This window comes from Hyphomonas sp. (assembly GCF_013823385.1).
Classification (GTDB): Bacteria; Pseudomonadota; Alphaproteobacteria; order Caulobacterales; family Hyphomonadaceae; genus Hyphomonas.
Genome location: NZ_PNMA01000020.1, coordinates 1 through 55,773 on the forward strand (window position 1 = coordinate 1; position 55,773 = coordinate 55,773).

The window sequence follows — 55,773 nt, forward strand, 5'->3', positions numbered from 1 at the left end:
ACGAAGGGGGCCTGCGCCCTCGCGGCCACCGCCGACACCTCCTAGCCATTCCCAAAAAACCAAATTCAGCCCAAATCCCCGGCCAGCCCTCGCTGCGTCCGGCCAAACCTGCTGCGGGAAACCTGCACGAGCCCGCCATCCTTCGACTTCGCTCAGGATGAGCTTCTTGAGCGCATCGTATCTGAGCTCATCCTGAGCGAAGTCGAAGGATAGAGCGGGCATAAAAAGCCCACCTAAACCGCCTCCAGCTCCAGCCCCACGCCCGCAATCTTCACCACGCGGTCGACCACGCAGAGGTTCATGCCGCGGGCCCGCTGCAGGGCCACGCGCGGTTCCTTCACGGCGATCTGGAACTGGATCAGCCTTTCCTCCGGCCCCTGACGGAATTCGATGCCCGCCTCATCGGCCACGCGCAGATAGCGCCGCCCCTTGGGCACGGCCAGAATATCGGCCCAGTGCGCGGCCATGCCTTCGGGGTCAGGCCCGGCCAGCACCGCGCCGCGCAGGGCCCCCGGCTTTGCCCGCTTCTGCCAGCCCGGCCCCGCCCAGCGCCAGCTTGCCGCCGGGCGCGCCTCGTCGATGGAGACAATCGCCCCGCCCACATCGGCGGGGTGAAGATGGCTCGCGGCAATGTCTTCCAGGTCCATGTTCCACACGCGGCGCACGCCCAGCTTGTCCACCCGCGCGCGGGCCGCCGCCAGGTCCTCGGTCTGGAAGATCGCCATATAGCCGCCCTCCCCGCCCCGCTCGATGAAGCGGGCGGCTGGCGCCCGGGCGCTGGTCGGCACGACGACTTCCAGGAACTGGTCGCCGATCGGGAACACGCGGTTGACGAGGCCGAATTCCTCGACACCGGTGTCAATAAAGGGTTCGCCCAGGCCCAGCAATTCGGCCAGCTGGTCGGCGGTGCTCAGGCTGCGGGCGGCAATCACCAATTGTCGGAGACGCGGCAAGGTCATGGTTGTGGTTCTCCCCGGAGGCATTTTCTTTTGAGAAGACCCTAGCGGGCAGAACAAACGCCGCAACAACGACGCAAGGTAAACAAGGTTATGCTATTACGCACCGATTGCTTTCCCCTCCGGAAGGCGCCACTGGCTCGGGCAAGATGACCAAACCGCACGCACATCCCCCCGCCTCCGGCATCAAGTCCCATGATCACGACCATGATCATGACCACGCCCATGGCCCTGCCGAAATGCTGGGGCTCGACTGCCCGGCAGACCCCGGCGCGCATGATCCCGGCCACAGCCATGATCACGGCCATGGCCATGATCACAGCCATGCCGGCCATTCCCATGATCACGCCGCCGACATGACCAATGCAGACTCCCGCCGCCGCGTCGCCATTGCCGCCGTGCTGACGGCCAGCTTCATGGTGGCGGAAATCGTGGGCGGGCTCATCTCCGGCTCCCTCGCCCTCCTGGCAGACGCCGCCCACATGTTCACCGATGCCGGCTCGCTGCTGCTCGCCTGGATCGGCTACAAGCTCGCCGAGCGCCCGGCAGACCCTGCCCGCTCCTATGGCTTCGCGCGGATGAAGATCCTCGCCGCCTTCACCAATGGCGTCCTGCTGATCCTGCTCGGCGCCTGGATCATCTGGGAAGCGGTCCAGCGCCTGCTCGCCCCGGTCGAGGTGATGGGCGGGCTGATGCTGCTCGTCGCGGCCGGCGGCCTGCTCGTCAACATCGCCGCCTTCGCCGTCCTGCATGGCGGCGACAGGCAAGACCTGAACCTGCGCGGCGCCCTCTGGCATGTAGCCGGAGACCTGCTCGGCTCGGTCGCCGCCATCGCCGCGGCCGGCATTATCCTCTGGACGGGCTGGATGCCCGCCGACCCGATCCTCTCCGCCCTCGTCGCCGTGCTGGTCATTGTCGCGGGTGTCCGCATCATGCGCCAGTCTGGCCACATCCTGCTGGAGGGGACACCGCAAGGTCTCTCCGTGTCCGAAATTGTCCAGGATCTGTCCGGAAATGTCCCCGGCGTGGCGCGGGTTGCCCATGTTCATGCTTGGTCTTTGACCGAATCGCGCCCGCTGGTGACGCTGGAAGTAACCGCCGCTCCCGGCGCCAATCCGGAGGCGCTGCGCCGCGATGTGAAGGCCCGCCTCGCCAGCCGGTTCAAGGTTTCCCACGCCACCGTGGAAGTTGTCTCCGCCCCTGAATAGCTGCCTTGCGGCCAGCGCAAGAGCGCTTTAACCCTGCCCCTCCAGGCCCCATATGGGGCCGGCCCGCCCATGATCTGCGAAGGAGGCTCCCGATGGCCGAAACACAACATGCCGAAATCCTGATCATCGGATCAGGCCCCGCCGGCTGGACCGCCGCCATCTATGCCGCCCGCGCCCTGCGCAACACCCTCGTCGTCACCGGCATGCAGCCTGGCGGCCAGCTCACCATCACCACCGAGGTCGAAAACTGGCCCGGCGAATCCCACATCCAGGGCCCCGAGCTGATGGTGAAGATGCAGGAACATGCCGAAAAGATGGGCGCCAAGGTGGCCAGCGATCACATCCTCTCGGTCGATTTTGAAACCCGCCCCTTCAAGGCCGTCGGCGAAAGCGGCACGGTCTACACCGCTGATTCGGTTATCATTTCCACCGGCGCGCAGGCCAAATGGCTGAACCTTCCCAGCGAGGAAAAGTTCAAGGGCTTCGGCGTCTCCGCCTGCGCCACCTGTGATGGCTTCTTCTATCGCGGCAAGGAAGTCCTCGTCATCGGCGGGGGCAACACCGCCGTCGAAGAGGCGCTTTTCCTGACGAACTTTGCCTCCAAGGTCACCGTCATCCACCGCCGCGACCATTTCCGCGCCGAGAAAATCCTGCAGGACCGCCTGTTCAAGAACCCCAAGGTCGAAGTCATCTGGAACCACGCGCTGGAAGAAGTCGTCGGCGATGAAAACCCGCTCGGCGTCACCGCTGCGCGTATCAAGGATGTCACCACCGGCGCCATCCGTGAGCTGTCTGTCCACGGCATCTTCGTGGCCATCGGCCATGCCCCGTCAACCGAACTCTTCGTCGGCAAGCTGCCGATGAAAGAGAATGGCTACCTGATCACCGAGCCCGGCTCGCCCCGCACCGCCATTCCCGGCGTCTTCGCCGCCGGCGACGTGACCGACGAAACCTACCGCCAGGCCGTCACCGCCGCCGGCATGGGCTGCATGGCCGCGCTCGACGCTGAACGCTTCCTCTCCGAACAGGAAGCCCATGCGCAGGCGGCTGTTCCGGCCGAATAGGCCCAAGGCCCTACAGCATCGCCAGCGCCACGCGCTCCACATCACGGGGTTTCTGGCGGGTGACCGCTTCCAGCAGCCGCGCGGCGCGTGCCTGCATCACGCGGTCAAGGTCCGTGGCCGGATCGGTTGCCACAGCCACCTGCAGCGCCGCCTCGATCTCCGCGCGGTGCTTCCTGGCGTCCAGCGCGGCCAGCGCCCGGGCCCATTGCCAGCGCAGGCCAATATCCTCCGGGGCAAGACGGACGGCTTCCTCATAATGGCGCCGCGCCGTCTTCAGGCTGGCGCCCATGATGGCCGCGCCAATCGTGCCGCCCCGGCGCTCGACCTCCACATGCCAGACAGCCAGAAAGCCATGCGCATAGAAATTCGCCGGATCATCCTGCAACACGCCTTCGGCAAGGGCTTTCGAAAGCTCGCCATAGCCGGTCTTGCTGGCTTCCTTGATGCTCATCGGCCGCAGGATCAGGGACAGGGCAATTGCCTTCTGCAGGCGGCCTTCCTCATGTTCGGGGTCCAGCTTCAACGCCTTTTCGGCTTCCGCCAGCGCCTGATCGATCAGGCTGCGCGGCGGGTCGCCCTCCCCGCACATCGCCTTGGCCAGCAGGGTGCGCGCCCGGAAGGCATGGGAATCGGCACTGGGGACACTGGCCGCCTGCTCGAAAGCGGCGTCATACCGGCCCGCCCGGAAGGCTTCGGCGGCCGCTTCAATGTCGGCAGAGGCCGGCGCGGCTGCCAGCAGGGCAAAAGCAAACAGAATCAAGCTGCGTGGCTGCATTTGAGTTGATACTAGTTCAAATCAGGGTTTCCGGCGAGCAGCATCCGAATGGCAGACAGTTTCGAGGCAGACGTGATCATCATCGGGGCGGGCGTGATCGGCCTTGCCTGTGGGCGCGCGCTGGCGCGAGCGGGGCGCGAGGTGTTCGTGCTGGAGGCTGAAGACCAGATTGCGATGCACACCTCCTCGCGCAATTCCGAGGTCATCCATGCCGGGCTCTATTATGCCACCGGCAGCCTGAAGGCGCGCCACTGCGTCAATGGCCGGCGGATGCTCTACAGCTTTCTGGATGCTCATGGCGTCGCGGTGAAACGCTGCGGCAAGCTGGTGGTGGCCATCGGGCCGGCGGAGGCCGCCGAGCTCGGCGCGATCCTGGCGCGGGCGCAGGCCAATGGCGTGGAAGACCTCCGCCTGCTGGAGGGCGCCGAAGCCCTGGCGATGGAACCTGCGCTCAATCCCGAAGTGGCCGCCGCCATCCACTCCCCCGTTTCCGGCATCTTCGACAGCCATGCCTATTTCCTGGCCCTTCAGGGCGAACTGGAAGACGCAGGCGGCTCGATTGCCTTCAACACGCCCGTGCTCTCCGGCGCCGTGGAGACTGGCCATGTCCGGCTGGAGACCGGCGGGGACAATCCGGCCACCATCCGCGCCCGCACGGTGGTCAATGCGGCGGGTCACTACGCGCCCCATATAGCCGCCACGATAGAAGGCCCCCACACGGCCGGCTTGCCGGAAACCCATTTCGTGAAGGGCAGCTATTTCGGGATAAGCGGCCGCACGCCCTTCTCCCGGCTGATCTATCCCATGCCCAACACCGCCACGCTGGGCCTGCACCTGACGATAGACCTTGGCGGGCGCGGCAAGGTTGGGCCGGACGCCGAATGGCTGCCCGAGGGCGCAGAGCCGCCCTTTGATTACCGCGTCGATCCTGCCCGCGCGGCCGTCTTCCATGCCGAAGTCAGCCGCTACTGGCCGGGCCTCACCCTCGACCGGCTGACCCCCGATTATGCCGGCGTGCGGCCCAAAATCGTGCCCAGGGGCGCCCCTTCGGGGGATTTCCGCATCGAAGGGCCAGAGGCCCATGGCAGCGCAGGGCTGGTTAACCTTCTGGGGATCGAAAGCCCGGGCCTGACCTCTTCGCTTTCAATTGCAGACCATGTCGCAGAGCTTGCAGGATAGGGTGCTTGCGCGCCCCCCATCCAATGTGTATCAGGCGCGTTCGCTGATGCGGCGCTCAGGTTCGGTAGCTCAGTTGGTTAGAGCGCGCGACTCATAATCGCGAGGTCGAGAGTTCAAATCTCTCCCGAACCACCACGCCCAGCTAGCGATCCCTCTTGCGCCGCCAGCCAACTGGCCAGAGGATCGCCTGATGACGCAGACCTTCTCCCGCAATCTGACCCGCCCGCTGGTCCTCCTCACCGCCCTGCTTAGCCTTGCCGGCACCAGCCTGGCGCAGGAGGCGGCCGAAACCGAGACCCGCCGGCCCAAGGTCGCACTGGTGCTGTCGGGCGGAGGCGCGCTCGGCCTCTCCCATGTCGGCGCCATCCAGGAGCTGGAAGCCATGGGCATCCGGCCCGACATTGTGGTCGGCACCTCGATGGGCGCGGTCATCGGCGGGCTCTATGCGGCAGGAATGAACGGCGCAGAACTGGAAGAGGTGGTCCAGAAGGTCAACTGGAGCGGGGTGTTCAACCCGGCGCCGGAGCGCGACAAGCTCACCTACCGCCAGAAGCAGCAGCAGGTGGACTTTCCCGGCACCGCCAGCCTTGGCGTCTCCGGCGCGGGTCTCCTCCTACCCACCGGCGCCATCTCCGACCAGGCGCTGATGAAGGAACTGCGCCGCTTCACGCCGGCGCGGATGAATGTTGAGAGTTTCGACGATCTGGTGATCCCCTACCGCGCGGTGGCGACCGATATTGCCACAGGCGAAGCCGTCATCATCAGCTCGGGCGAATTGCCGATGGCGATGCGCGCCTCGATGTCCGTGCCCGGCGTGTTCCCGGCCTTTAACCTCGAGGGCAAGCTGCTGGTTGATGGCGGCCTCTCCGCCAACATCCCGGTTAGTGTCGCAAGGGATATGGGCGCGGACATCGTGATCGCCGTGTGGACCCCCAACGAGCTGCTGAAGCAGGAGCAGATCGGCTCTGTGGTCGATGTCCTCTCGCAGACCGTCAGCCTTCTGATCCTGGCCAATGAACGCGCCGAAATCGCCTCGATGAATGAACGTGATGTCCTCGTGCGGGTCGATACCGACAAGATCGGCCCGGCCGCCTTCACGCGCGGCAACGAACTGATCGAGGCTGGCCGGAAATCGGTTCAGGCCCTGGCAGATACCTTCGCCCCGATTGCGGAAGGACGCCCGCCCGTCAGCTATGCCGGCATTGGCAGCGCCCCGCCGCCGGTCATCTCTTTCGTCCGCATCGAGAACACCTCGCGCCTCAACCAGTCGCTGCTTGAAACGCGCATGACAAGCGTGCTGGGCAAGCCTGCCGATACTGATGAGATCAACGAGGCGCTCGACCGCATCTACGCCCTCGGCCCGTTTGAGCGGGTGGACTATACGATGGCCGAGCAGGACGGGCTGACTGGCCTGATCGTGCGCGCTGAAGATTCCCGCCGCAATGCCGGCCGGGTCCGCCTCGGCATGATCGTGGAGAACGACTTCAACACCGAGTCCGATGTGGCGGTGTCTGTGGACTATCGCAGCGCCGCGCTGGATGCCTATGGATCGGAAATCCGCGCCATTGCCACCATCGGCGACATCAACGAATTTGGCCTCGAATATTTCCGGCTGCTGGAACCCGAACAAAGCTGGTTTGCCGCCGCCCGCCTGGAGATCGAAAACCGCCCGGTGAACCTCTACTCCCAGCGCGGCTTCAAGACCGCCGGATATGATCTCACCTATGGCCTGCTCGGTATTGATGCCGGCCGCCAGTTTAGCAACTTCGCGGAAATCCGTGTGGGCACGGAACTCGGCACGGGCCGCGCCAAGCTCAACGAAGGCGCCGGCCCCTTCAATAAAGTCGACATCGATACAGGCCGCCTCTTTGCGTCCGCCGGTCTCGACACGCTCAACGATCCTTTCTTCCCGCGCAGAGGCGTGAGCGCAAAGGTCCGCTGGACCCATGGTCTTGAAGCGCTGGGGGACAATGCCGATTACCAGACACTCTCGGCCTCGGGCCTGCACGCCTTCACGATTGGCCGCAATACGCTGCTGTCCTCCGTTTCCGGCGGTGTGCGCCTCAGCGGGGCCCCGCCCATTGATACGCTCTACCGGATCGGGGGCCTGTTCAGCCTGTCGGGTTACCGGCTGGATGAGCTGGCCGGCGAGAATTTCGTGGCTGGCCGGCTGATCTATCGCCGCGCGCTGGCCAACACGGAGGAAGCCCTTTTCGGGGTTCCTCTGTTCGTGGGCGGATCAATCGAGGTGGGCGAAGTGTGGTCGGAGCCGGAGGATTTCTCGCTGGATGATGTGCGCTTCGGTGGCAGCGTCTATGTCGGCGCCAATACGGCGCTGGGACCGGTTTACCTTGCCTTTGGCCGCTCCGAGGGCGGGCGCCAGTCGGCCTATCTGGTGATCGGGCGGTCCTTCTAGGGGCGCCGCCTTACCTCAGACAGCTTTCGCCTGCCGGTCGCGCGGGGCGCTGAGCAGCGTATCGGCAAGCGCGGCGACGAGCGCGCGCGGACGCACCGGCTTTTCGATGAGGCCTGAGAAGCCGAGCTTCTCGCAGGCATCGCGGCATTCGGGCGTGGCGTCGGCCGTCAGCGCCAGGACCGGCGCGGCGCTGTTCTGGCCGGGGCCAAACCGCGCCGCTTTCAGCACGGCCTCCGCCCCGCCGCCCGGCATATGCACATCGCTGAGGATCGCCTGATACCGGCGCACGGCAAGGCGCTGGACCGCCGCCGTGGCATCCGGCACGCATTCCACCCGCCAGCCGGCCGCAACCAGGGCCTCCCGGATGACAAAGGCCGTTGTCTCGTGATCTTCAGCCACGAGAATCTCGCCCAGATCAAAGCGCCCGGCGCCCGCGGGCGCGGCATTCTCCACCGCAAGGCGCGGGCCGGCTTTCTGCACCGGCACCGTTACCGTGAAGAGGCACCCGCCCCCGGCATTGTCGGCCAGCGCAATATCACCGCCGAGACGCCGCGCCAGCGCGCGCGCAATGCTGAGGCCGAGGCCGGAGCCGCCATGGGTCGCCGCGATGGTATCGTCGGCCTGCTCGAACTCTTCAAACAGGCGCGCCTTGTCAGCGTCGGAAATGCCCCGCCCGGTATCGGCGACGGTCATGATGAGGGTGAGCCCCTCGCCTGCCGGCACGGTCGACATCTGGACGGTGACATGGCCGCGATCGGTGAACTTTACGGCATTGCTGACGAGGTTGAACAGGATCTGCCGCAGGCGCCCGGCATCGCTTTCGATGCGCGCCTCGGCGCTGCGGGCCACCGCAATGCGCAGGCCGACCCGTTTGGCATCGAGCTTGGGCTGCCAGAGGTCGCGGGTCTCGGACGCAAACTGGCGCAGCTCGAACGCCTGCATGGTTACCGGCAGCTTGCCCACTTCCAGCCGGGAGAGGTCCAGAAGGTCGTTGAGCAGGCGTTCCAGATGCTGGCCGCTATTGGAAATCGTCTCGGCGAGGCGCCGGGTCTCGCTGGTGGGCGCCTGGTCCTTGATCAGATCGGCCACGCCCAGAATGCCGGTCAGCGGCGTGCGGATTTCATGGCCGATGAAGGCCAGGAAGCGGGAGCGGCCTTCCGCGAGTGTCAGCATCCGCGTCTTCATCTCTTCGATGCGGCGGTGGCTGGCCTGCTGGCTGCGGGCGCGGGCGGTGTTTTCCTCGGCCACGGCCTTGAGCAGCGCGGCGGGAGTTACGAGGCCCTTGTAGGCGCCCTCTTCCATCACGATCACGCCATCGGTCAGCGCGCTGGTGCCCTTCTCGGCCGCCTGTTTGGCAATCAGGGCGACAGGCGCGGTGCCTTCGGCGATAACGGGGGCCTGCGTGATCAGGTGAAGCACCGGGCGGGCGGCAAAGATATCGCGGCCGTTCGGGCCGGCGAGCGCCTCGGTCAGCCTGGCGCGGGTGACCTGAGCGATGCGCGGCGCCCCCTCCTCCCCTGTCTCGACGCGGACCGGGAGGGCAAACAGCAGCGGGTCAGACAGAAAGAGAGACAGGGCAGCGGCCCCCGTCGTGGAGGACGGAATGGGCGGAACGCTGAGCGCAATTTCCTGGAGGCGTACGGGCATCGGGGACCGGGCATTAAGGTTAATGCCCGATCATCCGTGACAAGTGTTACCTTCCGGCAAACGCCAGACCTGTTGGGATCAGGAGATTTCGCGGCGATTGCGGATGATCTTGTTCACCAGGCCGTAATCCACAGCCTCCTGAGCGCTCATCCAGAAATCCCGGTCGGTATCCTTCTTGATCTGCTCGATCGGCTTGCCGGTGGCTTCGGCAAAAATCCTGTTCAGACGCTCGCGCATCTTGATGATTTCGCGGGCCTGGATTTCGACATCCGTGGCCTGGCCGCCAACGCCGCCGCGGGGTTCGTGCAGCAGGTAGCGGGTGTTGGGCAGCGAATAGCGGTTTTCCTTCTGGGCCGCCGCATAGATCAGCGCGCCGGCCGAGGCGACCCAGCCGGAGCCGAGCACTTTGACCGGGGCGGTGACGAATTTGATCATGTCGTGGATCATGTCGCCGCTTTCGACGTGGCCGCCGGGGGAGGACAGGATCAGCAGGATCGGATCATCGCTTTCAGCCGAGAGGGCCAGCATCCGCTCGCAGACCATGCGGGCCTGTTTGAAGTCGATCCCGCCGGTCAGCAGGATGGTGCGCGACTTGAACAGGGCATTTTCGACCAGCGCAGCGGGGTTTGCCGCCGGGGTGGTGTCTTTTTCTTCTTCGTCATCAAGGCGGAAGGGGGTCATGCAGGCTCCGGAAAGGAATCTCTTTGATTTCAGGTCGTATAGGTGCGGTGCCAGGGGCGCCGGGTCAAGGCACGCGGCTCACTATTCCCCAGCCAGGGGCCGGACAAATCCGGACAGTTTCGGACACATCCGGACAGGGCGTGGACAAATCCGGACACTTCCGGACATTACGCGGCCTCCGAGATCACCCGCGCGACATCCCCAGCATAGGCCTGCGCCTTCTTCTCCCCGACCCCGCTGATCTCCCGCAGGGCATCGGGGGTGGCCGGCCGCTCCCGCGCGATTTCGGCCAAGGTTCTGTCATGGAAGATGACATAAGGCGGCACGCCGCGCTCCCTGGCGAGATTGGTGCGCCAGAGACGCAGCGCCTCGAAGATGGCGGCGTCCCGCTCGGAGAGGTCGGCCATAAGGGCGGTGCGGGCCGCGCCCTTCGACCGCGTCTTGCGGCGGCCGGCGGCGGGGTCCTGCTTGAGTGAGACGGTGCGTTCCCCTCTGAAGAGGGCCTTGGCGGCTTCGGCATCGGGCACGACCAGCACCGGGCGCATGGCCTCCCCGCCTTCGGCGACGATATCCTCATAGAGCAGCGCGTCGAACACCCGGTTCCAGCCCTGGCGGGGCAGTTCCTTGCCGATGCCGAAGGTGGAGAGCGTTGACAGTTCGGTGTCGAAATCGTCCTTCGCCTCGCCGAGCAGATGCTGGACGAGCCGGCCCCGGCCGATGCGCTGGCCGCAGCGCAGAACGGCGGAGACCGCCATCTGGGCATAGCGGGTCACATCGTAGCGCTCTCCCAGCTCACCCTTGCAGGCATCGCACACGCCGCACGGCTCCACCGCCTCTTCACCGAAATAGCGGCGCACGGCGGCGCGGCGGCATTCATCGCCATTGAGGAAGGCGAAGAGTTGCCGCGTCTTGGTGAGCTGGACGCGTTTGACCTCATCGGGCGCGTCGCTCGAATAGGTCCACTGGAGCGACCGGTTCATATCCGCCGGGCCGAAGAGGGCGACGCCTTCGGCCGGCTCGCCATCGCGCCCGCCCCGGCCGACTTCCTGCCAGTAGGCTTCCAGCGTCTTGGGTGGATCGGCATGGATGACGAAGCGGACATCCGGCTTGTCGACGCCCATTCCAAACGCAACTGTGGCGCACATCACCAACCCCTCCTCCAGCAGGAAGCGGCGCTGGCGGGCGGCGCGCACTTCGGCCTCAAGCCCGGCATGATAGGCGAGCGAGGGGACGCCGGCTTTCTCCAGCGCGTCGGCAAGATCCTCGACCGCATTGCGGGTGGCCGCATAGACGATGCCGCTGACCCCTGCGCGCGCCTTGACGAGCTGGACGACGCGGGCGGTGCGGTTGCCTTCCTTGGGCTCAGCCGAGAGGATCAGGTTTGGCCGGTCGAAGCTGGCGACATGCACGGCCGGGTCTGTCAGGTCGAGCTGGGCGAGGATGTCGTCGCGGGTGCGCGCGTCGGCCGTGGCCGTGACGGCGAGACGGGGCACGCCCTTGAACAGGGCCTTGAGGCGGCCGAGGGCGCGGTAATCCGGGCGGAAATCATGGCCCCACTGGCTGACGCAGTGAGCTTCGTCCACCGCGATCAGCGAGACCTTCATGCGCGAGAGCCGGTCTGCCAGCCCGTTGCCGAGCCCTTCGGGCGAGACATAGAGCAGGTCCATCTCGCCGCGCGCGGCGGCGTCGAGGGCTGCCGAGCGGGCGGCAAAATCCATCGAGCTGTCGAGGCGCTCGGCGCGCACCCCGGCAAGCTTCAGCGCGTCGACCTGATCGGCCATCAGGGCGATCAGCGGCGAGACGACGATGCCCACCCCTTCGCGCAGCAGCGCCGGGATCTGGTAGCAGAGCGACTTGCCCCCGCCGGTCGGCAATACGGCGAGGCCGTCGCGGCCGGCCAGCGTGTCGGCGATCACATGTTCCTGCAGCCCCCGGAAGGCATCATAGCCATAGACGCGCTTCAGGAGCGCGCGGGCGTCAGTGAGGGTGGGCGGCGAGGACATGGCCGCCCTGTTCTGGGGAGATGCGGGGGCGAGGGCAAGGGGCCCGGGGCAGGATTGGCGTCAAGCGTTGCAGGCCCCACCCCATCCCTCCCCATTGCATGGGGAGGGGGCCTGTTGCGGCTGGGGAGATGTGGCTCGGCATTCGCGGGCGGCCTGCCCCCTCCCCGCTTGCGGGGAGGGTTGGGGTGGGGTGCGGCGGTCTTACGAATGGCTGCGGTCTCGTCACGCTCGATGCGCAACGCGCATCTCCTGACCTCGCCGTTTCGCGAAGATGTGAGGGCGGGTGATGGGCCCTCTGACGGGCTTTCGCCCGTCGAGGGTGACGAAGGCGGAGGGGCCGCGTGCTATTTCCTGCCTTCAGTCCACAAAATCGATCCGGTTATCGTAGATCAGCGTCTTCAGGCTTGGCGCCTGGCGGCGGCGGGTTTCTTCGGCGAGGAAATTGAGGATGTAGTCGCGCTCTGACAGGGGCTGGCCGGTGGCGGCTTCCCATTTGTCCGGAGGCGGAACATCTATGCTGAAATACACCGGGCGCATGCACATCTCGTGATAGAAGCGCAGGCGGAGGTCGCCGTCGATATAGGTGATGGTGCCGGCCCGCGCGTTGCCTTCAAATTCGAGGCGGCGGGAGAAGCGGGCGGCGATGGCCTTCAGCGCCGCCTCCCGCATCTCAAGATCCGTATCCGGAAGGATGTTGCCGAAGCCGTCGCGGTAGACGATGGGGCCTCTGGAGGGCTCTGACGGCGGGGCAGGCACGGGCGGCGGGGCCACGCCCCCTTCCAGCTTCTGGAGCGTGAGCGTGTGGGCCCAGCCGCCCGAATGGGTGATCTCGACCCGGTAGGCGCCGGGCGGCCAGGGGAAGGTGTTGACCAGGATCTGCACGCGGCCGTTGAGGCGATCGGTGAGCGGGGCTTCCTCGATCAGGGCGCCTTCGGGGCCCGTGATGCGCAGGGTTTCATAGCCCGACCAGCCATCGGCGGGCAGCCAGAGAATGAGCTGCTGGGCGCCGGGATAGACCGCCGTTTTTGCGTGCAGGAGACCGGCGCCTTCCGGCGCGCCGGTGTTTTCCGCCGGGGCGAGGATGAGCTCGCCGTCAAAGCCTTCTGTATCCGGCATTCGAGTATCTGCTTCCTTCAAGCGAGCACCCCCGCAATCGGACGAGACTATCGTCCGGGCCTCAGGATGGTCTCCCATCTCAGGTTAGTCGCATCCTCCCAGAGCCGGAAGGGAGATGATTCTCGATTGCAAAAACGTCAGCTCTTCCTAACTGTAAATGAAATGGAGAGGGTGAAAAGATGCAGGAAGACAGCCCTCCTTCGAAGCCTAAGACCGGGATCAGCCGGCTGAACCGGAGGCGCCGCCGCATTGTTCGCAATCAGCGCCATTACGGGAACAAGACCACGACCGGCTGGGCCGAGTATGCCCCGGTTACTCTGACCAAAACCGGCGACCGGTCTTTCTTCAGCCAATTGGCCCTTTTCCTGATGGGGCTCGGCGCGCTGATATTGCCTATCTACATCTTCGTGATGCTGGCGCGCTCGCCCGACAACTGATCTGGAATTGTGCGGGCCGTTGGCCGCCGCATTCATGCGCCCTCCGCATGAATGCTATCTCTCCGCAGCGTCTGCCCTGCCCTGGCGAACATCCCATATACCTCTCAACCGTAACGCTCTGAGAGGAGACATCCCATGATCGAACTCCGCCCCTTTGAAAAGCTTGGCCGGTTTCGCAATGACTGGCTGAACGCGCATTATCACTTTTCCTTCTCCGGCTATCATGATCCGGCCCGCGTGCATCATGGCGCACTGCGCGTGTGGAATGATGACGAGATCCAGCCCCATACCGGCTTTCCCCCGCATGGGCATGAATCGATGGAGATCATCACCTATGTTCGCCAGGGCGCGATCACCCATAAGGACTCGCTCGGCAATCACGGCCGCACCGAAGCGGGCGATGTGCAGGTGATGAGCGCGGGATCAGGTGTTCAGCATTCGGAATGGAATGCCGAGGATGATGTCACCAAGATCTTCCAGCTGTGGATCATTCCGCGCAATCGCGGCGGCCAGCCGAGCTGGGGCGCGCGCCAGTTTCCCAAGGGCGACCGGTCTGGCCAATGGGCCGTGTTTGCCTCGGGCACCGGCGAGAATGACAGCCTGCGGATCAACCAGGACGCCAAGGTGCTTGGCGCCACGGTCAAGGCAGGCGAGACGCTGCGCTATGAGCTGCCGAAGGATCGCTATGGCTATCTGGTGGTGGCCGATGGCGAGGTGAGGCTGAATGGGCAGACCTTGAAGGCGCGGGACGGCGCGGCGATTTCCGGCGGCGAGACGCTTGTTCTCGAAGGGGTGAACTCGGCAGAGCTGGTTCTGGTCGATACCGTCTGAGGGCTCACAGCCTCGTGACTTTCTTTGCCCGGCGCGCGCCTGTTACCTAGATAGCGTAACAAGGCGCCCGCCGGGCGCTTTCTGTCTGGAGAGGAGCTTTCTGCCATGAACAGACAAACGGGCATTGCCGCCGCCCTTGCCGCCCTGATGGTCGCTGCCTGCGGCGTCAGCACGGCGCAGGGCGAGGAGAAGACGGCCACCGCCACCGGTCATGACGTCTCCCACCTCACCGAACAGCAGAAATACGTCACCCTGCATGACGGCACCGAGCCGCCTTTCGACAATGAATACTGGAACCACAAGGAAGAAGGCATCTATGTCGATGCCATCTCCGGGGAGGCGCTGTTTTCCTCCACCGACAAGTTCGATTCCGGCACCGGCTGGCCGAGCTTTACGAGGCCGATCCATGAGAAGCTGGTGTCGGAATTCCAGGATGACAGCCTGGGCATGAGCCGCACCGAAGTGCGCTCCAGCGGGGCGGACGCGCATCTCGGCCATCTCTTCGATGACGGGCCGAGGGAGACTGGCGGGCAGCGCTATTGCATCAATTCGGCCAGCCTCAAATTCATCCCGAAGAATGAAATGGCCGCCAGGGGGTATGGCGAATATCTCTATCTTTTCGCAGGCAAGGATAAGGCGAAGAAGTGACGCCCCCGCGCCCGCAGGGCGAGCGCCTCACGCGTGTGTGACTTCTTTCGCGGGGCTCTGTGGCCTATATTGACCTCAAGACATTCACGGGCCGCCATGGCCGGTGCGATCAACGGAGAGAAACCATGAAACGCCTTTTTGCAGCCGCCGCGCTTGCTGCGGTTCTGGTTCAGGGCGCGCAGGCGGCCGAGATCACGGTCGGCTACGGGCCGGAATTCACCAAGAAGCTTCAGGATGATTACGGCATGAAGGAAGGCGACGTACTCGCCGGACGGATCGAGCGTGACCTGACGCGGGAACTGGCGAAAGCCGGTGTGGATGTGGCGCGGGTGGAGGTGACCATCCTGGACGCCCGCCCTTCCCGGCCGACCTTCAAACAGGCCGGTGACAAGCCGGGCCTCGACATGATGCGCTCAGTCAGCGTTGGCGGGATGAAGCTGAAGGCGGTGGCCTATGACGCGGCCGGCGCGCCGGCCGGAGAGCTGGAATATGACTGGTACGAGAATGACATCCGCCAGGCGGGCTTGACCACCTGGCATGACGCAAGCCGCGCCTCTGACCGGTTTGCCCGCCGCTTTGCCAAAGCTCTGGACTAGCCCGCCACCCCTCGGGCCGTCCCGCCGCTGCCGCCATCCCTCCTGGCGGCAGCGGCATCAGCTTTCCGGATCGCCGCTTTTCTTCACATCGCCTGATTCGATCCGCACGCTGAGCGTATCGGGCGATTTGATGTGCAGGTCACGCTGCGGCATCGAGACGTGGATCTCGTGTTTCTCCAGCGCCGAATGCACGGCCCAGATATAGTCTGCCATCACCTTCTGCGGGCGCAGGACGGCCTCATCCGTGAGCCAGACGATCAGCTCGAACTCAAGCCGGAACTCGCCGAACTTCACCAGCCAGACCTGGGGCGTATGCTCGCCCCGGTCGTCATAGGTCCAGGGCACGCTCTTGGCCGCTTCCAGGCCCGCCTTTTCCACCAGCTCCTTCGATGTGCCATAGGCCACGCCGAAGGGCACATGGATGCGCCGGCGGGCCTCGGTCATGGTCCAGTTGATCAGCTGGGCCTTGATGAAGGCTTCGTTGGGCACGATGATGTCGACATTGTCGTTGGTCATCACCACGGTGGAGCGGAAGTTGATCTCCTTCACCACGCCGGAGAGACCCGACTGTAGCTCGATGAAGTCTCCCACCTTCAGCGACTTCTCCATCAGGATGATGACGCCGGAAATGAAGTTGGAGAAGACCGACTGCAGGCCAAAACCGATGCCGACACCGAGGGCGCCGGAGAAGAAGGTGAGCGCGGCGACATTCACACCGAGGAAATTCAGCGCGATCAGCACCGCGACGATCATCACGCCGATCTTGATGCTCTGCCCGAGCAGGCCGCCGACGGAAGCGGGCAGGTCCGGCGAGCCGCGCAGCTGGGACTGGGCGACATTGCCGATCACCCGGCCAAGCCAGAGGGCAAACCAGGCGAGCGCCAGGCTGACCAGGATGCGCAGCAGCGAGACTTCGCTCTCGCCGAAATCGAAGGTGACACTGCTGAGCCAGCCAGTGAACGGGCGCAGCCAGCCGACGATATAGAGCGCCGTGATCGCCCAGGCAAAATAGGCAATCGCCTTCGACCAGAAGCCGCGCCGCATGCTGGCGGTGAAGATGCGCACGATGATCCAGGCCAGCAGCAGGCTGGTGGCGATGTGCAGTGTGTTGTTGCCAAGGCCGAGCGCTTCGAAGGCCGCCGTGGCGCCCGCGAGCAGGATGACCGTGAAGACCGGCCAGACGATGCGCGAGAGGGAATGATAGGTCAGCAGGACGAAATCGATCCGCCCGCGCTTTTCCGCCGCCTGCATCAGCATCGTCTTGGGGATGCGCGAGAGGAGGTATCCCAGCAGGGCTGAGGCCACCAGCGCGCCGACCTGCCAGAGCGTGTCGGGCGAGTTCAGCTCATTGCGGGCCGCATCAATCAGCCGGGAGACCGACTCCTGCACCTTGGCAATCAGCGGCGCGGCCGTTTCCGGCTGGAGAAGGTCGAGGCTCATGCTTGCGGCAATCCTCAAAGGCATTGAATCGACAAGAGGAAACCTTATCGGGCTCGCCTATGCATGCAAGCCCGCGAAGGCTCCATTGCAGATGTAAAGACAGGGGATACTTGGCGAGGTCCAGCAGAGCAGGAGGAGCAAGGCCTTCAGCCATTGAAGTCGCTCGAATTGGCTCCCTGCTCCTATTTACTCGATCCGACGAATTTTCACCAACAGGAACCAATCTGTGCCCAGTCACACAGCATTTAGATTTGAGGTCAGTTGCCGGCGAATAGCGTTTGGGTAGAACTGGTTGTTGAGATTGTGATTTTATAAACGCTGATATTCTTAAAGAAAGACAGAAATATGACTTCAATGTCAATTCGTCGCATAATTTTGATAGCACAAATTCTTTAATTGGCCATAGAGTTGATTTATATGTCAATCGAACAGGAGATAGATCACCGGATATCGGAGGGAAGGCTCACCCTCCTCGAACCTTTGATCGCGAGCGATCCGAAGGTTAGGAAAATATTTGTTGGCGAAGAGGTTCGTGAATTTGTGGAAGGACCCTGGCAGAATGACAGTCACCAAGAACGAGCCATGCGTTTACGAGCGGATCTTGACGCGTTCATTCGCGGCGCGCCGATCAGCATAGCAGCACACCCCTATCAGAAGCCCAATGACAGCTTTCTTGCCCCAATCGACCCCATATCCGATAGCGTATATGCAATTCGCAACCGCATTAAGCCATCCATTCGCTTGGTCGGATGCTTTGCTGCCAAGGACATCTTCGTTGCTTTGGTGTGGGCCTATCGCATCGATCTTGGACAGGACAAGAGGACATGGCGAAATTTGAGCAAGAGATGCAAGGCCGAGTGGAAGTCTCTTTTCAATACCTATCAGCCGCTACCAGGAGCAGATCGTGACCAACTCGCAAGCAGAATCATTCGTGTCTAAGGTGTTGGCGGAGACACCGATCTCAGAAGGCAACAAGATTTATTTTCAGGAGCGCCTCAAGTCTCGTCTTCACGAAATTCTGGTGAATACTTTCCAGATGGCAGAGCAACGAGGAGCGATCACAAAGACGGAACTGGCTCGCAAGCTTGGCAAGCGACCCGAACAAATCTCTCGTTGGCTAAATTCCTCAAGCAATATGCAACTCAACACACTTAGCGATATGCTGCTTGGTCTAGGATATGAGCCGGATATATCCGTACGCGAACTTTCGGATCAGCCCGCACAAACGGCAAGTTCTACATTCCCTGGAATAGAAAATAACGAAACATTTGCGGCAGTCAGTTGGCTGATATTTCACCAAGCTCAGCCCAACAAAACTAATAGACCTACTGCCGCATCTACTTGCTCTAATTGGTCAAATACTTATCGCGAGAATGAGCGTATAAATGCTTGAAGTAGGCCCTTTTAGAATTTTGAATGCTATCGTTTGCGACGATGCTCGCAGGGAAGATAACGGTAAGGCCATACTCATTGGAGTTTACACTGGCTCAATTCTGATTTCGAGGTTCCCAGCGCAAATGCAGCTCGCCGTTTGGATCGAGCATGAAGTTACAAAAATCGGAAATTTCCAATTCTCATGCCGTATTATTTTGGACGATGAGCTTGAGATTTTTCAAGTAACCGGCGACGCGCTTTTAAACGAGCTTGCACCAGGCGTGCTCGCTTTCGGGGGGGTGCCGCTTCAACTGCAGAGGCCTGGAAGCTTGAAAGTAGAGCTTCGTATTGCGGAAGAGGAATGGACCGCAGTCCGAACGATTTCAATAATCAAAGGCCAAGCCCCAACCGGAGCGGTAAATTTCTAATGATTCCATCAACGAGTGGGAGGTGCGCGCCGTTCTCACAACCTGGTAGCGGGGACAATAGAAGACAAAACCAATCGCCAGCGCACCTCAAACGCGCTTGAGGACCAGTTCGCAGCGTTCGTTGAGGCTGGGGCGGGCGACGGCGACGCGGGCGAGGCCGGGGAGGGTCTTGCCGAGGTCGGCGGCGGCCCAGAGGCAGATGCGCTCGAGGGTGGGCACTTCCAGGCCCTCGATCTCGTTCAGCAGCTTGTGGTCGAGCTTGGCGGCCGTCGCTTCGAGGGTGGCGGTGAGGTGGCTGAAATCTTCCACCCATTGCTCGCCGGGCTTGACGACGCCGGCCACGGTCGCCTCCAGGCGGAAGGAGTGGCCATGTACGGAGCGGTAGGGATGGCCTTCAGGCTTGCCGCCCATGAAATGGGCTGCCTCGAAGAACACCGCCTTCGAGATCTCGAAAATCTGGCCTTCTGCGCTCAAGGCAGTCCGGTCAGTTTGTGGGTTTGCAAGCTCAGTCGCCATTTTGGATTCTTCAAGCAATAGGCCGCCACCGCCGCCACATGGCTGACGCCGGGTCCGTCGTCCCTCGGTTGGAGGAAAAAGTGCTCAAAGTCCAGTGTTTCAAAGCATTCCGGTTGCGCTTCCGGCTCGGTTTGAGGGTAAACCAGCTTTAACTCATTGCCGGATGTCTGGGCGAGCGGGGCGTTCGCCTTGGGGCTGACGCAGACCCAATCGATGGAAGCGGGCGCGGGCAGCGTGCCATTGGTCTCGATGGCGATTTCAAAGCCGGCTTCGTGGAGAGCATCAATCAGGGGTTCGTCAAGCTGCATCAGGGGCTCCCCGCCGGTGCAGACGACATAGGGGCGCCCGCCCGAGGCCGCATTTGCCGCCCAGATGGCCTTCACATGCGCGGCGAGATCAGCGGGCGCGCGGAATTTGCCACCCCCTTCCCCATTGGTGCCGACAAAATCGGTGTCGCAGAAGCGGCAGACGGCCTTTTCCCGGTCGCGCTCCAGCCCGCTCCAGAGATTGCAGCCGGCAAAGCGCAGGAAGACGGCCGCCCGGCCGGTATGGGCCCCTTCCCCCTGCAGGGTGTAGAAGGCTTCCTTGACCGAATAGGTCATGGCGCGCCTGCCTTACCGGCCTGCCAGCGCTGCCAGCCATTGGCCCGCAGCTCGCAGGCCGGGCAGGTGCCGCAGCCATAGCCCCAGGCGTGGCGCATGCCGCGCTCTCCAAGATAGCAGGTATGGGTTTCCTCCGCGATCAGATCGACCAGAGCGTCCCCGCCCAGATCCTGGGCGAGCTGCCAGGTGGCGGCCTTGTCGAGATACATCAGCGGGGTTTCGATGCGGATGTCGGCGTCAAGGCCGAGGCGGAGGGTTTCTTCCTGCGCCTTCAGCGTGGCAGCGCGGCAGTCGGGATAGCCCGAATAGTCCGTCTCGCACATACCGCCCACCAGCACGCCATGCCCCCGCCGCACGGCCAGGGCGCCGGCAAGCGTGAAGAAGAGAAGGTTTCGGCCCGGTACAAAAGTGTTGGGCAGGCCAGCCGCCGTCAGCGTGATTTCGACTTCATGCGTCATCGCGGTGGCGCCGAGCACCTTCAGCACGGAGGCATCTATTATGTGATCGCCGTCCAATTTCTCGCCCCATGCCGGGAAATTCTGGCGAATCGCGTTCAGAAATTTCGGCCGGCAGGCGAGTTCGACGGCATGGCGCTGGCCATAATCGAAGCCGATCGTCTCCACCCGGTCAAACCGGGTGAGGGCCCAGGCAAGGCAGGTGGCCGAATCCTGGCCGCCAGAAAACAGGACGAGCGCGGAAGAAAGGGGCTGTGTCATGCCCGCCGCTGTACCAGCGAGGCCCGCCTGGGCCAAGGCTACGTTGCGGAAGGCGTTACATTTTTGACACCGAAGTGAAGACTTTCGCCTTTGGGGCGGACAGGACAATTGACACGCGCCACGCCATGGCCTTGTGTTGAACTTGAAGCCGTCCCGCCAAAGAGGAGGGCTCAATACACATCAATGTATTCGGGACCGGATGACCGGCCCGAGGGGAGGAAAAATCGAAATGAGCCGAAACACAGACTCGAAGTACGTCTTGTTGGCTGGGGCCTCTGCCCTCGCCCTCAGCTTCTTCGGTACCGCGTATGCCCAGGAAGAAACCGCTCCGGATGACTCCCGGCGCCTCGGCACCGTTACCGTCACCACACAGAAGGTCGAACAGTCCATTCAGGACGTTCCGATTGCCGTTTCGGCCTTCGACGAGGAAGCGCTGAACAAGATGCAGCTGTCCGGTGGTCCGGACCTCGTCAAGTCGATCCCGAACGTCTCCTTCACCAAGGGGAACTTCAACGGGTTCAACTTCAAGATCCGCGGGATCGGGGCTGACCTCGTGGCCCAGTCGGGCGATGCCGGCGTCGGCATCCACCAGAACGATGTGCCGCTGACCGCCAACCGTCTGTTCGAAGCCGAATTCTTCGACATGGAGCGGATCGAGGTGCTGCGCGGTCCTCAGGGTACGCTGTATGGCCGGAACGCAACGGGCGGCGTGTTCAACGCCATTACCGCCAAGCCGGTGCTGGAAGAGTATCAGGGCAACGTCACGGCCACGCTCGGCAATTACGGCACCAAGAAAATCAAGGGCATGCTGAACGTCCCGATCGGGGAGAAGGTCGCGGTACGTCTGGCGGGCAACTATCTCGAGCGTAGCGGCTACGCCACCAACACCGTGACCGGCGAGTCGATCGACGGCCGTGAACTCTATGGCTATCGCGCCACGATCCTGGCCGAGCCGACCGAGCGTCTGCGCGGCTGGCTCTCCTACGAATATTTCGAGGAAGAAGATAACCGCCTGCGGTCTGGCAAGCAGCTCTGCACCAAGAGCCCGCTGAAAACCTCCTTCGCCGGCATTCCGGTCAGCGCGCTGGACCAGACGGTCACCTCGCAGGGCTGTCTCGATACGCCCCTGGCTGACATGAAGGACCGCCTGAACTCGGTGGCCACCCTTGGCGGCGGTCTCGGCATCACGGCGGGCCTGCTCAGCGGCGACGCGTTCACGCAGCCGGCCAACCTCAACCTGCGCCAGATCGAATCGGCCTTTGATCCGCAATACTATGCCGATCAGACGCTGATTACCGGCAAGGTCGAATTCGACGTTACCGATTCCCTGAAGCTGACCTATCTGGGCAGCTACAGCGAAAGCGGCTCGGTCTCCATCGAGGACTATAACAAGCAGTCGCCGACGATTGCCTTCAACGCCAATGGCCAGCCGCTGTTCGGCACACTCGGCCCGGCAGGCGCGGCCATCTATCAGGCCCTCTTCCCTGGCGGCGTGGTCAACGATCCGATCCTCGGCGCGTCCAACTTCTTCCGGACGTTTGACGTGGCCGGCGGCACCTCGGAGCAGACAACGCACGAGCTTCGCCTGCAATCATCCTTCGACGGACCGTTCAACTTCAACCTCGGCGTCATTGCGATGGACTTCGAGGCAATTGATCCGGCATCGAGCAATACAGATGGCTACTACGTCATCTCGAACTCGCTGACGGCACTGGCGCAGATCAACAACGCCCTCGGCGGTGCTCTGTTCGGTGGTCAGGTCCCGATCGACTCGGGTGGCTCGCTGGTGGATCAGTCCTTCACAGGTCTGGGCGGTCAGTACTTCCGCTCGCTGTCACCCTATGAGCTGAGCTCGGTGGCTGTGTTCGGTGAAGGCTATTACGACATCACCGACAATCTGAAGGCGACCGTCGGCCTGCGCTACACCAAGGATGAAAAGACCCAGGCGAACGTCCCGACCTACCTCTTCACCCCTGGCGTCGTTTATGGACCAGGCTCGCCGCAAAACGGCAGCCCGATCAATCCGCGCCCTGTGGCCGGACAGACCCCGGATGCGGGCGGCGATGGCTATTTCGACGCCTCCTTCGAGGAAGTTACCGGCCGTGCCGGTCTCGACTGGCGCCCGGATGTCGGCTTCACCGACGATACCCTCCTCTATGGCTTCTATTCGCGGGGCTATAAGGGCGGCGGTATCAACCCGCCGCAGCCGGCCGGTGCCAACCTGTTCAGCCAGTTCTTCGATCCCGAATTCATCGATGCTTTCGAGATCGGCACCAAGAACACGCTGGCAAATGGCTCGCTGCAGCTGAACGCCACCGGCTTCTACTATGATTATCAGGGGTATCAAATTACCCAGATCATCAACCGGACCTCGGTGAACTTCAACATCGACACCAAGCTCAAAGGCCTGGAAATCGAGACGATCTGGAACCCGGTTTCCACCTTCGTCGTCAATGCCAACCTCGGCCTGCTCGACTCCGAGCTGGGTGATCTGTACTCGATCGATGTGATCGACCGGACCAATGGCCGCTCGGACCTCGTGGTTCTCAAGAACACGTCCAGCTACAGCAACTGCGTGATCTCTGCGCAGGGCTATGCAACGGTTCTGGGTGCCATTCAGATGAACCCCGCCCTGACCGGTATCACGCGGAACCTCTGCACCGGCGACCTCGCCGCTGTGGGCGGCCGCGCGGGCTTCGAAGCCCTCCTCGGCCTCACCGGCGTGACCGTCACCTACACCGATGCCAACGGCAACACGCAGACGGCCACCGCTCTGCAGCCGATCGAAGGCGACGCGAAGAACCTGAAGGGCAATTCCATGCCGGGCGCACCGGAAATGACCTTCAACATCGGTGCCGAGTACACCTGGCTGCCGGGTTCGTTCGGCGACTGGGGCCTGACCGGCCGCGTCGACTACTACCGCCAGTCCGACAGCATGAGCCGGGTTTACAACTCGCCTCGCGACAAGCTGCCGAGCTGGGACAACATGAACGTCTCGCTGGCGTTCACCCACGACCCGGCGGGCGTGCGCGTTGAACTGTTCGGCAAGAACATCTTCGACGAGACCGCCATCACCGGCGCCTATCTGACCGATGACTCGTCGGGCCTCTACACCAACATCTTCCTCAACGAGCCGCGCACCTACGGCATCGCTGTGACGAAGTCCTGGTAAGCAGGCCTGCGCCTGAAAAGTTGAGGGGCGGCCTTTCGGGGCCGCCCCTTTTTCATTGGCGCCGGGGCCGGAACAGCCTATCTCTGCCGGCAACCAGATTTCTGCGCCCTTACAGACCCTCAACTCTACAGGAGCCGGTATGTCCGTCTTTTCCCGCTTCGCCGCCCTTGCCCCGCTTGCCTTGATCCTGTCTGCCTGCGGAGAGCCTGCGACGCCCGCCCAATCCCCGGTCACCGCGCCTGCAACCCCCGGCGCCGTCCAGGGCGTCAGCCTGGAGCTCGTGACCCCGGCCGAACAGCCCTGGGGCATGGCCTTCCTCCCCGATGGCGGCCTTCTGTTCACGGAGAAGGAAGGCGGCCTGAAATTCTTTGCGGCCGCTGGCGAGGCGGCACCGGTCACCGGGCTTCCCGAAGCCTATGTGGAAGGCCAGGCCGGCTATCTCGGCATCGCGCTTGATCCCGGCTTTGCCGATAACCGCCTCGTCTATGTGTCGCTTTCCACCGGCACCAAGGCCGCCAACTCCACCGCCGTGGTGCGCGGCCGCCTCAGCGAGGACCATACCGCGCTGGAGAATGTGCAGGAGATCTTCAAGGCAGACGCGCGCGACACGGCCTATCATTATGGCTCGCGCCTTGCCTTTGGCGGGGACGGCACGCTGTTTGTCTCCCTCGGCGAGGGCTTCAAATATATGGCTGACGCCCAGAACCCGAAGAACACCCATGGCACCATCGTGCGGATCAATCCGGACGGCACGGTCCCGGCGGACAATCCGTTTGCGGATGGGGTGAATGGCAAGCCGGAAGTGTGGTCTTATGGCCACCGGAATGTGCAGGGGCTCTACTATGACGCGGCCACCGATACGCTGTGGGCTACCGAGCATGGCCCGCGCGGCGGGGATGAGCTCAACATCGTCAAGCCGGGCAGCAATTATGGCTGGCCGAAGATCACCTATGGCGTGAACTATGACGGCACGATCATCACCAAGGAAACGGCTGCCGAAGGCATGGTGCAGCCGGAAACCTACTGGGTGCCCTCGATTGCCCCGGCAGGCCTCACCATGGTGACCAGCGACAGATATCCCGGCTGGGAGGGGGACCTCTTCTCCGGCGGCATGAATGGCCCGGACGGGCTCGTCCTTGTGCGGATCGATCTTCAGGATGGCAAGGTCGCCGGCAAGGAAAACCTGCTGAAGGGCGAACTGGCGATCCGCGATGTGGTGCAGGCCCCGGACGGCTATCTCTATGTCGCGGGCAAGGACTTTGACGGCATCTTCCGGGTTGTCCCGCAGGAATAACCGGCGCCCCCCTGCCCCAAACAGAAAGCGGCCCCGCCAGATGACGGGGCCGCTTTTCTTTTGGCAAGAAGACCGGAAGAGGTCAGCTCTTGTCCTTCTCCGTGATCGGCACGCCGTAAAGCTCCAGCCGGTGGTCCACCAGCCGGTAGCCGAGCTTGCGGGCGATTTCTTCCTGCAGCTTCTCGATTTCCTCGGAATGGAATTCCACCACGGCGCCCGTCTTCACATCGATCAGGTGATCGTGGTGCTCGGCAGGCACTTCTTCATAGCGCGCGCGGCCATCACGGAAGTCATGCGCCTGGATGATGCCGGCATCCTCGAACAGCTTCACGGTCCGGTAGACGGTGGCGAGCGAAATCGAGGCGTCGAGCGAGTTGGCGCGGCGATGCAGTTCTTCGGCGTCCGGATGGTCATCGGCCACCGAAAGCACGCGGGCGATGATGCGCCGCGGCTCCGTCATGCGGAGGCCCTTCTCAATGCAGAGTTTTTCTAGTCTGTCCATGGCTCCTAAATGCCCTTCCGGGGCGGGAAAGTCCAGTTCAACCTTGTCATGCGCCGCGCAGGTGTTTTCCGAAGAAGTCCAGCGTGCGGGACCAGGCGAGCGCGGCGGCCTCCGGATTGAAGCGCGGGGTGGTATCATTGTGGAACCCGTGCTGCGTGCCCTCATACCAGTGCAGCTCGTAGGGCTTGCCCGCCGCCTTCAGCGCCGCCTCATAAGCCGCCCAGCCCTCATTCACGCGCGGATCGTCGCTGGCGAGGTGAATCTGGAGGGGCACTTCCAGCCTGGCCGCGTCCTCATCCGCCGGCCAGCCGCCATAATAGGGCACAGATGCCTTGAGCCAGGGCAGGCTGACGGCAAGCTGGTTGGCCATCGCCCCGCCAAAGCAGAAGCCGGTCACCCCGACGGCGCCATTGACGGCCTCATGCCCGCGCAGCAGCTCGGCAGCGGCCACGAAATCGGCGAACATGTCTTCCCGCGTCCGCTGGGCCTGCAGGGCGCGGCCATCATCGTCATTTCCGGGATAGCCGCCGAGGGGATAGAGCGCGTCCGGCCCGAAGGCGACATAGCCGGCCTTGGCGGCGCGGCGCGTCACATCGCGGATATAGGGGTTCAGCCCCCGGTTCTCATGGATCACCAGAATGGCGGGCAGCTTGCCGGTGGCATTGGCCGGGCGCACGAGATAGCCGCCCATTGTCCCGGCGCTGCTGGGGGTGGTGTAGGTGATGTCTTCCTCGATCAGGTCAGCGTCGCCCGTCAGCGTCTGCGCCTGGCTGTAATCGGGCATCACGCAGGCCGCCAGCATCGAGACGGTGATGCCGCCGCCGGCAAAGGCGCTGAGCCGCGAGAAGAAGGCGCGGCGGGAAAGATCGCCATGGCAATAGGCGTCATAAAGCCGGAACACTTCGGGCGGAATGTCGATCTTGCCTGGATTGCCGTCTGCCATGGTCTGCCTCCTTCTCCCGATAGCGAGAACTATAGACCGCCCGGCCGCAGAGGCCAGCTTTTCAGGCGCCGCTTATGCCCCGATGGGCCGGGACATCAGAATGGCGTCGACCGGGGCGGGGCGCCCGGCAGTGTAATAGCGCTTGCGGCGGCCATCCTCGGTGAAGCCAAACCGGCTGTAGAGGCGCCGGGCCGAGGCGTTGTCCTCTGCCACATCCAGCAGCAGCCGGCTGTCGCCGCCGACCACCAGCATCGGCATCGCGGCCTCCAGCAGGGCCCCGGCAAGCCCCTGCCCGCGCCGGGCGGGCGCCGTGGCGATGGTGAGGAGTTCGCAGTCTCCGGCCGAGGACTGGAACAAGGCGAAAGCCAGGAGATCACCCCCCTCCTCCCAGCCGAGGGCGAGTACATTTGGGCTCGCGATCAGCGCCTCGATCGAGGCGGCGCTCCAGGCATCGGCAAAGCCCTGCGCATGCAGCGCGGCAGCGGCCGCCGCGTCGGCAGGCATCAGGCGGCGGATGGTGTCAGTCATCTGGCAGAGGCCTCGGGAAGCGGCAGAAAGATCGCAGATCAAGGACAATCAGGATTGATTGGCAAGGCCCGCCTCTGTTAGGTCGCCTGCCCTTCGCCCCAGCACAAGGCTGCAAGATGACCCAGGCGACCTCCACGCTCGGCCTAGACTTCGGCACGACAAACAGCGTTGCCTCGCTCGCCAATCCCGATGGCAGTACGCAGGCAATGAGCTTCAGCCATGGCGGCGAGGTATTCTCCGCCTGCCGCTCGGTGCTGTGCTTCTGGCGCGACGAGGAGGAAGCGCGCGCGATGATGGAGATCGGCCCGTGGGCCATCGACCAGTTCCTGGAGCTGGGCGGGGATTGCCGGTTCATCCAGTCGTTCAAGACCTTTGCGGCGAGCCCGCTTTTTGTCTCCACGGTCATTCACAACAGGAACTGGCAGTTCGAAGATCTGCTGGCCGCTTATCTGCGGCGCCTCGCCGAGCGGTCAGGCGCGCCCTGGCCAAGCCAGGTGGTGATGGGGCGGCCGGTGCGCTTTGCCGGCGCCCAGCCGGATGAAGCCCTTGCCCAGACCCGCTATGAAACAGCGCTGAAGCGGCTCGGCTTCGAGACGATCCATCATGTGTATGAGCCCGTCGCGGCGGCCTTCTTCTATGCCCAGCGGCTGACCGAAGCGGCGACCATCCTGGTGGCAGACTTTGGCGGGGGCACCAGCGACTTCTCGATCATCCGGTTTGACCCTTCGGGGGGAAAGCTGCGCGCGCAGGCGCTTTCCCATTCGGGTATCGGCATTGCTGGCGACGCGTTTGACCAGAAGATCATCGAACATGTGGTTGCGCCGCTTTTCGGCAAGCACAGCAGCTTCCGCAGCGGGGAGAAGACCCTGCCGGTGCCTTCCTCCTTCTACAGCCGGTTTGCGCAGTGGAACCAGCTCTCGATCATGCGCCACACGCGCGACTATGCCGACCTTCAGAAGCTGCTGCAGGTGGCCGATGAACCGGCCCTGATCCAGGCCTTCATCGACTTTCTGGAGGCGGATGCCAGCTACCTGCTCTACCGGTCTGTGGCGCAGGTGAAGTCTCAGCTGTCGCAGGCGGATACCGCGCGCTTCAGCCTTCAGGCGGGCAGCCTGAATATCGAACGGGATATTCCGCGTGCGGAATTCGACGGGTGGATTGCCGAGGATGTCAGCGCCATCCGCGCCACGGTCGATCTGGCGCTGGAGCGGGCCGGCCTAAACGCGGGGGGTATTGACCGGGTGTTCCTCACCGGGGGCACTTCCTTCGTTCCGGCCCTGCGGCAGAGCTTCGAGGAGCAGTTCGGCGCGGGCAAAGTGGAAACCGGCAGCCAGTTTGTATCGATCGCCCACGGACTATCCCTGATCGCCCAGCAGGACGATCTGGAGCCCTGGCTGGCGCGGGCGCCCTAGTCTTTCGGCGTGGGCAGGGTCGCGTCCGGCTCGCGGGCATAGACCGGCGTGGGCGGATGTTTGGACGGGTCGAAGCGGGCCGCTTTCAGCGCGGCGGTCACCGCGCTCGGGCGCATGGGGCGGATGTCGAGCTTGGCGGCCTGATCGCCCAGCGCGTCTGCCCCATCCATGAAGATGGGCGCATGGAAACCTTCCAGCATGGCCGACAGCGCGGCGAGGCCCACCTCCTGAACCGGGGCGATGCCGGCGTCCTCGCTGATGCCCTGCGCCCACCAGGTCTGGTCCGGCGGGCGGCGCTGGGCCATCAGGGCGCCAAGGCTTGGCCCTTCCATCCCGGCGGGGATCGCCGCTTCCAGGCTGGTGACCCCAATCGCCGGCGCGCCCGTGACGAGGGCAAGGCCGCGTACATAGGCCACGCCGATGCGCAGGCCGGTGAAACTGCCCGGCCCGGTGACGACGGCGAGACGGCCGACATCGCCAAACCCGGCCCCCTCTTCCTTCAGCAGCGCCTCGACAAAGCCCGGCAGGGCCTTCTCCTGGCCACGCGGCAGGGTCTCGCGCGCATCGGCGAGGATTTCGCCATCGCGCACGAGCGCCGCTTCCATCGTTGTAAAGGCCGTGTTCAGCGCAAGGATCAGCATCTGATCCCGCTAGAGGATGCGGCAGCCCTCGTCAAATTCCAGACGCGGCAGGCGCTCCATGATCTTGGTTTTGTCGCCATAGCCGAGATTGCAGATGAAATTGGCGCGCCAGTGCTGCTCCTCGCCTTCCTGGCTCTCGAAGAATTCGCGGTTCACCCCGGCCATGTCGAAACCGCTCATCGGGCCGCAATCGAGGCCGAGAGAGCGCGCAGCCAGCATCAGATAGGCCGCCTGCAGCGTGCCATTCCGGAAGGCGGTCTCTTCGGTATTGTTGTCAAACCAGTTCTTGGCACCCGGATTGTGCGGGAAGAGCTGGGGGATCTTGTCGGCAAAGCGCATGTCGTAGGCGAGGATCACCGTCCAGGGCGCGGCGGCAGTCTTCTCGCGGTTACCCGCGCTCATGAAGGGCATCAGGCGCTCCTTCCCTTCCGGCGTGGTGACGAACACGAACCGGGCGGGCGAGCAGTTGGCACTCGTGGGGCCCATCTTGGCGAGGTCATAGACGGCGCGGATCAGAACCTCCGGCACCGGGCGGTCAAGATAGCCATTCTGGCTGCGGGCATCGCGGAAGATGATGTCGAGCGCGTGATCGTTGACCGGGTGGGCCATGAGGCAGTTCCTTCCTTGCTGGCGGCTCTGGAGCTGCCGGGGACGGGCGGGCTCAGAACCGGATTTTTTGCTGCACACTCGTTAGAGTTTTCAGGCGGCTTGTTGGAATAACCGTTGGAGTTTTTTGCGCGCCTTTTAAAGCGCTGCCTCTACCGCAGTCACTTCTGGCACATAGGTGCGCAGCATGTTCTCGATCCCCTGTTTCAGGGTCATGGTCGAGGACGGGCAGCCGGCGCAGGCCCCGCGCATGGAGAGGTGCACGATACCGGTTTCCGGATCGAAGCGCTGGAAGGTGATGTCGCCGCCATCCTGGGCCACGGCCGGGCGCACGCGGGTTTCGATCAATTCCTTGATCTCGTTGACGATTTCAGCCGTCTCGCCCTCATACTCGGTCTCATCAGAGAGGCCGGGCGCCCCTTCTTCGACCACCGGCAGGCCGGACATGTAATGGTCCATGATGGCGGCCAGCACCATCGGCTTCACATGCCGCCAATCCTTGGCGGAGGCCTTGTTAATGCTGACAAAATCGCTACCGAGGAAGACACGCTCCACCCCGTCCACCTGGAACAGGGCGCGCGCCAGCAGGCTCATGCGTGCGCTGGCGGCGTCGGGAAAGTCGAAGGGGCCGCGATCGCCCGCAACTGGCTGACCCGGAAGGAATTTTATCGTGTCAGGGTTCGGGGTGGCTTCGGTCTGGATGAACATGGCGGGCCTTTCGCGTCTGGTCCCTGACATGGCGCGCGCGGGCGGTGAGATCAAGGGAGCCCGGCTCAGGGCAGCGCAATCTCTGCATCCCCGGCCGTCTGGGCAACGGAGGTCTCCTCGATCACCTCATCGGCCGCAGAAGGCTCCATCAGCGCAATCAGATGCCGTGAGGCCACTTCTGCCTCCAGCAGGAAATAAGCCATGCTCGCCAGATGGTTAGGCGTGAGAACCGCCGAATCCGACTGGTTGGAAACCAGCAGCGGCTTCATCTTTGCCGCCCGCTCCCAGGCCGCTTCCACACGGTCGGCCGCCACCAGAACAGCGGTGTCGGTCAGCGTCAGGGCTTTGGCGGCATTGGCCGCGAACATCTCATGGGCGACATGGGCGCGCGCCTTGGCGCGGTAGAAGGCGGCGATGTCTTCCTTGCTGGCAGGCCAGCCCCCTTCCTGGAGGGCATTGATCCGGTCGGACAGGGCGGCGCGGTCTTCAGCGGCCCAGCCTGCGAAGAGGGCGAGTTCCTCCGGCATGATCTCTTCCGGCATCGGGCGCATGGCAAGGCCGCGCGAGGCGCGCGTGTCAAACCGGTTGAGCGCTTCGGCGGCGGCTGTCAGGCGCGGACGCATCGGCTCTCCGGGCACTTCCATCAGCAGGCGGGACGCGGCCGCGAGGTCACTGTCCGGCGCGCCTTCATAGGGCGAGAGCTCCGCAATGAGTTTGACATGCTGCGAGAGCGCTTCGGTGGTGCCGGCCTGCCAGGCGGGCAGCGCCGTGAGACGCGCCTGCGGGTGCCAGACCGGGCGGTTGCTGGCCCAGCCAGCGCCTTCCAGTTCCCGCGCGATCTTGTGAATAGCCACCGCAATGCCCGGCACGGCCCAGCTCTGCTCGGCCGGAATGCCCACGGGCTTGTCATTGATGTGGCTGGAAAGAACCACGGCAGCCGGATAGGCGCCGACAAGGGCCATCACAGCGCCGATCTTCAGCGTACGTTTCAGCGCGCGCCAGCCCTTCTGGAACCCGATCATGATCGGGCTGGGCTCGGCATAATCAAGCGAAATGAAGTGCGTCGGGTCGGCTGCGGGCGCGGGAACATGCTCCCGTTCCTCGTAAGCCCGTGGGAGTTTCACTGCCGCCGCTGCCGCCATGACTTTACGCCGCTTCTTCCTGGGTGCTGTGGATTTGTCCATCCTGTGCCGTTTATGAAGCCGTTAAACCGTTATTAACAGGCCAGTTGCGCATGAAATTTCAGCAAACCGGGCGGTGTGGTAAATTCGGGCACCAAATTACCGCCTGCTGATCCAATTCCAGCTGCAGCAGGTGTCCCGGCCCGCTACCCCAACTCGCCTACGAGGCACTACCCAATCTACGCCCGCCACCCATGCGAGAAGAACTCTCCCCAGAGGATGGCGTGATTCCCCACACAGCCGAAAAGAATGCGCAGCGCCTGCGGCGCTTTTGTGGCAGCGCGCTGAAGTTTCTGCAGTCAGGGAGGCAGGTGCCGCCTAGGGGCGCCAGAAGCCGACGATCCGGCGCACATCGTCCATGATCGGCGCGGCCACGGCGCTTGCGCGCGCGGCGCCCTCGGCGAGGGTGCGGTCGAGGCCTGCCTGATCGTCCAGGATCTCGCGGAATCGCGCCGTGATCGGAGCAAGATGCGCCACGGTGACATCGGCCAGCGCCGGCTTGAACACGCCGAAGCCCTTGCCTTCAAACTCAGCCAGCACATCCTCAGCCGTGCGCCCGGAAAGCGCCGCAAAAATGCCGACGAGGTTCTCGACTTCTGGACGGCCCTCCAATTCTTTGACCGTACCCGGAATGACGCCGGCATCGGTGGTGGCCTTCTTGATCTTCCTGGCGATCGTGTCGGCGTCGTCCACGAGGTTGATGCGGGAGAGGTCTGACGGGTCAGACTTCGACATCTTCTTGGTGCCGTCCTTGAGGCTCATGATCCGCGCGCCGGGGCCTTTGATCATCGGCTCGGGCTGGGGGAAGAAGCCGGGCACATCATATTCGCGGTTGAATCGCTCGGCGATGTCGCGGCTGAGCTCCAGATGCTGTTTCTGGTCTTCGCCGACCGGCACATGGGTCGCCTTGTAGACGAGAATGTCGGCGGCCTGCAGCACCGGATAGGTGAAGAGGCCCACGGAGGCCCGCTCGGCATCCTTGCCGGCCTTGTCCTTGAACTGGGTCATCCGCTCGACCCAGCCCATCCGCGCCACGCAGTTGAAGATCCAGGCAAGTTCCACATGCGCGAGCACCGAAGACTGCGCAAAGATGATCGACTTGGAGGGGTCAACACCGGCCGCAATGAAGGCCGCCGCGATCTGGCGCGTCGTCGAGATCAGCGCGCCCTTCTCCACCGGCATGGTGATGGCGTGCAGATCCACGACGCTGAAGATGCAGTCATGGCCCTCGCGCTGAAGGTCGGCGAACTTCTTGAGCGCCCCGAGATAGTTCCCGAGGTGAAGATTGCCGGTCGGCTGGACACCGGAGAATACGCGTTGCGGGCCGCTATAGGCTGGGGTCTGGTCTGTCATGGTCTGGCGCCTTTAGCGCGTTTGATCAGCGGCGCAAAGCCTGCCGGATGTCGCTGAGACGCACCGCGCCGGTCAGGAGGGCGGCGAAGGCGTAAATGAAGCCTCCGGCCAGCACGATGACAGCGGCCGCGATCTCCTTGGAGCCGCCCAGAGCCGCCTGAATGGCCGGAAGCTGCCACAGCATCAGCCAGATCGCGGCCGACAGGATCAGCGTGGCCAGCAGCGCGCGGAGAAGGCCGGAAACCGCGCGCGGGCCGGGCACATACCAGCCACGCCGCGCCAGCGTGGCCGCGAGCAGCAAGGCATTGACCCAGGAGGCTGCACTGGTGGCGATGGCAAGGCCGGTAAAGCCCATCTGGCCCGACTGCTTCAGCCAGAAGAAGAGCCCCGCTCCCAGCAGCGTGTTGATCACAACCGAGACGAGCGCAAAGCGCATCGGTGTCTTAGTGTCTTCCCGCGCGAAGAAAGGCGGGGCGAGCACCTTGATCAGCACGAAGGCCGGCACGCCCCAGGCGAAATGGAAGAGGGCCGCGCCGGCGGCAACGGCGTCCGATGGCAGGAAGGCGCCGCGCACGAAGAAGGCATCGATCAGGAAAACCGGTGCCACCATCAGGGCAGCGGCGGCAGGCAATGTCAGCGCCATGGCAAGGCCTAGGCCTTCATCCATGGTACGGCTGCCCGCTTCCCCGTCCCCTGCCCGCGCCGCGCGGCTGAGGCGCGGCAGGATGGCAACGCCGACCGCCACGCCGACCAGGCCGAGCGGCAGCTGGTAGAGCCGGTCAGCCGCATAAAGCCAGCTTTTGGCGCTGACCTCGAAACTGGCGAGCGACTGGCTGACAATGATGTTGATCTGGGTGCCCGAAGCGGCAATCGTGCCCGGCACGGCGAGCAGCAGCACCTTCTTCACGGCGGGTGTCAGGCGCGGCCAGCCGATCAGGCTGAGGCGCACTTTCTGGCGGCGGACGCCCCACCAGAGAAGCGCCGCCTGAAGGACCCCTGCAATGAGGAAGGCAATGGCGGCATATTGCGCCGTGATCATCGGCGTCGTGCCCAGAAGGCCAGCGGGGATGAGGCAGAAATTCAGCACGGTCGGCGCGCCCGCGGAAAGAATGAAACGCTCCGCCGAATTGAGCACGCCCGAGAGCAGCGCTCCGATGGCCATGAATGTAAGATATGGCATCGTGATGCGGGTGAGCAGCACGGCGAGATTGTAATGCTCCGGATCGTCCGCCTGCCCGCCATGGATGAGCAGCAGCACCCAGGGCATGAATATCTGGGCAAGGATGGTCAGCGCCGCCGTCATGGCAAAGAGAACGCGCAGTGCATCCTGCGCCACCTTCTGCGCGGCTTCGGGCCCTTCGGCTTCCAGCGTGCGGGCATAGGAGGGCACGAAAGCCGAGGCGAAGGCGCCTTCGGCAAAAATCCGCCGGAAGAGATTTGGAAACTGCTGGGCGGTTGCCCAGGCATCCCCCACCGGCCCCGCCCCGATCTTGGCAGCGAGGATCACATCCCGCACGAGGCCAAGGATGCGGCTCGCCAGGGTCAGCGAGGCCTGAACGGCGGTGTTGCGCGCAAGGCTCATGGTTTCCCCGGTTGTACCAATTCTCAGAAGCTGTCCACGGCGCGCGAGCGTTTGAGCTTGCGGGCCGGGGTGTGCGGGCCTTCAGGTTCTTCGCGGGAAAGTACGGCAAGAAGACGTTCGCGAAGGGCCTCTTTGCGGGCTTTTGACAGCGTCGCCGCGCCGCCATCGGGGCGGACATAGAAGGCGTCGAACACCCGCTCGCCATAGGAGCCGACATGCGCCGAATGGATCGAGAGCTTCATGTCCGCCAGCACTTCGGCAACCTCATGCAGCAGGCCCGGCCGGTCGCGCGCGGCGACATCGATGACCGTATATTCCAGAGACACTTCTTCATGGATCTGCACTGAGGGCTGGACGAGGAACGCCGCCTCCCGGCGCCCGGCGCGGGATTTGACCGCGCCGCTGGGCACCTTGCCGCCGAGCGCGCCGAGGATGGCGTGTTCCAGCTTGGCAAGGCGTGGCCCGTCCCCCTCGCCATAGGGCAGGCCGCGGGCGTCCTGCAGCATGAACACGTCCACGATGCGCCCGCCCTTGGAGGTGAAGACCTGCGCCGCCACGATATTGGCGCCGAGGCGGGCAAGCGTGCCGGCAAGGTCTGCAAAGAGTCCGGTGCGGTCCTTGCCGGAGACGAGCAGCGCCACGGCGCCCCCTTCGGGCGCCATGCGCGAGGTCACCACATCCCCGCCCTTTGCCAGCGCGGCGGCATGCCAGGCGATATCGTCCGGGTCAAACCCGGTCCAGTAGGCGGTTTCCAGTTCCAGCAGCAGCGAGGGCACCGCGCCGATGCGCTCGACCAGGGCTTCGCGGCGCGCCTCAGCGCGGCGTTCCAGTTCGGAGAATACGGCCGCTTCATCCGTACGCCCCCCGCGCAGGGCGGCGGCCGTGTTGTGGTAAAGGTCTGCCAGAAGCTGGCCCTTCCAGGCATTCCAGACAGCGGGGCCTACAGCTTTGATGTCTGCCACTGTCAGAATGTAGAGAAGGCGCAGCCGCTCCAGCGAGCCGACAAGGCGCGCAAAGGTCGCCACGGTGCGCGGATCGGCAATGTCCCGCTTCTGCGCGGTTTCACTCATTTCAAGATGGTGGCCGACCAGCCAGACGACGAGATCGGTTTCTTCATTCGGAATGCCGAGCCGTTCGCACGCCTTGCGGGCGGTCCGCATACCGGCCTCCTGCTGGTCGCCTTTGCCCTTGCCGGTGTCATGCAGCAGCATGGCGAGGTAGAGCGCGCGGCGGTTCTCGATCTGGCCAAACAATTCTGTGGCGAGCGGCGCGGTGTTGCCCCGGCCATATTCGAGATCGGCGATCGTCTCGACTGCACGCAGCGTGTGCTCATCCACCGTATAGTGATGATACATGTTGAACTGCGTCTGGGCGACGATGGAACCGAATTCTGGGATGGCGCGCCCAAGAACACCGGCCTCGTTCATACGCCTCAGGATGGGGCCGGGTTCCTTGCCCCCAAGGATCGCGTCGAGGATCAGGTCGCGGGCGCTGTCTGTTTCCCGCGCGGCTTCATTCAGCCCCCGGAGGTTACGGGTCAGCGCTGTCAGGGCGGCAGGGTGAATGTCCTTCTGCTCGCGCCGGGCAATGGTGAACAGGCGGATCATGTTGAGCGGGTCGGCCGCCATCACCTTCTCTTCGGCGATGTTGATGCGGCCCGCCTCGATCAGGAAGCCCTCTTCCGGCAGCGGCTGGGGCGGGCGGGAGGGCAGGAAACGGCGCAGGCCTTCAGGCTTTTTCTTGTGATCGGCCTCAAGCTTTGCGGCGAGGATGCGCGTCAGCCCGCCGACATCCTTGGCCACCAGGAAATAGCGCTTCATGAAGCGCTCCACCCCCTGCTGCCCTTCCCTGTCGCGATAGCCCATGCGGGCGGCGATCTCGGGCTGAAGGTCAAAGCTCAGCCGGTCTTCGGCCCGGCCAGTGACGAAATGCATGTGACAGCGCACCGTCCACAGGAAGCGTGCGGCGCGGATGAAGATGGCGTATTCCTGATCCGTGAACGGACCAGCCTTCATCACATCTTCCAGCGTGCGCCCGCCATACATGTGCTTGACGATCCAGTAGAGCGTCTGCAGATCCCGCAGGCCGCCCTTGCCGTCCTTCACATTCGGCTCCACCACATAGCGTGCGTCGCCCATGCGCGTGTGGCGCGCGTCGCGCTCGGCCAGCTTGTCGGCAATGAACTGGGCGTCCTTGCCCTTGACGGCATCCTTCTGGAAAAGCGCCATCATGTCGGTCGCCAGAAGCTCATCCCCGCAGATGAAGCGCGCGTCCAGCAGGCTGGTCTTGATGGTGACATCCTCTGCCGCGAGCTTTACGCAATCAATCGGTGTGCGGAAGGCATTGCCTACCTTCAGCCCCATGTCCCACAGGGCATAGAGCATGTATTCGATCACGCTTTCGGTGTGCGGGCTCGCCTTGTACGCGCGCAGGAACAGAAGGTCGGTATCCGAAGACGGCGCCATGACGCTGCGGCCATAGCCGCCGGTCGCCAGGATGGCGAGACGCTCCGCCTCGGTCGGGTTGGAGGCGCGGTGCACATGGGTGACCGTGAAATCGTAGAGCGCGTGAATCACCTCGTCCTGCACCGCCGCGAGGAGCCGGGCCGTATCGAGGCCATCTGCCCCCTGCTGCAGGCGCTCCTGCGCGATCAGGCGGCCGCGGAACATGGCCCCGTGCAGCAGGTTGAGCGCCGCCTTCCGGGCGGTCGCATCATTGCCGAGATTGTCCAGCGCCGCCGCCGTCAGCTTCACCCGCAGGGCGCGGCCATCAATGATGTCCGCAATGCGCCATTTGCCAGGCCGGCGGGACGCAGGCGCGCGGCCAGCAGACAGAAGGGTCGGGGGGGATTTTGTCGGAGGCGTCATCGGGGCTCTACATAGCAGGTTTCCATCACCGGCCGCTATGCACCCTTTTCGGCGATCACGGGCAGAATGCGCGACTTCTTGACCACGCCATAGGCGAAACTGGTTTCAATCGAGGCAATGCCGGGCAGTGTCTGGATGGTCTGGCGCACAAGTTGTTCATAATCATCCAGGCTGCGGGCGACGACGCGGAGTTCATAGTCGGCCCCGCCGGTCATCAGATAGCAGTCCAGAACCGCGTCCGTTTCGGCAATCTTCTGCTCGAAGGCCCGCACCGTGTCCTGGGCGTGATTGGCGAGACGTATGCGCACGAGGCAGGTGATCGGGAAGCCGCAGGCCTTCTGATCCACCAGCGCCGAATAGCCCCGGATGATGCCGGCCGCCTCGAGATTCTTTACCCGCCGCAGGCAGGGCGAAGGGGAAAGGCCGACCTCTTCAGCGAGTTCGAGATTGGTCAGCCGTCCATCCCGCTGCAGAGCGCGCACGATCCTGGCATCTATGGCATCCATAAGGCACCCCATTAGAATATAATGCCAAAACTTGAGCATACTACAGCCATATATAGCAAGTATGATCCTTGGGTTCCTGCTAGGATCGCCTCAGATCAGGAGGAACGACCATGGCATTTGACGCCCCCCGCCCGCTCGGCCCGGCGACCCGCGCCATCCACCACGGATACGACCCCGCCCAGAATGAGTTTGCGCTGACCCCGCCGCTGCACCTCACTTCCACCTTCGCCTTCCCGGATGCAGAGACAGGCGGCGCTCTGTTTGCCGGGGAAGCTGAAGGCCACATCTATTCGCGCATCTCCAACCCCACCGTTGCCCTGCTGGAAGCGCGGATTGCCAATCTGGAAGGGGCCGAAGCCGGCCTCGCCACGGCCTCCGGCATGGGCGCGATCTCATCCCTGATGTGGACCCTGCTGAAGCCGGGCGACGAAATCATCACCGACAAGACGCTCTATGGCTGCACTTTCTCGTTCATGCGCGACGGGCTTGCCCGCTTCGGCATCAAGATCACCCATGTGGACCTCCGCGAGCCGGAAAACCTTGCCGCTGCAATCAGCGCGCAGACACGCCTTGTCTATTTCGAGACACCTGCCAATCCGAACATGCGCCTGGTGGACATTCGCGAAGCCGCCCGCGTCGCCCATGCGGCCGGGGCGCTGGTGGTGGTCGACAACACCTATGCCACCCCGCTGCTGACCCGACCAATCGAACTGGGCGCGGACTTCGTCGTCCATTCGGCCACCAAATATCTCGGCGGGCACGGCGACCTTGTGGCCGGGATGGTGCTCGGCCGCGCCGAGGCCATCAAGGAAGTGCGCATGGTGGGCGTGAAGGATATGACGGGATCCGTCTTGTCTCCCTTCAATGCGATGCTGGTGATGCGGGGCCTGAAGACCCTGCAGCTGCGCATGGCGCGCCATTGCGAAAGCGGCCTCCAGGTCGCGCGCTGGCTGGAAGCGCAACCGGGCGTCGCCGCGGTCTATTATCCGGGCCTGGAAAGCCATCCGCAGCATGACCTTGCCAAGCGCCAGATGCCGGGCTTTGGCGGCATGATCGCTCTGGAACTGAAAGGCGGCTATGAAGCGGGCATCGCCATGATGAACCGCCTGCGGATGATCCGCCGCGCCGTCAGCCTGGGGGACGCCGAGACCCTGATCCAGCATCCCGCCAGCATGACACATTCCACCTATAGCCGCGAAGAGCGCATTGAGCACGGCATCAGCGACGGCCTCGTGCGCCTCTCCGTGGGCTTGGAAGACGCCGAAGACATTCTCGCAGACCTCGCCGATGCTCTGGGAACGAATGAAGGGTGAGGATCACCCGACAATCGTATGGACGCGGTTATACCAGAGCGGTGAGTTTTCCAGATCGATGAACTTGCGCTCATCCTCCAGCAAGTCGCGCGCGGCCTCGGACACGCCGGGATTGCGCCCGGCAGCCTGCATGGCCTCTTCGCTTTCGAACCAGATTTCGGCGATACCGTCATAGGGTTCAGGCGCGTTGCGGGAGGCGCGGATCGCCTCGCTCATCGCGTCAAACCCGGCATGGACCTGCTCATACCGCACGATCCCCAGCGTCTTGGCCCTGGCGGCCACCAGCGGGGCATGCTGCTCCCGCCAGTAGCGCTGGAACTCTTCCCGGCTGAGATGCGGCAGGCGCCTCAGGCAGAAGGTCAGTTTGATCACAGAATATCTCCGCCCGCAGCGGCCGCCGTGGTGCCGTCTTTCTTGTAAGCACGGATGACATTCTTGCCGGTGATCCATTTGTGCACTTCGTCCGGCCCGTCGACGAGACGCTGGGAGCGGATATGCGTGTACCAGGCGGCAAGCGGGGTATCGAGCGAATAGCCGAGCGCGCCGTGCAGCTGGATGGCGGTGTCTACGACCTTGTGGACCATATTGGCCAGGAACACCTTGGCGATGCCGTTTTCCTGGCGGATGTCCATGCCATTCTCTGCCTTGTAGGCAATGTGGATGAGCATCAGGCGCGCGATGTAGAGCTGGCTGGCGCATTCGGCGAGCATGAACTGTACGCCCTGGCGATCTTCCAGCCCCTTGCCGAAGGTGGAGCGCGTCGTCACCTGCTCCGTAGCCAGATCAAGCGCGCGCTGGGCCATCGCCACATTGTGCATGCCATGGCGCAGGCGGCCATAGGCGAGCCGGTGCTGGCCCATGGCAAAGCCCATCCCTTCCCCACCCAGCAGGTTTGCTTCGGGCACAACGAGATTGTCGATCTTCACCTCGGCATGGCCGCCGCCCATCTCGGTATAATGCTTGCCATGCACTGCCATCGTCGGGATGTCGCGGATGATCTTGTAGCCGGGATTGGGCAGCTCCACGATGAAGGTGGAGAATTGCTGATGGCGCGGCGCGTCCGGATTGGTCTTGGCCATCACCACCGCGATGTCAGCTGCGGTGGCCGCCGAAGAGAACCACTTCTCGCCATTGAGAACGTAATTCCCCTTCCCGTCTTTTACCGCCGTTGTCTGCATGCCGGTCGCGTCGGCCCCGGCGGCTTTCTCGGTCATCGAATAGCAGACGCGCTTTTCGCCGTTGAGAATGGGCTTCAGGTACTTCTCTTTCTGGAAGTCGGTGCCATGCGCCAGCAGCGTCAGCATGGTCGCATCGTCCGGCCCCTGAGAATTCATTGACAGCGCGCCCAGATGGCTCTGGCCAAGTTCCATCTGGACAAGGGCATTGGCCAGCGGCCCGAGCCCCATGCCGCCATGCTCTTTCGGAATGAAAGGAAGCCACAGCCCCTGCGCGCGCGCCTTGGTGCGCAGCGCGGCGAGAACTTCCTTGTAAGGCTTACCCGCAGCCATTTCCTTTTCGGCGGGGATGCATTCTTCCTGCACCCAGCGGCGCACGCGCTCGCGCACTTCCTTTGCGTCTTCCGGAATCGTGAAATCAATGGCCATGGGTGTTCCTCCTCATCTTATCTGGAGGAAGGCTAACCCCGAAAAACGGGCCTGCACAGGATTGCCTTCGCGTCAGCCGGGCCCGTAATCGACCCGCTCGAGGAAGAGGCCGTCGGCTGGCGCGACGGGGCCGCAGCGGGTGCGGTCGGCTGCTTCCAGTATCTCGCGGGCCCATTTCACGGGCCGGTGGCCGCGCCCCACCTCGACCAGACTGCCCACCATGGAGCGGACCTGCCGGTGAATGAAACTCGGCGCCGAACAGGTAAACTCGATCCGCTCGCCATAGCGCGCCACGTCAAACCGGGTGAGCGTCTTAACCGGGCTCAGCGCCTGGCATTCTGTGTCCCGGAAGGTCGAGAAATCATGCGTGCCAATGAAAAACTGCGCGGCTTCATGCATCTTCTCGGCCACCAGTTTCGACGGCACGCGCCAGGCAATGCCGCGATCAATCGTCAGGTCCGCCCGGCGGTTGATCACCACATAGCGGTAATGCCGCGCCGTGGCGGAGAAACGCGCATGGAAATCTTCCTCGACCCTTTCGGCCTTCAGCACGGCAATCGGGTGGGGCCGCAGATGAAAATTCATCGCATCGGCCACCTTGTCTGGCCGGTCCTGGCGCAGATCCATATGGGCAACCTGCCCTGTGGCGTGAACGCCCGCATCCGTTCTGCCCGCGCCGATCACTTCCACGGGCCCGCCATCCAGCCTGGCCGCCGCTTCTTCCAGCGCGCCCTGCACGGTCTGTATGCCCGGCAGGCGCATCCAGCCCTGATAGGCGCCGCCGTGATATTCAATGAGAAGCTTGTAACGAGGCATGACAAAGCCCGCTGCCAAAGCCGGGGCATCAGGTCAACAGGCCATTCAGCCGCCGGGTCCCGGCATCCGGAAAGCCATCAGCCCAGCAAGGCGCCTTCCGGCAGGGGCGAACCAGCCAGAAATTCGCGCGCGGCAAGCGGCTTGCCGCCCGGCTTCTGCAGGCGCAGGAGACGCACGACCCGGCCATCCCCGCAGGCGACACTCAGGCGGTCATCAATCAGCGCGCCGGGCACGGCCACGGTTGCATGATCCGTCAGCTCACTGAAGAGAACCTTCAGGCGAACCGGCCCCTGCCCCAGATCGGCCTCACACCAGGCGCCCGGCGCGGGCGACAGGCCGCGGATCTGGCAGTCGATCTCGGCGGCGGGCTTCGTCCAGTCGATGCGCTGGTCTTCGCCGGTGATTTTCCGGGCATAGGTCATGCCCTCTCCGGCCTGAGGAACGGGCTTCAGGCTGCCATCGGCGAGGCCCGCCAGCGCGCGCGGCGCAAGCTCTGCGGCCAGTGCGGCCAGCCGGTCATGCAGAGTGCCCGCGGTGTCCTGCGCCGTGATGGATGTACGGACACAGGCGAGGACCGCGCCGGTATCAAGCCCCGCTTCCATCATCATCGCGTCCACGCCGGTTTCCGTGTCGCCCGCCATGATTGCCCGCTGGATCGGCGCAGCGCCCCGCCAGCGTGGCAGGATGGAGGCGTGCATGTTGAGGCAGCCAAGACGCGGGGCGTCCAGGATCGGCTGCGGCAGGATCAGCCCATAGGCGACCACGACAGCGGCATCGAGGTTCAGCGCCGCAAAGGCCTCCTGTTCCTCAGGCTTTTTCAGGGATTTGGGCGTGCGCACTTCCAGCCCACGCGCCTCAGCAAAGGCATGCACGGGCGTCGGCGTCAGCTTCTGCCCCCGGCCCGCCGGGCGCGGCGGCTGGGAATAGACGCAGGCAATCTCGTGCCCCGCCGCGATCAGCGCTTCGAGCACGCCAAGCGCAATGCCGGGGCTTCCCATGAAGGCGATACGGAGAGGCATGGCGGGGCGCTCCTTCGGTTATGAGACGGGGCAATAGCGCGCGCAGGGTTTCCTGCCTACCCGGCCCCCGCGATCATCAGACCGGCCTCAATGGCCGAGCCATCTCCAACCGGGAATCATGACGGCCTCATTCCCCCCGAACAGGGCCACGACCAATGCCGCGATGAGCGTTGCGATCAACCACCGGAACCGCATGTCCCGGAAGAAACGCATCAGTTGGCGTCTTCGCGGATAGCGCGGATCTTGGCTTTCTTCACCTTGTCGATGGCGCGGTCGCGCTTCAGGCGGGAGAGGTAATCGATGAACAGCGTGCCTTCGAGATGATCCATCTCGTGCTGGATACAGACCGCGTAGAGGTCTTCGGCCCACTCATCGACCTGGTTTCCATCATAGTCCAGATAACGGATCCTGCACCGGGCGGGGCGCTCCACCTGGTCGAAAATATCCGGCACCGAGAGGCAGCCTTCTTCGTAAGGCTTTGTTTCCTCGATGGTCTCGACGATTTCCGGGTTCACGAAATAGCGCGGCTGGGGCTCCTCGCCCTCGCGGGCCAGGTCCATCACGATCACCCGCAGCGGCACGCCGATCTGGATCGCGGCGAGGCCAATGCCCGGCGCGTCATACATCGTCTCCAGCATGTCATCCATGAGCGCCCGGATCTCGTCGGTAACGCCGCCTTCAACGGGCTTGGACACCTGTTTGAGGCGCGGATCGGGGACAGTGAGGATTTCGCGAATAGCCATGTCCGTCAGATATGCACCCCTCGCCGCAGCGTCAACGGGCGATCACTCTGCCGGCAGCTTCTTCGGCGGCTCCAGCGGCAACTGGCCGGTATCGGGCGTATTGGCCCGCGCTTCGATGAGTTTTGCCTCAGGCGGCACCTTGCCGGGCGGGGCAATCTGCATGTCCTCGAATTTGCGCAGGGTGGGCAGCACGCGCTTGTCGATGGAGCCGAGCAGGCTGTTATAATGATCGACGGACGAATTCAGCGATTTTCCGAGCTTTTCGGTATGGCCGAGCAGCACGCCCATACGGGTGTAGAGCTCTGCGCCGAGCTCGGCGGCGGCCTGGGCATTCTCGTTCATTTCATGCTGGCGCCAGAGATGGGCAACCGTCCGCGCCAGCGCGATCAGCGTGGTCGGGGTCGTCACAATCACCGACCGGTTCATGGCCTTCTCGATCAAGTCAGGTGACTGTTCGAGCGCAGCAGCGAAGAAGTTCTCCCCCGGAATGAACATGGCGATATAGTCAAACCGGTTGCCGAGATTGGACTGGTAGTCCTTTGACGCCAGTGTCGTGACATGCCGCTGCACGCTGGCCGCATGCTGTTTCAGATGCGCCTGCCGCTCAGCCGGATCATCCGTATTGGTCGCGGCCATATAAGAGGCCAGCGATACCTTGGAATCGATCACGATCTGCCGGTCGCCCGGCAGACGGATGATCGCGTCGGGGCGCTGACGGCCTTCTTCAGTGTCGTCATGCACCTGCTCACTGAAGTCGCAATGGGCCGACAGCCCCGCCTGTTCCATGACATTGCGCAGGGTCATCTCGCCCCAGCGCCCGCCGCCTTTTGGCGCGGTGAGGGCGTTCACGAGCTTGCCGGTTTCCGCCGTGTTGCGATGCAGGCTTTCCCCGATGGCTTTGACTTGCTCCGACAAGAGCGATTTGTCTTCGATCCGCACTTTTTCCAGCGCTTCGACCTTCTGGCGGAAGGTCTCGAAATTCTCGCCGATTGGTTTCATGAGCTCTTTCAGCTCGCCCTGGGCCCCTTCCCGGTGGCGCTTGAAGGTCTCTTCGGCGCGCTCCAGGAACATCGTATTGGCCCGGGCAAGAACGCCCTGGGCGAGTTCTGCAAACTTTCGCTCGTCCTCGGCGCTTCGCGCTTCGGCCGCAGCAAGTTTCAGCTGGGCATCCCTCGCCACGGCATCCAGCGTTTGCTCGCGCTGGCGCAAGCGTGCCAATTCTTCGCGCTCAAACCCCGCGCGTTGCCGCGTTTGCCAAAGGTAAGCGCCAAGCCCTACCGCCAGCAGCAGCAGGACAACATGGATCAGGTCAAGTTCGAGCGATCCGATAGTGACGATAGACGGCATCGACTGTCCTTCAACTGGCGCCCAAAGAACATAATCGGAACGAATGCGCGCTGTCTACACCTGTGGGGCGAGCCATGCAGGCCCCACAGGCGAATTTCGCAGTCCGGAAATCAAGGGTTAACGGCGCCCTTGAACAAACAGGGGCTGGATCAGCCCTTCACAAAGCCCGCGAGGCGCTTGGTGATGATCTCTTCGGCCTCGGCCATGATCCGGTCGATCAGCTCCTGGCAGGTCGGGATATCGTAGATCAGACCGGCGACCATGCCGCACGACCAGGCGCCCGCATCCATCTGCCCGTCGAGCATGATCTTGGGATAAACGCCGGCCACTTCCTCGATGATGTCCTCGAACTTGATGCTGGAGCCGAGTTCCTTTTCCTTCTGCAGAAGGCGCTCGACGGCAGGGTTTGTCAGCACGCGCTCGGTATTGCGCAGCGGGCGCATGACGAGGCGGGTGTCGAGTTCGGACGCCGCCACGAGCGCCTGTTTCACATTCTCATGTACCGGGGCTTCTTTCGTCGCGATGAAGCGCGTGCCCATGTTCATGCCTTCGGCGCCGAGCGCCATGGCAGCGACCAGCGAGCGGCCATCAGCCATGCCGCCCGAAGCGATGAAGGGAATTTCCAGCTCGTCCATCGCGCGCGGCAGAAGGATGAAGTTTGGCACATCATCTTCGCCGGGGTGGCCGCCGCATTCAAACCCGTCGACCGATACCGCGTCACAGCCGATCTTCTGCGCCTTCAGTGCGTGGCGGACGGCAGTACATTTATGGATGACCTTGATGCCATTGTCCTTGAGGATGGGCAGCACCTGCACCGGGTTGTTGCCGGCAGTTTCCACCACCTTCACGCCACCCTCGATGATGGCCTTTACATAGCCCGGATAGTCCGGCTGATTAACCGACGGCAGGAAGGTCAGGTTCACGCCGATCGGCTTGTCCGTCATGTCGCGGCAGCGGGCGATCTCGTTGGCGAGGTCTGCCGGGGTGCGCTGCGTCAGGGCGGTAATGATGCCGAGGCCGCCGGCATTGGAAACAGCCGCTGCCATTTCAGCAAAACCGACAAAGTGCATGCCCCCCTGGACAATCGGGTGCTTGATGCCGAGCATTTCAGTGATGCGGGTTTTCATGGCCGGGTCTCCCAAAGGCTTTTCTCTGGCGGCATCCTTGGACAGAGCATCGCCTGCGCGCAAGTCTGACATCGGGGAAATCACCCGGCGCCAGGGGCGGGATAAAGATTGCCCCTCCCCGGAAAGCGTTTTACCCCAAGGGCCCATGGCTGATGGAGTTTCCATGAAATACGCGCTTCCGATCCTTTCTTTCCTGGCGCTGGCAGCCTGCCAGACGGCCACGATGACGGCGCCAGAGCCCGCTTCGGCCGCGCAACCGCCCGCCGCAGTATCGGCCTCTGAAGCGCGCCCCCTCTCCGCTGATCAGTGGCTTTTCGGCTCGGCAGAAGCGCAGATCATGATGGAGCAGAGCTGGAAGCGGATTGCCGCCTTTGTTGAGACTGGCGCCGCATCGCGGCCGGAATACAGCGTCATCCTTGCGCCCGGCGCGACGGCTGAGGCGCCAGACTTCCTCGCCTGCGGAGAAAAACCGCTCGCTGCCGTCTTCGATGTGGACGAAACCCTGATTTGGAATCTGGGATCTGCCGGCGCCTTCCGCCGCATGGGCATCGGGTTCGATCCAGCCATCTGGAGCGAATGGGAGCGCACGGGCGCGGGCAAGGCAGTGCCCATTCCCGGCGCGCTGGAAGGGCTGGAGCGTATTCGCAAGGCAGGTGTGGAAGTCATCCTCAACACCAATCGCGAGGCCGCAAATCTCGCCGGGAACATCGACACCATCCGGGAAGCCGGCTTCGGCGACTATGTGCATGGCGAAACCCTGTTCCTGAAGGGTGATACGCCGGGCGGCTCGGCCAAGGATGGCCGGCGCTATGCCATCTCGGAGAATTACTGCGTCATCGCCCTCGTCGGCGACCAGCTGGGCGACATTGCCGACATCTTCAACGACAAATCGCTAAGCCCCGCAGCCCGCCGTAATCTTGCCGCTGCCCCAGCCTTTGACGGCCTCTGGGACAAGGGCTGGTTCCTCCTGCCCAACCCGACCTACGGACCGTTCGAAAACAGCAGCATAGAAGACATCTTCCCGCCTGAAACCTATTGGGCCCCGGCGGAGGAGAAGTAATCCGATGATCCTCTTCGTACACGGCGTTCCCGATACCCCCGTTCTCTGGCAGCCGCTTGTGGCCGCCCTTGATCTCGGCCCGGAGGATTACCGCGCGCCCGCCCTTCCCGGCTTCGGCACGGAAAAGCCGCCCGGTTTCCGCAGCACCAAGGATGAGTATGCCAGCTGGCTGATCACCCAGATGGAAGCGGCTGGCGGGCCGGTTCACATCGTTGGCCATGACTGGGGCGCGCTGCTCACCCTGCGGGTTGCCAGCCTGCGGCCAGATCTCGTGAAAAGCTGGTGCGTGACCAATGCCGTGATCGATCCGGACTATTCCGGCCACAGAACAGCGCGCATGTGGGCTACCCCGCTGCTCGGCGAATTCGTGATGCTGAACATGCGCAACAAGCCGCGCCTGATCGAGGGCCTTGTGCAAGGCGGCATGCCGCGTGAACTGGCCGAGATTGAAGTGCCCCATATCGACAAGCGCATGCGCCAGTCGATCCTCAGCCTCTATCGCTCCGCCATCGGCCTGCGCTTCAGCGGGCATTGGGTGGATGATCTCGCCAATCTTCCCGAACATGGCCAGCTGTTCTGGGGCGAGAATGATCCGTTTGTAGAGCTGCCCGTGGCCGAGCGTTTCTCGAAGCGCCATGGCACGCCGCTGCATGTCGAGCGCGGTACGGGCCACTGGGCCTGCCATGACCGGGCCGAAAACTTCGCCGCCGTGCTGAAGGCCCTATGGCAAAAGGCTGGCTGAGAAGCCGGCCCTTTTCCGGGTACTGAGAGGCGGGATCAGGCCGCTTCCTTGCCGCCGATGCCTGCCAGTTCCTGCTTGATCCGCTCCGAGAGCTGACGAACCGTAAAGGGCTTGGGCAGGAAGGAAACTGCCCGGTCATCGTCCAGCTGCTGGGCCAGGTCGCGCTCGGCATAGCCGGAGATGAAGATCACGCGCGCATGGCCCAGCTTGTCCTTGGCCTCGCGGATAAGTGTTGGCCCATCCATGCCCGGCATCACCACGTCAGAGATGATGAGATCGAACGAACCCGGCATATCGGTGAGGATGTCGAGCGCCTCTTCCCCGTCGCAGGCTTCCTCCACCTCATAGCCGCGCTGGCGCAGATGGGTCGCCGCGATGGAACGCACGCCGTCTTCATCCTCGACCAGCAGGATACGTCCGCGTCCGGACATATCCATCGGACGGATAACCGGCTTGGCGTTCTCGGCAATGTCCGAAGGCTCAGGGATTTCCTCTGCGGCCAGCGCCGGCAGATAGATATAGAAGGTTGTGCCCTTGCCCATCGACGAGACCGGGCAGACATAACCGCCAGACTGCTTGATGATGCCATAGACGGTCGCCAGGCCAAGCCCCGTGCCGGAACCCTGCTCCTTCGTCGTGAAGAAGGGCTGGAAAATCTTGTCCAGCAGGTCACGCGGCATACCCGTGCCGTTGTCTTCGACCTCGATCAGCAGATACTCGCCATCCTCGACATAGTTGAAGCCCAGCGCATGGGCCTCCTTGCCGGTGGAGCGCGCCGTGCGGATCGACAGCTTGCCGCCATTGCGGTGCGCAATCATGGCGTCGCGGGCATTGGTAGCCAGGTTGATGATCGCCGTTTCCAGCTGGTTCTTGTCGGCCTTGATCCAGGGCACATCGCGGCCATGCTTGACCTCAAGCTCAACCCGCTCATCCAGCACCTGGCGCAGCAGGATCGAGAACTCGGAGAGGAAGTCGGTAACGTTGAAGATTTCCCGCTTGAAGGTCTGCGCGCGGGCATAAGCCAGCAGCATACGGACGAGTTCACGGGCCCGCGAGGAGAATTCGTGAATCGATTGCAGATACTCATAGGACGGGTCACCCACAGGATGGCGCGTCATCAGCTCTTCATAGTTGAAGATGATGCCCTGCAGCACGTTGTTGAAGTCATGCGCGACCACGCCGGCCAGCTGGCCGATGGAGCGCATCTTCTCGCCATGCGCAAGGCGCGTCTCAAGCTGGCGCTGCTCGGTGATGTCGATGATATAGGCCACCGAGGGGCGGCCCGTATTGTTGAGCGTAACGAAGACATTGACGTGCCGCGCTTCATCGCCCGCCGTCTTCAGCGCGACCGGCTTGTCGATGGCATCGACCAGCAGGGTGGCGAGCGTTTCCTCGCCCTCTTCGGAAATGAAGAGATCGGCAAAGCGCGTGCCGGGCGTTGCCCGCCCGCCGGTGACTTCCATCAGCGCGCGGTTGGCGTCGAGAATGACCGCGCTGTCCACCCGGTCGCCGTCAAGGCGCACGGCGCCGAAGGGAGCGTCGTCGAACATCGGGTCGCCGTCCGGGCGGGGCGGGCGCGAAGCTGCCTGCAGCGCAAACCGTTCTTCCCCGCCATTGAGGACCTGCGGGCTTGCCAGCACGATCGTGCGGCCTGCGGCATCAGCGCCCCGGCCCGTCCAGCTGGTGATCGCCTGCACGGGGATCTCCACCCCGTCGCGCGCCCGCAGCTGGATGTCCGCGCGGCCCGGCGCGCCGGACTTGCGGTCCCGCGCCAGCATCTTCACGAATTCCGGACGCATGATGTCGTCGGTGCGGATGTTCTTGGCTGTCTCCGGCAGGCCCAGCAGCTCGCGCAGCCAGGAGTTGGCATAGGTGATCGTGCCGTCCGGCTTGGCCGCGAAAAAGCCCATGGGGGCATCTTCAACATAGAGCGATTTGAGATCCGCCGCGCCCGTTGCCTCGATCTGTCCGGCAATCCGGCGGATGCGCCACAGCACGCGGCCGCGCGGCAGCGGCGAGACGGACACTTCGAACTGCGCCGGCACCTGTTCCGGCCCCAGCGCCAGCGGCGGCAGCACTTCGCGGCGCTGCGTGCCCGCCTTGGCAGATTTCGACAGGCGGTAAACCGGCGCGGCAAGGCCGGGGTTGGCACCGAACAGGCGGTCAACGGTGACCGGGCCGCTCTCGGCCGTGCCCGCAATCAGGGCAAGCCGGGTGAGATCGGAATAGGCGGTATTGGCGGCCACCGGCGCGCCGCCGGGATCGGTCACCAGAACGGCCTCATCCAGCGCTTCGATCCAGGGGAAGCGCGGCGCGCTGGCATTCGCCACCCGCGCAGCAGCGCCCTTTTCCGGGAAGAGGCCGATGTATCGCCCTGCCCCGCGCACGGTCCAGAGAAGGAATACCAGGCCGCCTGACGCCATGGTGATCAGCAGGATGGAGCCGGTCGCGCCCGACGCATTCGGCCAGGCGAGCGAGATGCTGGCGGCGGCGATCGACAGGAGCAGACAGCCCCAGAAACCCAGTTGCAGGAAGTCGATACGCCGCCCTTCCCGCTCACCGGCATTCGCCTCCTCGCCTGGCGTTGCCGCAGCGAGAGTCAGCTCAAGGGTGTCTGCTTCGTTACTCATGGTCTACCACCATTCTATTGACCGGTTCCCTTTCCGGGCTGGCCATGCCTTATGCGAGGCGGGCATCACATGACTCGATGCCCAGCCTTCGCCTAGTTTATCAATTCTGACACGGCAAAGGTTAACGAACCCGAAAAAGCCGTTAACCGACGCAGTTTAATCGAGCCCAGAAGAACAGGATTCGGCTAGCCATGATATCACGGACGCTCGCTATGTTCACCGCAATGGCGCTGGTCGCCAGCTGCGGCGCCCCCGACCACCGCGAACCCAGAATTCCGGAATATTCCACCGAGGTGGTGGCCGCCGAATCCGAGCGGCTGAACGAATGGTTCGAGCAGAAGTTCGAGGAAGCCATTGCCCGCGACCCGATGCGGATGACCGCCCTGGGCCGGCGCGATCGCTATGGCGAGTGGACTGATCCCTCCCCGGCCTTCGACGCGGAAGGACTGGCCATACAGCGGGCTAACGTCCAGGAAATGAAGGAGAAATTCGACTTCCACAAGCTGAACGACCAAGCCAAGCTCTCCTGGCGCCTCGCGGAATATGAACTGGAACGCGCCGAACGGAGCGAACCGTTCCGTGATCACAGCTATACCTTCAACCAGATGTTCGGCGTTCAGTCGTCCATCCCCGCCTTCCTCATCAACCAGCACAAGGTGACGAGCCTCGCAGACGCTGAGGCCTACATCACGCGGCTGAACGCGCTGCCGGCCTATCTCGGCGGCCATGTGGAAAATTCCCGCGCTGCCTCTGAAAAAGGGATTCAGCCCCCGGCCTTCGTCTATGACTATGTGCTGTCAGACGCGCGCGCGGTCATTACGGGCTATCCGTTCTCCGGAAAGGAAGACGGTAGCGAAGACAGCCCGCTGATGAGCGATATCCGGGGCAAGATCACCGCACTCGTCAACAACAGCACGATCACGCCGGAACAGGCTGCAGAGCTGACCCAGCGCGCCGCCGGCGCGCTCACGAGCGCCGTTGGCCCCGCCTACCAGGCCGCCATGGAGGAACTCACCCGCCAGCAGCTCAGCGCCACCGCCGATGACGGCGCCTGGAAACTGCCCGATGGCGCAGCCTATTACGACACCCGCCTGAAGGCGATGACCACCACGGATTTGACCGCCGATCAGATCCATCAGATCGGCCTCGATGAAGTCGCCCGGATCCATGCGGAGATGGAAGCCATCATGCAGCAGGTCGGCTTTGACGGAGACCTGCAGGACTTCTTCGAATTCATGCGCACCGATCCGCGCTTCTACAAACCTGACACCCCCGAGGGCCGCGAGGAATATCTCGCCGAGGCGCGCGCCGCGATCGCCCGGATGGAGGCAGACCTCCCGAACCTCTTCAACACCTTCCCGAAGGCCGGCATGATCGTTCAGGCGGTCGAGCCCTTCCGGGAAAGATCCGCCGGCAAGGCCTTCTACAACCGCCCTGCCCCCGATGGCAGCCGCCCCGGCATCTACTATGCCAACCTCTACCGCATGTCCGACATGCCGACCTATCAGCTCGAAGCCCTCGCCTTCCATGAAGGCATTCCCGGCCACCATATGCAGATCGCCATCGCGCAGGAACTCGAAGGCGTTCCCAGCTTCCGGCGCTTTGGCGGCTACACGGCCTATTCCGAAGGTTGGGGGCTCTACACAGAGCTTCTCCCCAAGGAGCTTGGCTACTACGCCGATCCGTATTCGGACTTTGGCCGCCTTGCGATGGAAATCTGGCGCGCCGCCCGTCTGGTGGTCGATACGGGTCTTCACTCCAAACAGTGGACGCGTGAACAGGCCGTCCAGTACCTTCTGGAGAATACCCCCAACCCGGAGGGCGATGCCCGCAAGGCCATCGACCGCTATATCGTGATGCCGGGCCAGGCGACCGCCTACAAGATCGGCATGATCAAGATCGTCGAGCTGCGCGAACGCGCCAAGACTGAGCTTGGGGATGCCTTCGACATCCGGGACTTCCACGATGTCGTATTGAAGAATGGCGCAGTGCCGCTTGCGATACTTGAGGAGAACGTCGACGCATGGATCGCGGAGACAAAGGCCAGCTAAGCCATCCCATCCTGCAGGCGGGCGCGGCCTTCGCGCTCGCCGCCTTCTTTCTCGCCGGCTGCAGCAGTGTGGCCGGCGCGCTCCTTGCTCCGAGGATAGACGCCGCCGCCAGCCGTCTCGCGCCGGGCGACTTTACACTGGACACAAAGCACGCCGCCCTCCTCTTCCGGATCAATCATCTGGGCTTTTCAGACTATGCCGGCCGCTTCGACCGCTTCGAGGCAAGCCTCAGCGGCGACGCGGCCAACCCGGCGGGCGCACGCGTCGAGGCGATCATCGACATGTCCTCGCTCAACATTGCCAATCCGGAGTTTGCCGCCGAACTGATGGGCCCAGCCTGGTTTGACGCGGCCGCCCATCCGCAGGCGGTCTTCAAGTCCACCACCATCGAGCTTACCAGCCAAACCACCGCAGAGATCACCGGCGATCTCACGCTGAAGGGCATCACCCGCCCGATCACCCTGACGGCAAAGCTGAATGGCAGTGCCTACGACCCGCTGCGCCGGGCCGATGTGATCGGATTTTCTGCTGAGGCAGAGATCAACCGCTCAGGCTTCGGCATAGACCGCTTCTCGGGCCTTTTGACCGATACCGTCCGGATAGAGATTGAAGCGGAGTTTATCCGGCAAAAGCCGGGTTGAGCGCCCGCAGCGCCGGGCCGCGCCGCGAAATGCGCACCGCCATGCGATTGCCCTTCCGCCCGATCTGGGCTTCGGCGGCCACCTCGCCATCCAGTCCGCCGGAGAGCAGCTCCACCGGCTGGTCGGCGGGCACGCCCAGAAGCAGCGTTGCGCCGGGGCGCAGGCTGGTCAGTTTCGACAGCGGCATTTCCACCCGCGCCACCCGCGCCGTCATCAGCACGGTCAGCGACCGCGCGCTGCGGTCTGCCTTGGGCGCAGCCTCTTCGCCCACTGCCGTGTCCGGCAGCAGCGATTGGGTTACCAGCAGGCGCGCCGGCCAGTCTGCCCCGCCGGCGCGAACCGACAGCGTGATCTCGTAAGCCGCCCCCGGCGCCGCGATGGAGGCGGCAAACAGCGGATCGGTTTCAATGCCGGAAAAATTCATCCCGGCACCGATTACCGGGGCCAGCGGGCGGGCAAGCCCCTCCAGCAGCGCCAGATCAATCGGGCTGAGTTCTCTGGGCTGGGAATTGGGCACCGGGCCGCCACAGGCGGTCTCGATCATGATCTGGGCAAGCCCTGCCCCGATCACCAGCATCGCCGCCACGTCGCCTTCGGCGCCCGCGCAGCAGACAATCGCCTGTCCCGGCTCTTCCCGCGCTGAAACGCCTTGCGCCAGGCTCACCGGCGAAATGCGCTGCACGGTAAAGGCCGCCGCAATCCCGCAATGCTCCCGCATGGCGCGCGACAGGCGGGCCGAAATCCGGCGGGCCGCCTCTTCCCGTCCGGCCCCGGAAGGGGCCGCGTCAGGTGGCGCGAATTCAGCCACAGGTTTCGGCTGGGGCGCAGGCGGGGCTTCTTCAGGCAGATCCTCCATGTCCGAAAGATCGGGACGCAGCAGCATCTCGATCTCGGCCGGGGTCAGCACGCCGCGCGAGGTCGGCAGCGGGCGGCCGGGCGCACCTGGTTCGCGCATGGGCGGGGTATCCGTCATGATGCGGCGCCGGAGCCTGGGTGAAACATCCCATCCATCCTCCGCCAGATCGGGCGGGGATGCACTCTTCATGGAAGAGGCGGAAGACATACTCATGCCGCCTAAGTCGCCCGGAAAGGGTTAATGGCGCGTTAGTAAATTGGTCCCTGCGGAAATTATTAACAGCACCCGCCTGGGGGATTCACTCAAGTCTCTGGAATTTTACCTTCTGGTCAGGCCTCGGTAAGGCGTGATTCGCATCTCCGCGTCATGATGGTTGTGCGGCCAAAGAAGCTCGTACAACATCCGCCAAAGGCGTCGGGAAAGATGACTGGAAAAAAGGCGGCACTCCGATCTGGAGAGCCGCCTTTTTACTGTCTGCAGAAGTTTGAAAAAGCCGGAAGGCTAGTCGTCCCGCAGGGTGCGTTCCTTGCGCTCGTGACGCTCCTGCGCTTCCAGGCTGAGCGTGGCGGTTGGACGGGCTTCCAGGCGCCGCAGGCCGATGGGCTCACCGGTTGCTTCGCAATAGCCGTAGCTGCCATCTTCGATCCGGCGCAGCGCCGCGTCGATCTTGGAGATCAGCTTGCGCTGGCGATCACGGGTGCGCAGCTCAAGCGCCTTGTCGCTCTCGGCGGAGGCACGGTCCACAATGTCGGGAAGAGAGCCCGACTCATCCTGAAGATTGTGAATGGTCTGCTTGGCGCCGTCGAGAATGTCGGCCTTCCAGGCTTCCAGCATGCGCCTGAAATAGGCCAGCTGCCGTTCATTCATGAACTCTTCGTCTTCCGAGGGGCGATAATCGTCTGAGAGATCGATACTCACGGCAGACTCCTTCACTCGTTTGTGTGCCATATAGAGCGGACCTCGATTCTCCGCAATGTCCGAGACTGCGGGGGTAAATCCTGTAATTTCAGACAATTACGACAAAAACATGCCGAAACACTGTCAGTAAACGCTTCAATGCCCCACAACGGACGTTCTGCACAGTGCAAGTTGCAGACCACCCCTTGATCTTTCTCCCCCCGGCACGCTCTATGGGCAACCGCCCTTACAGTCTGCCCAAACGGTAAAATCGTCGGAATGGCCCGCCAACGGAAAGTACAAACCCGCAAAGCGGGCTGGATGCTGGCGGTGATGTTCAATTCCCTGCTGATCCTTCTGCCTGTGATCGGCGCGCGCGCAATCTCCAACGCTTACGATCAGGATCTGACCTCCCGCGAAGGCGCTGCCGAAGCGCTCCAGCATGCCAATGTGCGGCTGCTGGAGGAGTTGACGACTTTCGGCCCGCGCGACGAGGACAGCAAACTCCCCTACTGGCAGGACCGGATCATTGCCGAGCTGGACGCGCGCAACATGTCCGCCGTGCGGGGCTATCTGCTCGCCGCGCCCCAGATGCTGGGCCGCGATCTGGGCGAACAGATCCGTGTGCGGGCCGAAGCGGAAGTCACCGGTACGCCGGACGAGCGCCTGATCCGTGCCGCCCTCCAGAAGCTGCCTGAAAACGTTGCGCTGCGGATCATGGAAACCGAGCGGTACAATCCCCCCGCCGCTCAAGCGCCTGCTGCCCGCGCCGAACAGGCGCCCGGCGCCGAGCCGGAACAAGCGGCAGCCGAGCCCGCCGCAGACTCTGACGAAGCTGCCCCGCAGGAACCAGACGCCCCCGCCAGCGCCGAAGCCCCCATCGTGCTGCAGGCCAATGTCCGCAGCGAAGACGACCGCCGTTTCCAGATCCTCGGCAGCTATGCCGACCTTGCCGTCATGTCGCAGCGCTGGATCGAGGGAGATCGCTCCGACGAACTT

The 55,773-nt window shown here is 63.7% G+C and carries 51 protein-coding genes and 1 tRNA gene (1 of these 52 only partly in view); 21 read left to right on the forward strand and 31 right to left on the reverse strand.

The window, feature by feature from the left end; genetic code table 11:
- Positions 1-233: 233 nt before the first annotated feature.
- A complete protein-coding gene (locus tag C0456_RS12350; protein WP_291052447.1) occupies positions 234-959 on the reverse strand; it encodes a VOC family protein in 726 nt (241 codons plus the stop codon).
- Positions 960-1,105: 146 nt separating this feature from the next.
- Between C0456_RS12350 and C0456_RS12355 the strand changes: the two genes are divergently transcribed.
- Positions 1,106-2,164, forward strand: coding sequence for a cation diffusion facilitator family transporter (locus C0456_RS12355; protein ID WP_291052449.1), 1,059 nt, complete (start codon positions 1,106-1,108; stop codon positions 2,162-2,164).
- 92 nt (positions 2,165-2,256) lie between these two features.
- Positions 2,257-3,228, forward strand: coding sequence for a thioredoxin-disulfide reductase (gene trxB / locus C0456_RS12360; RefSeq protein ID WP_291052451.1), 972 nt, complete (start codon positions 2,257-2,259; stop codon positions 3,226-3,228).
- Between the two features lie 10 nt (positions 3,229-3,238).
- On the opposite strand, the gene C0456_RS12365 is transcribed toward trxB, so the two are convergent.
- Positions 3,239-4,003, reverse strand: coding sequence for a hypothetical protein (locus C0456_RS12365; protein ID WP_291052455.1), 765 nt, complete (start codon positions 4,001-4,003; stop codon positions 3,239-3,241).
- A gap of 48 nt (positions 4,004-4,051) precedes the next feature.
- Between C0456_RS12365 and C0456_RS12370 the strand changes: the two genes are divergently transcribed.
- From C0456_RS12370 to C0456_RS12380, 3 genes are all read left to right on the forward strand, one after another.
- Complete coding sequence (locus tag C0456_RS12370; protein ID WP_291052457.1) at positions 4,052-5,182, forward strand: NAD(P)/FAD-dependent oxidoreductase; 1,131 nt, start codon at positions 4,052-4,054, stop codon at positions 5,180-5,182.
- Between the two features lie 58 nt (positions 5,183-5,240).
- Positions 5,241-5,317: transfer RNA gene (locus C0456_RS12375), tRNA-Met, on the forward strand.
- Positions 5,318-5,372: 55 nt separating this feature from the next.
- Positions 5,373-7,598 (forward strand): patatin-like phospholipase family protein, encoded by a 2,226-nt coding sequence (locus tag C0456_RS12380; RefSeq protein ID WP_291052460.1) that lies wholly within the window; start codon positions 5,373-5,375, stop codon positions 7,596-7,598.
- Between the two features lie 15 nt (positions 7,599-7,613).
- Here C0456_RS12380 and C0456_RS12385 read toward each other — a convergent pair whose 3' ends face one another.
- The 4 genes from C0456_RS12385 to C0456_RS12400 all read right to left on the reverse strand — a co-directional run bounded on the left by C0456_RS12385 (position 7,614) and on the right by C0456_RS12400 (position 13,045).
- Positions 7,614-9,245, reverse strand: coding sequence for an ATP-binding protein (locus C0456_RS12385; RefSeq protein ID WP_291052462.1), 1,632 nt, complete (start codon positions 9,243-9,245; stop codon positions 7,614-7,616).
- A gap of 78 nt (positions 9,246-9,323) precedes the next feature.
- Positions 9,324-9,926, reverse strand: coding sequence for an ATP-dependent Clp protease proteolytic subunit (locus C0456_RS12390; RefSeq protein ID WP_291052464.1), 603 nt, complete (start codon positions 9,924-9,926; stop codon positions 9,324-9,326).
- Positions 9,927-10,093: 167 nt separating this feature from the next.
- Positions 10,094-11,929 (reverse strand): DNA helicase RecQ, encoded by a 1,836-nt coding sequence (gene recQ, locus C0456_RS12395; protein ID WP_291052466.1) that lies wholly within the window; start codon positions 11,927-11,929, stop codon positions 10,094-10,096.
- A 357-nt stretch (positions 11,930-12,286) separates the two neighbouring features.
- Complete coding sequence (locus C0456_RS12400) at positions 12,287-13,045, reverse strand: hypothetical protein (RefSeq protein WP_291052469.1); 759 nt, start codon at positions 13,043-13,045, stop codon at positions 12,287-12,289.
- 179 nt (positions 13,046-13,224) lie between these two features.
- On the opposite strand from C0456_RS12400, the gene C0456_RS12405 reads away from it, so the two are divergent.
- The 4 genes from C0456_RS12405 to C0456_RS12420 all read left to right on the forward strand — a co-directional run bounded on the left by C0456_RS12405 (position 13,225) and on the right by C0456_RS12420 (position 15,557).
- The gene (locus C0456_RS12405) at positions 13,225-13,482 is read left to right on the forward strand and encodes a hypothetical protein (protein WP_291052472.1); all 258 of its coding nucleotides are present in this window, start codon (positions 13,225-13,227) and stop codon (positions 13,480-13,482) included.
- Positions 13,483-13,617: 135 nt separating this feature from the next.
- Positions 13,618-14,313, forward strand: a complete 696-nt coding sequence (locus C0456_RS12410; RefSeq protein WP_291052475.1) for a pirin family protein — start codon at positions 13,618-13,620, stop codon at positions 14,311-14,313.
- Between the two features lie 105 nt (positions 14,314-14,418).
- The gene (gene msrB / locus C0456_RS12415; protein WP_291052478.1) at positions 14,419-14,961 is read left to right on the forward strand and encodes a peptide-methionine (R)-S-oxide reductase MsrB; all 543 of its coding nucleotides are present in this window, start codon (positions 14,419-14,421) and stop codon (positions 14,959-14,961) included.
- A 125-nt stretch (positions 14,962-15,086) separates the two neighbouring features.
- Positions 15,087-15,557, forward strand: coding sequence for a hypothetical protein (locus C0456_RS12420; protein WP_291052481.1), 471 nt, complete (start codon positions 15,087-15,089; stop codon positions 15,555-15,557).
- A gap of 57 nt (positions 15,558-15,614) precedes the next feature.
- Here the strand turns inward: C0456_RS12420 and C0456_RS12425 are convergent, their stop codons facing one another.
- Positions 15,615-16,997 (reverse strand): mechanosensitive ion channel domain-containing protein, encoded by a 1,383-nt coding sequence (locus tag C0456_RS12425; RefSeq protein ID WP_291052491.1) that lies wholly within the window; start codon positions 16,995-16,997, stop codon positions 15,615-15,617.
- A gap of 417 nt (positions 16,998-17,414) precedes the next feature.
- Here C0456_RS12425 and C0456_RS12430 point away from each other — a divergent pair, with 417 nt between their 5' ends.
- From C0456_RS12430 to C0456_RS12440, 3 genes are read left to right on the forward strand one after another with little or no spacing between them, the layout of a single operon-like run.
- Positions 17,415-17,936, forward strand: coding sequence for a hypothetical protein (locus C0456_RS12430; RefSeq protein WP_291052493.1), 522 nt, complete (start codon positions 17,415-17,417; stop codon positions 17,934-17,936).
- Complete coding sequence (locus C0456_RS12435; RefSeq protein ID WP_291052495.1) at positions 17,902-18,390, forward strand: helix-turn-helix transcriptional regulator; 489 nt, start codon at positions 17,902-17,904, stop codon at positions 18,388-18,390. Before C0456_RS12430 ends, C0456_RS12435 begins: the two co-directional genes overlap by 35 nt.
- Positions 18,383-18,799, forward strand: a complete 417-nt coding sequence (locus C0456_RS12440) for a hypothetical protein (protein WP_291052496.1) — start codon at positions 18,383-18,385, stop codon at positions 18,797-18,799. The genes C0456_RS12435 and C0456_RS12440 overlap by 8 nt, the downstream gene beginning before the upstream one ends.
- An 87-nt stretch (positions 18,800-18,886) precedes the next feature.
- Here C0456_RS12440 and C0456_RS12445 read toward each other — a convergent pair whose 3' ends face one another.
- From C0456_RS12445 to queC, 3 genes are read right to left on the reverse strand one after another with little or no spacing between them, the layout of a single operon-like run.
- On the reverse strand, positions 18,887-19,273 hold the full coding sequence (locus tag C0456_RS12445; RefSeq protein WP_291052498.1) for a 6-carboxytetrahydropterin synthase: 387 nt from the start codon (positions 19,271-19,273) through the stop codon (positions 18,887-18,889).
- Positions 19,270-19,917, reverse strand: coding sequence for a 7-carboxy-7-deazaguanine synthase (gene queE, locus C0456_RS12450; protein ID WP_291052500.1), 648 nt, complete (start codon positions 19,915-19,917; stop codon positions 19,270-19,272). The genes C0456_RS12445 and queE overlap by 4 nt, the downstream gene beginning before the upstream one ends.
- On the reverse strand, positions 19,914-20,633 hold the full coding sequence (gene queC / locus C0456_RS12455) for a 7-cyano-7-deazaguanine synthase QueC (RefSeq protein WP_291052501.1): 720 nt from the start codon (positions 20,631-20,633) through the stop codon (positions 19,914-19,916). Before queC ends, queE begins: the two co-directional genes overlap by 4 nt.
- Before the next feature lie 229 nt (positions 20,634-20,862).
- Here queC and C0456_RS12460 point away from each other — a divergent pair, with 229 nt between their 5' ends.
- Positions 20,863-23,805, forward strand: coding sequence for a TonB-dependent receptor (locus C0456_RS12460; RefSeq protein WP_291052502.1), 2,943 nt, complete (start codon positions 20,863-20,865; stop codon positions 23,803-23,805).
- A 139-nt stretch (positions 23,806-23,944) separates the two neighbouring features.
- Positions 23,945-25,099 carry a PQQ-dependent sugar dehydrogenase gene (locus C0456_RS12465; RefSeq protein WP_291052504.1) on the forward strand — a complete coding sequence of 385 codons (1,155 nt, stop codon included), beginning with the start codon at positions 23,945-23,947 and terminating at the stop codon, positions 25,097-25,099.
- A gap of 82 nt (positions 25,100-25,181) precedes the next feature.
- Here the strand turns inward: C0456_RS12465 and C0456_RS12470 are convergent, their stop codons facing one another.
- From C0456_RS12470 to C0456_RS12480, 3 genes are all read right to left on the reverse strand, one after another.
- Positions 25,182-25,601, reverse strand: coding sequence for a Fur family transcriptional regulator (locus tag C0456_RS12470; protein ID WP_291052505.1), 420 nt, complete (start codon positions 25,599-25,601; stop codon positions 25,182-25,184).
- 46 nt (positions 25,602-25,647) lie between these two features.
- Entirely contained in the window at positions 25,648-26,544 is an 897-nt protein-coding gene (locus tag C0456_RS12475; protein WP_291052506.1) for a dienelactone hydrolase family protein, read from the reverse strand.
- Between the two features lie 72 nt (positions 26,545-26,616).
- Positions 26,617-27,072, reverse strand: coding sequence for a GNAT family N-acetyltransferase (locus tag C0456_RS12480; protein WP_291052508.1), 456 nt, complete (start codon positions 27,070-27,072; stop codon positions 26,617-26,619).
- Positions 27,073-27,188: 116 nt separating this feature from the next.
- Here C0456_RS12480 and C0456_RS12485 point away from each other — a divergent pair, with 116 nt between their 5' ends.
- Positions 27,189-28,484: an Hsp70 family protein gene (locus tag C0456_RS12485; RefSeq protein WP_291052511.1), complete on the forward strand. Its 1,296-nt coding sequence runs from the start codon at positions 27,189-27,191 to the stop codon at positions 28,482-28,484.
- Here the strand turns inward: C0456_RS12485 and tsaB are convergent.
- The 8 genes from tsaB to C0456_RS12530 all read right to left on the reverse strand — a co-directional run bounded on the left by tsaB (position 28,481) and on the right by C0456_RS12530 (position 37,928).
- Positions 28,481-29,125, reverse strand: a complete 645-nt coding sequence (gene tsaB / locus C0456_RS12490; RefSeq protein ID WP_291052513.1) for a tRNA (adenosine(37)-N6)-threonylcarbamoyltransferase complex dimerization subunit type 1 TsaB — start codon at positions 29,123-29,125, stop codon at positions 28,481-28,483. The two genes, C0456_RS12485 and tsaB, sit on opposite strands and share 4 nt — an antisense overlap.
- Before the next feature lie 9 nt (positions 29,126-29,134).
- Positions 29,135-29,734, reverse strand: coding sequence for a malonic semialdehyde reductase (locus tag C0456_RS12495; RefSeq protein ID WP_291052515.1), 600 nt, complete (start codon positions 29,732-29,734; stop codon positions 29,135-29,137).
- Between the two features lie 135 nt (positions 29,735-29,869).
- Complete coding sequence (locus tag C0456_RS20940; RefSeq protein ID WP_367179268.1) at positions 29,870-30,439, reverse strand: NifU family protein; 570 nt, start codon at positions 30,437-30,439, stop codon at positions 29,870-29,872.
- A 65-nt stretch (positions 30,440-30,504) separates the two neighbouring features.
- Positions 30,505-31,623 (reverse strand): hypothetical protein, encoded by a 1,119-nt coding sequence (locus C0456_RS12510; RefSeq protein WP_291052518.1) that lies wholly within the window; start codon positions 31,621-31,623, stop codon positions 30,505-30,507.
- A gap of 315 nt (positions 31,624-31,938) precedes the next feature.
- Positions 31,939-32,973, reverse strand: coding sequence for a tryptophan--tRNA ligase (gene trpS, locus C0456_RS12515; protein ID WP_291052521.1), 1,035 nt, complete (start codon positions 32,971-32,973; stop codon positions 31,939-31,941).
- 25 nt (positions 32,974-32,998) lie between these two features.
- The gene (gene murJ, locus C0456_RS12520) at positions 32,999-34,555 is read right to left on the reverse strand and encodes a murein biosynthesis integral membrane protein MurJ (protein ID WP_291052524.1); all 1,557 of its coding nucleotides are present in this window, start codon (positions 34,553-34,555) and stop codon (positions 32,999-33,001) included.
- 23 nt (positions 34,556-34,578) lie between these two features.
- Positions 34,579-37,422: a [protein-PII] uridylyltransferase gene (locus C0456_RS12525; RefSeq protein ID WP_291052526.1), complete on the reverse strand. Its 2,844-nt coding sequence runs from the start codon at positions 37,420-37,422 to the stop codon at positions 34,579-34,581.
- Positions 37,423-37,457: 35 nt separating this feature from the next.
- Entirely contained in the window at positions 37,458-37,928 is a 471-nt protein-coding gene (locus C0456_RS12530) for an Lrp/AsnC family transcriptional regulator (protein ID WP_291052529.1), read from the reverse strand.
- Positions 37,929-38,038: 110 nt separating this feature from the next.
- Between C0456_RS12530 and C0456_RS12535 the strand changes: the two genes are divergently transcribed.
- A complete protein-coding gene (locus C0456_RS12535) occupies positions 38,039-39,241 on the forward strand; it encodes a methionine gamma-lyase (RefSeq protein WP_291052532.1) in 1,203 nt (400 codons plus the stop codon).
- Positions 39,242-39,244: 3 nt separating this feature from the next.
- Here the strand turns inward: C0456_RS12535 and C0456_RS12540 are convergent, their stop codons facing one another.
- The 7 genes from C0456_RS12540 to C0456_RS12570 all read right to left on the reverse strand — a co-directional run bounded on the left by C0456_RS12540 (position 39,245) and on the right by C0456_RS12570 (position 45,897).
- Complete coding sequence (locus C0456_RS12540; protein ID WP_291052534.1) at positions 39,245-39,613, reverse strand: EthD domain-containing protein; 369 nt, start codon at positions 39,611-39,613, stop codon at positions 39,245-39,247.
- Positions 39,610-40,845 carry an acyl-CoA dehydrogenase family protein gene (locus C0456_RS12545; RefSeq protein ID WP_291052536.1) on the reverse strand — a complete coding sequence of 412 codons (1,236 nt, stop codon included), beginning with the start codon at positions 40,843-40,845 and terminating at the stop codon, positions 39,610-39,612. The genes C0456_RS12540 and C0456_RS12545 overlap by 4 nt, the downstream gene beginning before the upstream one ends.
- Before the next feature lie 72 nt (positions 40,846-40,917).
- Positions 40,918-41,661 carry a tRNA pseudouridine(38-40) synthase TruA gene (gene truA, locus C0456_RS12550; RefSeq protein WP_291052539.1) on the reverse strand — a complete coding sequence of 248 codons (744 nt, stop codon included), beginning with the start codon at positions 41,659-41,661 and terminating at the stop codon, positions 40,918-40,920.
- Positions 41,662-41,738: 77 nt separating this feature from the next.
- Positions 41,739-42,680 (reverse strand): methionyl-tRNA formyltransferase, encoded by a 942-nt coding sequence (gene fmt / locus C0456_RS12555; RefSeq protein WP_291052542.1) that lies wholly within the window; start codon positions 42,678-42,680, stop codon positions 41,739-41,741.
- Between the two features lie 212 nt (positions 42,681-42,892).
- Positions 42,893-43,423: a peptide deformylase gene (def, locus tag C0456_RS12560; protein WP_291052545.1), complete on the reverse strand. Its 531-nt coding sequence runs from the start codon at positions 43,421-43,423 to the stop codon at positions 42,893-42,895.
- Between the two features lie 42 nt (positions 43,424-43,465).
- Entirely contained in the window at positions 43,466-44,770 is a 1,305-nt protein-coding gene (locus C0456_RS12565) for a DNA recombination protein RmuC (RefSeq protein WP_291052547.1), read from the reverse strand.
- 149 nt (positions 44,771-44,919) lie between these two features.
- Complete coding sequence (locus C0456_RS12570) at positions 44,920-45,897, reverse strand: nitronate monooxygenase family protein (RefSeq protein WP_291052550.1); 978 nt, start codon at positions 45,895-45,897, stop codon at positions 44,920-44,922.
- Between the two features lie 145 nt (positions 45,898-46,042).
- On the opposite strand from C0456_RS12570, the gene C0456_RS12575 reads away from it, so the two are divergent.
- On the forward strand, positions 46,043-46,957 hold the full coding sequence (locus tag C0456_RS12575; RefSeq protein WP_291052552.1) for an HAD family acid phosphatase: 915 nt from the start codon (positions 46,043-46,045) through the stop codon (positions 46,955-46,957).
- Between the two features lie 4 nt (positions 46,958-46,961).
- Positions 46,962-47,699, forward strand: a complete 738-nt coding sequence (locus C0456_RS12580; RefSeq protein WP_291052555.1) for an alpha/beta hydrolase — start codon at positions 46,962-46,964, stop codon at positions 47,697-47,699.
- A 35-nt stretch (positions 47,700-47,734) separates the two neighbouring features.
- Here C0456_RS12580 and C0456_RS12585 read toward each other — a convergent pair whose 3' ends face one another.
- A complete protein-coding gene (locus C0456_RS12585; RefSeq protein WP_291052558.1) occupies positions 47,735-50,329 on the reverse strand; it encodes a response regulator in 2,595 nt (864 codons plus the stop codon).
- Positions 50,330-50,520: 191 nt separating this feature from the next.
- Here C0456_RS12585 and C0456_RS12590 point away from each other — a divergent pair, with 191 nt between their 5' ends.
- Together C0456_RS12590 and C0456_RS12595 are read left to right on the forward strand one after the other, a co-directional pair.
- Positions 50,521-52,380, forward strand: a complete 1,860-nt coding sequence (locus tag C0456_RS12590; protein WP_291052560.1) for a DUF885 domain-containing protein — start codon at positions 50,521-50,523, stop codon at positions 52,378-52,380.
- Positions 52,353-53,021 (forward strand): YceI family protein, encoded by a 669-nt coding sequence (locus C0456_RS12595; RefSeq protein ID WP_291052562.1) that lies wholly within the window; start codon positions 52,353-52,355, stop codon positions 53,019-53,021. The genes C0456_RS12590 and C0456_RS12595 overlap by 28 nt, the downstream gene beginning before the upstream one ends.
- On the opposite strand, the gene C0456_RS12600 is transcribed toward C0456_RS12595, so the two are convergent.
- Entirely contained in the window at positions 52,999-53,976 is a 978-nt protein-coding gene (locus C0456_RS12600) for a FliM/FliN family flagellar motor switch protein (protein WP_291052564.1), read from the reverse strand. The two genes, C0456_RS12595 and C0456_RS12600, sit on opposite strands and share 23 nt — an antisense overlap.
- 402 nt (positions 53,977-54,378) lie before the next feature.
- The gene (dksA, locus tag C0456_RS12605) at positions 54,379-54,825 is read right to left on the reverse strand and encodes an RNA polymerase-binding protein DksA (protein WP_291052567.1); all 447 of its coding nucleotides are present in this window, start codon (positions 54,823-54,825) and stop codon (positions 54,379-54,381) included.
- Positions 54,826-55,053: 228 nt separating this feature from the next.
- Between dksA and C0456_RS12610 the strand changes: the two genes are divergently transcribed.
- Positions 55,054-55,773, forward strand: the 5' portion of a protein-coding gene (locus C0456_RS12610) for a hypothetical protein (RefSeq protein ID WP_291052569.1). Its footprint extends 618 nt past the window's final position; only the first 720 of its 1,338 coding nucleotides appear in the window; it begins with the start codon at positions 55,054-55,056; its stop codon lies beyond the right edge, outside the window.

What these genes read in the sequence shown, in the direction of transcription:
- C0456_RS12545 (WP_291052536.1), bottom strand. Translation starts at nt 40,845, where the DNA reads ATGGCCATTGATTTCACGATTCCGGAAGACGCAAAGGAAGTGCGCGAG.
- C0456_RS12430 (WP_291052493.1), top strand. Translation starts at nt 17,415, where the DNA reads ATGTCAATCGAACAGGAGATAGATCACCGGATATCGGAGGGAAGGCTC.
- C0456_RS12485 (WP_291052511.1), top strand. Translation starts at nt 27,189, where the DNA reads ATGACCCAGGCGACCTCCACGCTCGGCCTAGACTTCGGCACGACAAAC.
- C0456_RS12385 (WP_291052462.1), bottom strand. Translation starts at nt 9,245, where the DNA reads ATGCCCGTACGCCTCCAGGAAATTGCGCTCAGCGTTCCGCCCATTCCG.
- murJ (WP_291052524.1), bottom strand. Translation starts at nt 34,555, where the DNA reads ATGAGCCTTGCGCGCAACACCGCCGTTCAGGCCTCGCTGACCCTGGCG.
- C0456_RS12425 (WP_291052491.1), bottom strand. Translation starts at nt 16,997, where the DNA reads ATGAGCCTCGACCTTCTCCAGCCGGAAACGGCCGCGCCGCTGATTGCC.
- C0456_RS12370 (WP_291052457.1), top strand. Translation starts at nt 4,052, where the DNA reads ATGGCAGACAGTTTCGAGGCAGACGTGATCATCATCGGGGCGGGCGTG.
- fmt (WP_291052542.1), bottom strand. Translation starts at nt 42,680, where the DNA reads ATGCCTCTCCGTATCGCCTTCATGGGAAGCCCCGGCATTGCGCTTGGC.
- C0456_RS12400 (WP_291052469.1), bottom strand. Translation starts at nt 13,045, where the DNA reads ATGCCGGATACAGAAGGCTTTGACGGCGAGCTCATCCTCGCCCCGGCG.
- tsaB (WP_291052513.1), bottom strand. Translation starts at nt 29,125, where the DNA reads ATGCTGATCCTTGCGCTGAACACGGCCTTTACAACGATGGAAGCGGCG.
- C0456_RS12475 (WP_291052506.1), bottom strand. Translation starts at nt 26,544, where the DNA reads ATGGCAGACGGCAATCCAGGCAAGATCGACATTCCGCCCGAAGTGTTC.
- dksA (WP_291052567.1), bottom strand. Translation starts at nt 54,825, where the DNA reads ATGGCACACAAACGAGTGAAGGAGTCTGCCGTGAGTATCGATCTCTCA.
- C0456_RS12530 (WP_291052529.1), bottom strand. Translation starts at nt 37,928, where the DNA reads ATGGATGCCATAGATGCCAGGATCGTGCGCGCTCTGCAGCGGGATGGA.
- C0456_RS12480 (WP_291052508.1), bottom strand. Translation starts at nt 27,072, where the DNA reads ATGACTGACACCATCCGCCGCCTGATGCCTGCCGACGCGGCGGCCGCT.
- msrB (WP_291052478.1), top strand. Translation starts at nt 14,419, where the DNA reads ATGAACAGACAAACGGGCATTGCCGCCGCCCTTGCCGCCCTGATGGTC.
- C0456_RS12525 (WP_291052526.1), bottom strand. Translation starts at nt 37,422, where the DNA reads ATGACGCCTCCGACAAAATCCCCCCCGACCCTTCTGTCTGCTGGCCGC.
- C0456_RS12565 (WP_291052547.1), bottom strand. Translation starts at nt 44,770, where the DNA reads ATGCCGTCTATCGTCACTATCGGATCGCTCGAACTTGACCTGATCCAT.
- trxB (WP_291052451.1), top strand. Translation starts at nt 2,257, where the DNA reads ATGGCCGAAACACAACATGCCGAAATCCTGATCATCGGATCAGGCCCC.
- C0456_RS12410 (WP_291052475.1), top strand. Translation starts at nt 13,618, where the DNA reads ATGATCGAACTCCGCCCCTTTGAAAAGCTTGGCCGGTTTCGCAATGAC.
- C0456_RS12595 (WP_291052562.1), top strand. Translation starts at nt 52,353, where the DNA reads ATGGATCGCGGAGACAAAGGCCAGCTAAGCCATCCCATCCTGCAGGCG.
- C0456_RS12405 (WP_291052472.1), top strand. Translation starts at nt 13,225, where the DNA reads ATGCAGGAAGACAGCCCTCCTTCGAAGCCTAAGACCGGGATCAGCCGG.
- queE (WP_291052500.1), bottom strand. Translation starts at nt 19,917, where the DNA reads ATGACCTATTCGGTCAAGGAAGCCTTCTACACCCTGCAGGGGGAAGGG.
- recQ (WP_291052466.1), bottom strand. Translation starts at nt 11,929, where the DNA reads ATGTCCTCGCCGCCCACCCTCACTGACGCCCGCGCGCTCCTGAAGCGC.
- C0456_RS12535 (WP_291052532.1), top strand. Translation starts at nt 38,039, where the DNA reads ATGGCATTTGACGCCCCCCGCCCGCTCGGCCCGGCGACCCGCGCCATC.
- C0456_RS12510 (WP_291052518.1), bottom strand. Translation starts at nt 31,623, where the DNA reads ATGGACAAATCCACAGCACCCAGGAAGAAGCGGCGTAAAGTCATGGCG.
- def (WP_291052545.1), bottom strand. Translation starts at nt 43,423, where the DNA reads ATGGCTATTCGCGAAATCCTCACTGTCCCCGATCCGCGCCTCAAACAG.
- trpS (WP_291052521.1), bottom strand. Translation starts at nt 32,973, where the DNA reads ATGACAGACCAGACCCCAGCCTATAGCGGCCCGCAACGCGTATTCTCC.
- C0456_RS12585 (WP_291052558.1), bottom strand. Translation starts at nt 50,329, where the DNA reads ATGAGTAACGAAGCAGACACCCTTGAGCTGACTCTCGCTGCGGCAACG.
- C0456_RS12365 (WP_291052455.1), bottom strand. Translation starts at nt 4,003, where the DNA reads ATGCAGCCACGCAGCTTGATTCTGTTTGCTTTTGCCCTGCTGGCAGCC.
- C0456_RS12495 (WP_291052515.1), bottom strand. Translation starts at nt 29,734, where the DNA reads ATGGCCCACCCGGTCAACGATCACGCGCTCGACATCATCTTCCGCGAT.
- C0456_RS12390 (WP_291052464.1), bottom strand. Translation starts at nt 9,926, where the DNA reads ATGACCCCCTTCCGCCTTGATGACGAAGAAGAAAAAGACACCACCCCG.
- C0456_RS12420 (WP_291052481.1), top strand. Translation starts at nt 15,087, where the DNA reads ATGAAACGCCTTTTTGCAGCCGCCGCGCTTGCTGCGGTTCTGGTTCAG.
- C0456_RS12460 (WP_291052502.1), top strand. Translation starts at nt 20,863, where the DNA reads ATGAGCCGAAACACAGACTCGAAGTACGTCTTGTTGGCTGGGGCCTCT.
- C0456_RS12575 (WP_291052552.1), top strand. Translation starts at nt 46,043, where the DNA reads ATGGCTGATGGAGTTTCCATGAAATACGCGCTTCCGATCCTTTCTTTC.
- C0456_RS12570 (WP_291052550.1), bottom strand. Translation starts at nt 45,897, where the DNA reads ATGAAAACCCGCATCACTGAAATGCTCGGCATCAAGCACCCGATTGTC.
- C0456_RS12465 (WP_291052504.1), top strand. Translation starts at nt 23,945, where the DNA reads ATGTCCGTCTTTTCCCGCTTCGCCGCCCTTGCCCCGCTTGCCTTGATC.
- C0456_RS12350 (WP_291052447.1), bottom strand. Translation starts at nt 959, where the DNA reads ATGACCTTGCCGCGTCTCCGACAATTGGTGATTGCCGCCCGCAGCCTG.
- C0456_RS12355 (WP_291052449.1), top strand. Translation starts at nt 1,106, where the DNA reads ATGACCAAACCGCACGCACATCCCCCCGCCTCCGGCATCAAGTCCCAT.
- C0456_RS12470 (WP_291052505.1), bottom strand. Translation starts at nt 25,601, where the DNA reads ATGGACAGACTAGAAAAACTCTGCATTGAGAAGGGCCTCCGCATGACG.
- truA (WP_291052539.1), bottom strand. Translation starts at nt 41,661, where the DNA reads ATGCCTCGTTACAAGCTTCTCATTGAATATCACGGCGGCGCCTATCAG.
- C0456_RS20940 (WP_367179268.1), bottom strand. Translation starts at nt 30,439, where the DNA reads ATGTTCATCCAGACCGAAGCCACCCCGAACCCTGACACGATAAAATTC.
- queC (WP_291052501.1), bottom strand. Translation starts at nt 20,633, where the DNA reads ATGACACAGCCCCTTTCTTCCGCGCTCGTCCTGTTTTCTGGCGGCCAG.
- C0456_RS12580 (WP_291052555.1), top strand. Translation starts at nt 46,962, where the DNA reads ATGATCCTCTTCGTACACGGCGTTCCCGATACCCCCGTTCTCTGGCAG.
- C0456_RS12380 (WP_291052460.1), top strand. Translation starts at nt 5,373, where the DNA reads ATGACGCAGACCTTCTCCCGCAATCTGACCCGCCCGCTGGTCCTCCTC.
- C0456_RS12600 (WP_291052564.1), bottom strand. Translation starts at nt 53,976, where the DNA reads ATGCGCGAACCAGGTGCGCCCGGCCGCCCGCTGCCGACCTCGCGCGGC.
- C0456_RS12440 (WP_291052496.1), top strand. Translation starts at nt 18,383, where the DNA reads ATGCTTGAAGTAGGCCCTTTTAGAATTTTGAATGCTATCGTTTGCGAC.
- C0456_RS12590 (WP_291052560.1), top strand. Translation starts at nt 50,521, where the DNA reads ATGATATCACGGACGCTCGCTATGTTCACCGCAATGGCGCTGGTCGCC.